Here is a 56,151-nt window from a genome sequence, read left to right as displayed (position 1 = left end):
GCGCCAGCCGCCGAAGCGCTCCAGCACGGCCAGCGTCAGGTTCTCGCGCAGGGGTTTCTCCAGCAGCAGGCCCGCCTCCTTGCGGTCCTCGGTCAGATGGGCGATGCCTGCGGCAAAGGCGTCGCGCAGGCTGGCGATGCGGACCGGCCGCCCGTCCACCCGCACCTCGCCCGAGGCCGCGCGCAGCCCCACCAGCCCCTCGGCCAGTTCCGTCCGCCCCGAACCGACCAGCCCCGCGATGCCCAGCACCTCGCCCCGGCGCAGCGCCAGGTCCACCCCGTGCACGCGGCCAGGCACCGTCAGCCCTCGCGCCTCCAGCGCGATCTCGGTTCCCGGCGCGCCTTTCGGCGGATAGAAGTCCTGCAATTCGCGCCCGACCATCGCCGTCGCCATGCCGTCCTCGGTCAATTCGCCCCGCAGCGCGCGACGCACCACGCGGCCGTCGCGCAGGACGGTGATGCGGTCGGCCAGATGCGCCACCTCGTCCAGCCGGTGCGAGCAGTAAAGGATCGCCACCCCCTCGGCCCGCAGCCGGTCGATCTGTTCGTAAAGCGCGCCGACCTCGCGATGGGTCAGGACGGCGCTCGGTTCGTCCATGATCAGCACGCGGGCGCGGCGCGACAGCGCCTTGGCGATCTCGACCATCTGCCGGTCGGGAACCGACAGGTGGCGGATCAGCGCCTCGGGGCGGATCGGGCTGTGCAGCCGGTCCAGAAGCGCCTGCGCGCCCGCCCGCATGGCGGCATGGTCCAGCCGGAAGCCTCCGGGCTCGCGCCCCAGAAAGATGTTGGCCGCGACCGACAGGTCCGGGGCCAGGTTGAACTCCTGGTGGATCACCACGATGCCGGCCGCCTCGGCCTCGGGGCCGGCGGCGAACTGGACGGGCCGGCCGTCCAGCATCACCTGCCCTTCGGTGGGCGACAGGAACCCGCCCAGGATCTTCATGATGGTGGACTTGCCGGCGCCGTTCTCGCCGATCAGGGCATGGACCTCGCCCGGCTCCAGGGCCAGGTCGACCCCGTGCAGCACCGCGATGGGGCCGAAGCTTTTCGACACGCCCTGAAGCGCCAGCACCGTCATGGCGCCACCTCGACCCAGGCCCCGTCGCGCGCCGAGGACGCCTGCGCCGCCGCGATGAAGCCCATGCCCGACAGCCCGTCGCGCAGGCCCGGCACGCGGTCCAGCGGCCCCGCGTCGCCGCGGATGATCGCGGCGATGTCGCTGTAAAGGTTCGCGAACCCCTCCAGATAGCCCTCGGGGTGGCCGGGCGGGGTGCGGAACGACCCGGATCGGTCCTGCGCCCGCGTCAGCACCCGCGCCGGCCCGTCCTTGGGCCAGATCACCAGCCGCTCGCTGGCGTCGAGCCGCCATTCCAGCCCACCCTCGGTGCCAAAGACCCGCAGCGACAGCGCGTTTTCCTGGCCCACAGCGACCTGGCTGGCCCAGATCCCGCCCCGCGCGCCCGAGGCATAGCGCAAGGCCACCCGCGCGTCGTCGTCGATCGGCCGCCCCGGCACCATGCTGGACAGCTGCGCCGAGACCTGCGCGGGTGTCTCGCCCGTCACGAAAGCCGCCAGCTGCCAGGCGTGCGTCCCGATATCGCCAAGCGCGCCGGCCCCGGCCCGCGCCGGATCGGTGCGCCATTCGGCCTGCTTGCTCTTCAGATCGTCCGCCAGCCAGCCCTGCAGATACTCGGCCTGCACCAGCCGCACCTGCCCCAGCGCGCCCCCCGCCACCTGCGCGCGCGCCTCGCGCACCATGGGCAGGGCGCTGTAGTTATGCGTCAGAAAGAACCGCGCGCCGCTGGCCTGCGCCGCCTCGGCGATGGCCGCCGCCTGCTCGGCCGTCGCGGCCAGCGGCTTGTCGCAGATCACATGGATGCCCGCGCGCAGGAAGGCCACGGCGGGGCCCGCGTGCATGTGGTTCGGCGTCACGATGCTGACCGCCTGCACCCCGTCGTCGCGCGCCGCCTCGACCCGCGCCATTTCGGCGAAATCGTCATACCCACGGATGCCCAGCTCCGCCGCGCTGGCCTGCGCGCGGCCCGGATCGCTGCTCAGCGCGCCCGCGACCAGCGTGAAATGCCCGTCCATGCGTGCGGCGATGCGGTGGACCCCGCCGATAAAGGCCCCGCTGCCGCCGCCGACCATCCCCAGGCGGATCGGCGTCATAGCCCCAGCGCCCGGTCGATGGCGGCGCGGTCCACGCCACTGGCCGCAAAATCGTCGAAGGCATGCGGCGTCACCCGGATGATGTGGTCGCGCACGAATGCCGCGCCCTCGCGCGCGCCGTCCTCGGGGTGCTTCAGCGCACATTCCCATTCGACCACGGCCCAGCCGTCAAAGCCGTATTGCGTCAGCTTGGAAAACACCGCGCCGAAATCCACCTGCCCGTCGCCGGGGCTGCGGAACCGGCCCGCCCGGTCCACCCAGTTCTGGAACCCGCCGTAAACGCCCTGACGCCCGGTCGGCCGGAACTCGGCATCCTTGACGTGGAACATGCGGATGCGGTCGCGATAGATGTCGATGTTCGCCAGATAATCCAGCTGCTGCAGGACATAGTGCGATGGGTCGTACAGCATGTTCGCGCGGCCGTGCCCGCCCACCCGCTCCAGGAACATCTCGAAGGTCACGCCGTCGTGCAGGTCCTCGCCCGGATGGATCTCATAGCAGACATCGACGCCGTTTTCCTCGGCCAGGTCCAGCAGCGGACGCCAGCGCGCCGCCAGCGTGTCGAAAGCCGCCTCGACCAGCCCCGGCGCGCGCTGCGGCCAGGGATACAGATAGGGCCAGGCGAGCGCGCCCGAAAACGTGGCCATCCGGTCCAGCCCCAGCATCCGGCTGACCCGGATCGCGCGGGCCACCTGCCCCACCGCCCATTCCTGCCGTGCGCCCGGCCGGCCGCGCAGGGCCTCTGCCGCAAAGGCGTCGAAGCCCGCGTCATAGGCCGGATGCACGGCGACAAGCTGGCCTTGCAGATGGGTCGAAAGCTCGGTCACGGCAACGCCGTTCGCCTGCGCCACGCCCAGGAATTCGTCGCGGTAATCCTGCGACGCCTCGGCCCGGTCCAGGTCCAGGATGCGCGCGTCATGGGTCGGCACCTGCACGCCCAGATAGCCCTGCTCGGCCGCCCAGCGGGTGATCCCGTCCCAACTGTCGAACGGTGCGCTGTCGCCGATGAATTGCGCCAGGAACAGCGCAGGCCCCTTGATGGTCCGCATCGGAATCTCCCCTCTCCCGGAACGCAGCCTGCCCTGCCCTGCAATCGTTTGCAAGCGCTCTCTGCGACGGCTTGCCGGGGCCCGCGCGGGGCCCTACTGTGGCGCGATGGAAAAGGCTGTGGACAAGGCGGGCGTCCGGGCAAGACTGGCGGATGTGGCGCGGCTTGCGGGGGTCTCGGCCTCGACCGTCAGCCGCGTGCTCTCGCGCCCCGAGGTGGTGGCCCATGCCACCCGCGATGCGGTGATGGCGGCGGTCGCCGCGACCGGCTACCGGGTGAACCACGCCGCGCGCAACCTGCGCAAGGGCCGCACCGGCAGTGTGGTGGCGCTGGTCCCGAACCTCGGCAACCCCTTCTTCGCCAAAATCCTCGAAGGCATGAGCCGCGAACTGGCCGGCGCCGGCTACGACCTGCTGGTCGCCGACACGCTGGACGGCCAGGGCCGCGACCGGGCGCTGGCCCGGCATCTGGACGCCTCGCGCGCCGACGGGATCATCCTGCTGGACGGGCATGTCTCGCTCGACGCGCTGGCCGATCCGGATGCGCCTCCGGTCGTCACCGCCTGCGAATGGATCAAGGGGGCCAGCCTGCCCCGCATCATGCTGGACAACCGCCAGGGCGCGGCGATGGCGGTCGCGCACCTGCGCGGCCTCGGCCACCGCCACCTCGGGCTGGTCGGCGGGCCACCGGACAACGTCCTGCACCGCGCCCGCCGCATCGGCGCGCTGCAAGCGGCGCGCGGCCTGCGCGTGACCGAATTCCCGGGCGATTTCTCGATGCAGTCGGGCCGCGCCGCCGCCCGCACCTGGCTGGCGCTGGCCCCCGCCGACCGCCCCGCCGCCGTCTTCGCCTTTTCCGACGAAATGGCCTGCGCCTTCCTCGCGGAATTGCAGCGCCACGGCCTGTCCGTGCCCGCCCAGGTCTCGATCGTGGGCTTCGACGATATCGAGCTGGTCTCGCATCTCGCGCCCGCGCTGACCACCGTGCGCCAGCCCAAGCGCGAGCTTGGCCGCCAGGCCGCCCGCACCATCCTCGACCGCATCGAGGGACGCGCCGTCGCCCCCCTGACGCTGCTCGCCCCCGAACTCATGCTGCGCGAAACGACCGCCCCCCCGCCATAGCGCTGGACGGCCCGCGCGCCCCGCGCCAATATCGCGCGCGAACGCATCAGGAGAGTGCCCGCATGGAACGCGACGCCGCCCATATCGCCCTTTTCGCCGCCATGATCGCGGCGCTGGGGCTTGTCCCGCAGATCACGCTGGCCTTCGGCGTGCCGATCACCGCGCAGACGCTGGGCGTCATGCTGGCGGGTGCGGTCCTGGGCGCGCGGCGCGGCGCGATGGCGGCGGGGGTCTTCATCCTGCTGGTCGCGCTCGGCCTGCCGCTGCTCGCCGGCGGGCGCGGCGGGCTCGGGGTCTTTGCCTCGCCCACCGCGGGCTTCGCGCTCGGCTTCCCGGTCGCGGCCTTCGCCACGGGGCTCTTCGTCGAGCGTGTGCGCCTGCGCCCGGCGGGGCTGGCGGCGGGGCTTGGCGCGGTCTTCGGCGGCATCGCGGTCCTATACCTGATGGGGGCGGCGGGCCTCGCGCTCGTCTCGGGCAAGCCGCTGGCGCAGGCCTTCGCGCTGGTCTCGGTCTTCATCCCCGGCGACCTCCTGAAAGCCGCGATCTGCGGGATGCTGGTGCAGGCCATCGCCCGGGTCCGGCCGCAAAGCCTGGCCTGGCACCGCCCGGCGTGACCGGCGACGACCGCTTTGCCACGCCCCGGCCCGACCAGATCATCGGCACCGGGGCGCGGTCCCAGAACGCCCCGGCCGCCGCCGCGCTGATCGACGGCCTGACGCGGGGCCAATCCATCCTTGCGACGCAAGACCCCCAGCCGATCCGCCCCGCGCCGGGCCCGCCGGGGATGCTGTTCTGCCAAAGCTCGGGCAGCACCGGGCGCGTCAAGACGATCCGGCGCAGCCAGGCGTCCTGGATCGCCAGCTTCCGCGTCAACCGAGACGTCTTCGCCATCACCCCCCGCGACCGCTACGCGACCCTGGGTCACCTCGGCCACTCGCTGTCGCTTTACGCCGCGATCGAGGCGCTGCACCTTGGCGCCGGCCTCATGGTGCTGGCGGGCGACAGCCCCCGCGCCCAAAGGCGCGCGCTGGCCCGGGCGACGGTGCTTTACGCCACGCCCGCCCAGCTGCACCGGCTGGCGCTGGCCGGCGGCACCCTGCCCGCGCTGCGCCACATCCTGTGCGGCGGCGGCCGGCTGGATGAGGCCACGCGCGACGCCGCCCGCGCCCTTTGCCCACAGGCACAGCTGCGCGTCTTCTACGGCGCCTCCGAAACCAGCTTCATCGCGCTCGCCGACGCGGACACGCCGCCGGGCTCGGTCGGCCGCGCCTATCCGGGCGTCCAGATCCGCATCGACTCCGACGGCGCGATCTGGGTCGCCAGCCCCTATCTGGCCCAGGGCTACGCCGAGCCCGACCTGCCGCCCCCGACCCGCGACGGCACCTTCATGGCGACCGGAGACCTCGGCACCCTCGACCCCCACGGCAACCTGATCCTGCACGGCCGTCAAAGCCGGCGCATCACCACGCTCGACCGCACCCTGTCGCTGGAAGATGTCGAGGCGGTGCTGGCCGCCCACGGCGCGCCCCTGTCGGTGGCCCTTGCCCTGCCCGATCCCCGGCGCGGCATGGCGGTCCTGGCGGTGGTCCAGGGGCCGTCCGACGACGCGCTGGCCGCCCGCCTGCGCCGCGCCTGCCGCGAGACGCTGGGCGATCACGCCGCACCGCGCCGCATCGTCTTTGTCGCCAGCCTGCCGATGCTCGCCTCGGACAAGCCCGATCTCGCGGCGCTGGCCCGGCTGTGCGTTGCGCCATGACCGGCGCGCGGATCGTCGCCGCCCGCCGCAGCCCCGTCGTCCCGCGCGGCGGCGCGCTCGCGCGGCTGGAACCCCACGACCTCGCCGCCCCGGTCGTCGCCGCGCTGCTGGCCGACGCCGGCCTGCCCCCTGCCCAGGTGGACGAGTTGATCCTGTCGAACGCGCTTGGCGGCGGCGGCAATCCCGCGCGCCTGGCCGCCCTCGCCGCCGGGCTGCCGGTCACGGTCGGCGGGCTCAGCATCGACCGGCAATGCTGCGGCGGGCTCGACGCGATCCTGCTGGCCGAGGCGCTGATCCGCGCGGGCCGCCATCAGGCCGTCATCGCGGGCGGGGCCGAAAGCTACTCGCGCCGCCCGCTGCGGCTGCGCAGCGACCCGGACGGCGGCCCGGCCGTGCCCTATGACCAGCCGCCCTTCACGCCCTGGCCCGACCGCGACCCCGGCATGGCCGAGGCGGCCCATGCCATCGCCCGCGACCTCGGGATCGCGCGCGCGGCGCAGGACGCCTGGGCCGTGGCCAGCCACGCCCGCGCCCTGGCCGCACCCCCCTGCCCCGGCCTCGTGCCCATCGGGGGCATCGCCCGCGACCCCTATGCCCGCGCGCTGACCCCGCGCCTCGCCGCCCGCGCGCCGGCGCTTGCCGGCAGCGTCAGCGCCGCCAACACCGCCGTCGCCGCCGATGGCGCGGCCTTCTGCCTGCTGGTCTCGGACGCCCTCGCCCGCCGCCTGGGCCTGCAAGGGGCGCGCATCCTCGGCGCGGCCAGCCTCGGGGCCGATCCCGAATGGCCGGGCCTGGCCCCCGTCCCCGCGATCCGCGCGGCCCTGGCCCAGGCCGGACTGACGCCCGCAGACCTTGACGCCGTCGAGCTGATGGAGGCCTTTGCCATCCAGGCCATGGCCTGCGCCGATCTGGCTGGCCTGCCCGCCGACCGCATCAACCGGGGCGGCGGGGCGCTCGCGCGCGGCCATCCCATCGGCGCCTCGGGCGCGGTGAACGCGGTGCGGCTGTTTCATGACCTGCGCCCAGGCCAGCGCGGCCTTGCCGCCATCGCCGCCGCGGGCGGCCTTGGCAGCGCGCTGGTGATGCAGCGCTAAAGCCCCCGGAAGGTGGCGTATTCCTCCAGCGCCGCGCGTTCGGTGCGCAGCGCGTTTTCCGGCGCGTCGCGGTCGGGCCAGCCAAGCGCCACGCCGCAGACCACCATCTCATTCTCGGGCAGGTCCAGCAGGGCGTGGACCTGCGGCCCGTAATTCGCCAGCGCGCCGATGCCGGTCGCGCCCAGACCCCGCGCCTCGGCCGCCAGCAGCAGCGCCATCAGGCTCATCCCCAGGTCCATGAATCCGCCTGGGCCCATGCGTCGGTCGATCGTCACGACCACCCCGACCGGCGCCCCGAAAAAGGCATAGTTGCGCCGGAACTGGCGCCGCCGTCCCTCCAGGTCGCGCCGCTCGATCCCCAGCGCACGATAAAGCGCATGGCCCGCCGCGCGCTGCCGCGCCTTCAGCACGGGCGGCATCGGTTCGGGGAACCAGCCGTATTCCTTGCTTTCAGGGGTTCCGGCCGCGATGGCCGCCTCAAGGCCCGCCACTAGCCCGGCCAGCGCCGCGCCCGCCAGCACATGGAAGCGGCCCGGTTGCAGGTTCGCACCGCTGGGCGCGGTCCGGGCCAGGCGCAGGATCTCCTCGATGGTCGCGCGCGGCACCGCACCCGGCCGGAACGCCCGGCACGAACGCCGCCGCCGCAAGATCTCGTCGAACCCGTCCATGCCGTCCCCTGCCGTCGCCGTCGCCGTCGCGGCCGGGGTTAGCAGAAAGCCAAGGCGTGTTCCACCGCCCTGCCCCGGCGCTATGCCCCCATGCGGTATCCGGGCGTCGATTCCGAAAGCGCCCGTTCCGCGTCGTCCATGTCCTCGCCGATGTCCTGGAACAGGGGCGTCGAGAGATAGCGTTCCCCGGTGTCGGGCAGCATGGCCAGAATAGTCGCGCCCGGCTCGGCCCCTTCGGCGATGCGCATGGCGACGGCAAAGGTCGCCCCGCCCGAGATGCCGGTCAGGATGCCCTCGCGCGCGGCAAGCTGCCTGGCCCAGGCGATACCCTCGGCCCCCGGCACCGTGACCAGCGTGTCATAGGTACCCGAATCCAGGGTCTCCTGCAGGACATAGGGAATGAAGTCGGGGGTCCAGCCCTGGATCGGATGCGGCTCGAAGGCCGGGTGGCTTCCGGCCGGCGCATGAACGGGCCCGCGCTGCTGCGGCGTGCCGCTGGACACCAGGGCGGCGTTCGCGGGCTCGGTCAGCACGATCCGGGTTTCGGGGCGCTCGCGGCGCAGGACCCGGCCCAGCCCCGTGACCGTGCCGCCCGTGCCATAGCCCGTGACCACGTAATCGAGCCTTTCATCCTTGAAATCATTGATGATTTCCCGCGCGGTCGTGGTCTCGTGGATATCGGCATTGGCCCGCGTCTCGAACTGGTGGGCCAGGAACCAGCCATGCGCCTCGGCCAGTTCCACCGCCTTGGCATACATGCCGGTGCCCTTTTCGGCCTTGGGCGTCAGCACCACCTTGGCCCCCAGCATCCGCATCAGCCGCCGACGCTCGACCGAAAAGCTTTCGGTCATGGTCACGACCAGCGGATAGCCCTTTTGCGCGCAGACCATGGCCAGCCCGATGCCGGTGTTGCCGCTGGTCGCCTCGACCACGGTCTGGCCCGGCTTCAGCGCGCCCGAACGTTCGGCCTCTTCGATGATGTTCAGCGCCAGCCGGTCCTTGACCGAGGCGGCCGGGTTGAAGAATTCGCATTTGACATAAATCCTGACCCCCTCGGGCGCCAGGTTGTTGATCCGCACCACGGGCGTGTTGCCCACCGTGTCCAGGATGCTGTCGTAAAGCCGACCTCGGCCCTCGGTCGTCCTGGTGCCTTGCGCTGCCATCGTCCAAGCCCTCCGTCCTTGTGCCCGGGAATCGCCCGGGCCCCGCCCAGATGACCGCGCCCGTCCCGGATTCGCAAGGGAAAACAGGGCCGGCGCGGGGTTTCGCGGCGAAACCTCAGCGCTCTAGGACCGAGCGGATGTGAACCATCAGCATGTCCATCAGTTCGTCGTGCAGGGGCTCGCCCTCAAGCCGCAGGACATGGGCCCTGCCCTCTTTCCCACGGCGGATGGTGATGCCGCTGGTGGTGCGGATGGTCACATCGTCCAGCCAGCCGACCTGCGGCGGGACGCGCGCCTTGGGCCGGCCGCCCCGGGACGGATCGCGCGGCCGGACCTCGGCCGCCTCCAGCACCGCCTCGATCAGCTGCCATTCCTCCTCGGCATCCTCGGGGTCGGCCACGGACAGGGCCTGGCGGATGCGGGTCTCGGCCCCGCCGCGCAGGGCCGTCGACAGGCGCAGCCCCCGCCGTTCGGTCAGCGCCTCGGGGAATCGCAGCATGTCGCCCAGCTCCTCGAAGATCAGCGCGAAGGAGCGGACCTTCGATCGCTTGGCCTTCGAGCCGCTGGCGAAAAGCTTGTTAACCGCGTCCTCGGTGTTGGCGAAGGCGCCCTGGTTCGCGGCGATGACGGCGATGCGGCCGCGTTCGAAATGGCTCAGCTCCTCGCGGACCTCGTTCTCCTCGACCATCAGGACGAAGGCGGCGTCCGCCTCGGCCCGGGGGCGGATCAGGGCGCGGATGCGGGCATAGCGGTCGTCGCCGGTCAGCGCATGGAGCGCCCGGACGGCGTGCAGCCGGCGATAGCCCGAGAGCAGCCCATAGCGCGGGGGCGTACCGTCGCCTGTCTCGAACACCTCGATCGGCAGGCGCAGGCCATGGGCGGCGATGGACAGGCGCAGTTCCTGCATATCCTCCTCGGTCATGACCATGCGGTCGCGGATCATCGCGGCCTCGTCGATCTGGTCGATCGGCAGTTCGGCGATCAGCAGGCCGCGCGTCTCGGCCTCCTGCAGGCGGGCCGCATCGGCCTCGGCCTTGGCCCGTGCGGCCCGCGCGGCGGCGCTTTCCGGGCTGGCGACGGCAGCGCTTTCCGCCGCCACCTGGGCAATCGGGGCAATCCCCCGCCCAAGGCTCGGCAGCGAGGTTTCGCTGCGAAACTGCTCTTCGATCCGGCTCAGATCGGCGCTGCTCGGGGTTTCCAGACGCCTGCGCTTAGCCATTGGCCTGCTCCTTCTCGTTCATCTGCAGGTCGCGCCACCAGGTGCCCAGGATCAGCTCCTTGACCTCGGCCCAGGTGCGGTCGAAGGTCTCGCGGCCCCGGACATAGGTGTCGCGGTTGAACTCGCGGTAATCGGCCTCGTAGATGCCGTTCACCTGCTCCCCGGCCTGGCCGACCATGGCGGTCAGCTCCTGGCGATAGGTGGTCATGAAATCGCCGAAATACGCCTGGATCACATTGGCCAAGTCGGTCTGCTGGGCGGCGTCGAAGCGGGTGATGATGGCGCGCACCGCGTCCCATTCGAAGCGCATCTCGGGCAGGCCCTCGCGCCGGCGGGCGGCGTTCTCGCCCTCTTCGACGCTGGCGAAGGTCGAATAGAGCATGTCGAAGAACCGGCCCGTCGAGTCGAACTCAAGGAAGGACGCGCCCAGCGGCACCAGCAGGATATCGGCGGCGGCCAGGGCGTTGATCGTCAGGTAGCCAAGCGCCGGCGGCGTGTCGAGGATGATGATGTCGTAGCGGTCGACGATGCCGTCGTTGACCAGCGCATTGCCAAGCGCGTCCCACAACGGCCAGCTGCGCAGGCCCATGCGCCAGACCGGAACCTGGAATTCGGCCCAGTAGAGGTTCAGCTGCGCCCCGAGCAGGTCGATGTTCGGCCAATGCGTGGGCTGGATCAGGTCCTGGGCAGAGATGGTCAGGGCCTCGGTCAGGGTCTCGTCGAAGGGCAGGGCGGCTTGGCCCGCCGCCGCGCGGACCTGGTTTTCGTCCCGAAGCGCCATGGCATAATCCTTGGCCATCAGCGGAAAGGCGGTCGACCATTCGTCAGCCACCTTGCCCCCCATGATCGAGGTCATGCTGCCCTGGCTGTCCAGGTCCACGACCAGCACCCGGTAGCCGTCGAGCGCGGCCGACATGGCGATATGGGCGGCGGTCGAGGTCTTGCCGACGCCGCCCTTGAAGTTCGCGACCGCCAGGATCTTGGCCGGCAGCCCCTCGGGGCGCCAGGGGCGGTATTCGCGGCCCGCCGCGCCCTCGGCCGCGAAATGGTCGCGCAGGCGCAACACGTCCTCGAGGCTGAACCATTTCGAATTGCCCTCGCCCTGGCCCTGGGGCAGGTCGGGGTTCCTGAGCAGCACCCGGCGGAAATGGGCGGGCGCGACCGGGATCAGGTAGCGGCAGACCTCCCAGGTGGAAAAGCGGCGCAGGCGCTTGCGGCCGTCGGGGGCGTAGCCGCGCTCGGCCAGGTCCTGCCGGCCGCGGGCGGCGAAGGCCGCGGCCCGGGCGAATCGGGCGGTGTCGATCGGCTCGGACAGGCGCTGCGCGGCCCGGGCGGGGTCGATGTTGAAATAGGGGGGAAGGGGGTCCTTGCCTGATGACATCCTGCTACCTTTGCGACGTGCTGCTGCTTTTGGTGTTTTGGGCAAACTATTGCACATGGACCGCGGCGAGGGAATCGCCCCGCGCCGGTTTCGCAGCAAAACCCCCCATCCATACCCGAAAAGCAACAGCGGAAAGTTTGTCTTCTCTTTCAGAGGTTTAAAGGCTTTGAAGCGGGAAAGTCCAGAAAGATCAGGATGATGACAGGCCAAAGGCACCCGGATACAGGACCACGGGGACCCGATTCCGGGATCGAAGGTGCCCGGATACGGGGCTCAGGGCACCGATTCGCGGGATAACGGGGTTCCGTCTGCGGGAAGGGGGCCAAAGGCGGGTTCAGGCTGGCACCAGGGGCGCCAAACCCGGCCGGATCACGCCGGGCCATCCCGGAAACGGGTGCCTTTCGGGCCCGCCGAAGGCGTGAGGGACCCGTTTCCGGGACGGTCCCGAACAGCGCGGACGGCGTCCCGAGGCACCTGCGCGCGCGTTGTGGCCGGGCACCTTTTGGCGTAGACTGGCGCCAAGCCGCAAAGGCAGGAACGGGCAGAGAGGACGGGTCCGCATGGACGACATTCCACGGGAGCGGCTGAGCGGCGCGCTGCGGCGGGGCGCGGTCAAGAAACATGTCGCGGCGATCCATGTCTCGGGCAAGCTGACGCTTTTGCAGCGCAAGCTGTCGAACGTGCTGCTGCTGAATGCCTATGACACGCTGACCAGCCAGAGTCGGCACCAGATCGACGCCCGCACCCTGTGCCTGATGATCGGCTATAATTCGAACGACATGGACACGCTGAAGCAATCCCTGCGCGGCCTGGCCGAGACGGTCGCCGAATGGGACATGCTGGACGAGAAGGGGCAGCAGGAATGGGGCGTCAGCAGCCTGCTGAGCTATGCCAAGCTGAAGGGCGGGATCTGCGAATACGCCTATTCGCCGGCCCTGGCCGAGAAGCTGCACGACCCCAAGGTCTTTGCGCTGATCAACCTGAACATCCAGCGCCGCTTTACCAGCGGGCACGCGCTGGCGCTGTACGAGAACTGCTATCGCTTCGTGCGGACCGGCTCGACCGGGTGGTGGCCGCTGGACCTGTTCCGGCGGCTGATGGGGGTGGACGGGTCGGCCTATTACGAGACCTTCAAGCACCTGAACGCCAAGGTCATCAAGCCCGCCGTGGACGAGGTGAACCGCACCAGCAACATCATCCTGACCCCCGAGACCCGCAAGCAGGGCCGGGTCGTCACCGACCTGCGGTTCCGCATCAAGGAAAACCCGCAGCTGGCGATCCTGGACATGGACGATGGCGAGGGGGTGCGGCACGGCGCGGTCTATGCCCGGCTGCAGGGCCTGGGGGTCAGCGACCGGCTGGCGCGGCAATGGCTGGCGAGCCATGGCGAGGAACAGGTGACGGCGCGGCTGGACTATGTCGAATCGCGCAAGAACGTGAAAAGCAAGCTGGGCTATCTGACGGCGGCGCTGGAGGGCGGCTATGGCGTGCCCGGGCCGGTCGAGGCCAGCGCCGTGCCGGCCGGCCGGGCCGAGCGGCTGCGCCGCATCCTGGCCGCGGTCAAGGCGCGCACGCCCACGCAGCGCGACGCCGACCGGCGGCTGTTCGCCGCGCAACTGCCCGCCGGACCGCTGCGCGACGATTTCGAGCGCCACGGCTGGATGTCGCCCCTGAACAGCGCCCGCGTCGCCGCCTTCTGGGAGGAGATGTCGCCCGGGCTGCTGGCGGGCCTGGGGGACTAGGGCAGGGGCGGTTCAGTGGGCGAGGGGCGGGGCGGCGCCGGCCCGGTCTGCGATGGCCGCGCGGTATTGCGCCTCGTAGCCCTGAAGCATCCCCGAAAGGGTGAACAGGCGCTCGACCCGGTTGCGCGGCCGGTCGCGGGGGATCGCCAGCGCCTGGCGGATGGCGGGGGCCAGCGCCTGCGGCAGGGGGTCGCCCGCGAAGGCGCCGGCATCGCCGATCACCTCGCGCGCCGCGCCCTGATCGAAGCTTGCCACCGGCAGGCCCGTGGCCATGGCCTCGACCGCGGCGCGGCCGAAGGGTTCGTCGCCCACCGGGGTGAACAGCAGCACCGAGGCCGCGCCGAGCGCGCGGGCCAGGTCGTCCTGCCCCAGATGCCCGCCATAGCGGATTCGCCCGCCCAGGAAGGGACGCACGGCGCCGTCGAACCAGGCCCGGTCCTCGACCATGCCGTAAAGCGTCAGCGGCATGCCCAGCCGGGCGGCGGTCTGGGCGGCGAGCTGCGGCCCCTTTTCGGGCCGCATGCGGCCGGACCAGACCAGGGTGCCGTTGCCCAGGGGCGAGAACGGCCAGCGCCCGGGGTCGATTCCGGGGTGAACGACCGCCACCCGCGCGGGCGCCGCGCCGGGCCACCAGACCCTGCGCTGGTGTTCCGAGGGCAGGGTGAAGCGCGCGCCGGGCTGGTCCAGGGTCGCGCGCTGCAGCGCCGGGGCCGGGGGCCCGTGCAGCGCGGTGACGCAGGGCTGGCCGCGCGCCGCCAGCGCCAGCGGGCGGGGGTGCTGGCTGGCGTCATGGACCACGTCGAAGCCGCCCTGCGCGATGCCCTGCGCGATCCGGTCGCAGGCGCGCTGCATCGCGGCGTCGAGGATCGCGGCCAGATGGGCGCCGCCCTGGCGCGCGGGGTCGGGAAAATCCGCCCGGGCGTGGCGGCGCAGCACGGGAAAGACCGGCACGCCCACGTCGCTGTCGCCCGAGGCGAACAGCGTGACCTGGTGGCCGCGCGCCTTGAGCCCGCGCGCGAGATGCCAGCAATGCGCCTCGAGCCCGCCCATGAAGGGGGGCTTGATCGGATGGCGCAGGGGCGCGAGCAGGGCGATGCGCATGTCAGGCGGCCTTGGCCGGCGGATGAAGCGAAAGGGCGCGGGGCGCGATCATTCCGCGGGGATGCCCCGGGGCTGGGCGGCGGCGCCCAGGTCGAAATGCGCCAGCCCCTCGACCACGCCGACGCCGTGGGCGGCGCGGGCGCGGTAAAGCCCGGGGCGGTCGGGCAGGGCGGGTGCGCTGGCGCCGACCAGGATGGCTCGGCCCGCCGCCGCCAGCAGGGCGGTGTCGCGCGCGCCGTCGCCCGCCGCCACGCAATCGGCCAGCGACAGGCCCAGGCGGCGCGCCTCGAAGGCCAGGGCCTCGGGCTTGCCGGCGCGGCGGGGCAGCACGTCGATGGTCCCCGCGCCCGAGGCGATGACGCGGGCCTGAAGGCCCTGCGCGCCCAGGGCGGCGGTCACGCGGGCGGCGTCGGCGGGGGTGCCTGACAGCGCCAGCCGCCAGGCGCGCTGTTCGTGGGCCGCGCGCCAGTCGAGCCCCAGCGCCTCGATCGCCTCGCGGACGGCGGCGCGGTGCCAGCCCTCGGTGACCCAGGCGGCATAGTCGATGCACAGGCGCAGGGCGCCGCGATGGTGCGGGCGCCAGATCTCGGACCCGAGCGAGGTGATGAGGACCTGCGGCTCGGGCAGGGACCAGTCGGCAAGCTGGCCGCGCGCCTCGGACACGGGGGCCTCGGTGGTCAGCACGATGCGCTGGCCGCGCCCGTCCGCGCCCTGCGCCCAGTCCGAGAAGCGGAGCGCGCCGACCGGGCAGCCGCTGAGCGTCGCATCGAGGTCGAAGGCCAGGATCGTGCGGGGCAGGGGGCCGGGCCGGAACGGCGCGCGGGGCGAGAGGAGCCGTGCGGCGATGGTCGCGACGCGCTCGGCCCAGCGGTCCCAGCTGAACTGTCCCTGGCCGTTGCGGGCGTTCTGCGACAGCCGCCGCCACAGGCCCGCGTCGCGCACCAGCCGCAGGCAGGCGGCGGCGATGGCGCGGGGCCGGGCGGGATCGACCGCCAGCCCGTGGCCGATGCGGTCGAGGATGGCTTGCGGGCCGCCGTTGCGGGTGGCGACGACCGGCAGGCCGAAACGGGCCGCCTCGATCAGTGTCAGTCCAAGGGATTCGTGCAGCGCGGGGTTCACCAGGACGCCGCGCTGGATCGCGCAGCGCGCGTAAAGCAGCGGCACGATGCCCGGGTCGTGGCTGTGCGGCATCAGCACCTTGCCCCCGAGCCCCGCCGAGGCGGCCCGCAGCGTCAGTTCACGGCGGATCGCGCGCTGCTCGGCCTCGCCCCCCGGCTGGCCGGCCAGGATCACCAGGTTGGCGCGCGCCTGCAGCGCGGGCGAGGCGATATAGGCGTCCAGCAGCCCCATCAGGTTTTTCTGCCGCACCGGCCGGGCGATGGCCAGAAGAAACGGCGCCTCGGGCCGGTCGAGCGTGGCCAGCAGCGCGCGGGCGTCGCCGCGCGGCCGGGGCAGCGCGACGCCGGGGTTGATGCGCCAGACCCGCCCGGCAGCCAGCGGGTCGTAGGCGGCGATCTGGCGCTCGGCCTCGTCCCGGGTCGAGGCGATGATGGCGTCGGCCTCGCGCAGGGCGGTGCGTTCGCGGGCCAGCTGGTCGCGCAGCGCCTGCGGCGGGGGTGCGTCGAGCCGCGCCCTGAGGCTGTGCGCATGGGGAGTATAAAGCAGCGGCATGCGGTGGCGCGCCCGCGCCGCCCGGCCCAGCACCATGGCCTCGGCGCCGTGGCAGTGGATCAGGTCCGGCCGGCGCGGCAGCATCGACAAGAGCCCCAGAAAGGCCAGCGCGAGATCCGGCAGCTCGGGGCCAAGATCGGGCTGGGCCAGATAGCCGCGCGAAGCCGAGGCGATGCGGATGATGCGCAGCCGCGGGCCCAGCTGCTGCATCGGCAGGTCGTGGTCCGCCCCCAGCGCGGGGTCGTCGAAGCGCCGGGTGACGATGTCAACGGCCTCGGTGTCGGAACGCAGGGCCTGCGCCTCGGCCGCGCCCAGGACATAGGCCAGCGCGCCGCCGGTGTCCTGCGTCAGCCCATGGCGGATCGGCGGCGGTCCGAGACAGCCTGCAAGGGCCACATGCATCACATACATCACGAACCCCGCTGAGGCCGACGGCGCTGGAAACAGGCGGCGGGGAAGGCCGCGCCATGGCTGGAAAAGCCCCGCGCCGGGGGCGCAGTTCCGCCCCCGCCGCCAAGTTGACATTTTTTAGGTCGAGGCCCCCGCGCAGCCCCCCGGCGCGTCCCTGCGCGCGCGCCGTTTGCGGGGTGACGCTGGACCCCGGGGATAGTATGAGGGGCGCGGTCCGACCCGGCTGCATCCCTGAGGGCACAGGAGAGTTCGATGAAGTTCCGCTTCCCCATCGTCATCATCGACGAGGATTTCCGTTCGGAAAACTCGTCGGGCCTGGGCATCCGCGCGCTGGCCGACGCCATCGAAAGCGAGGGGTTCCAGGTGCTGGGCGTCACAAGCTATGGCGACCTGTCGCAATTCGCCCAGCAGCAAAGCCGCGCCAGCGCCTTTGTCCTGTCGATCGACGACGAGGAGTTCAGCCCCGGTCCCGACCTGGACCCGGTGGTGACGAACCTGCGCAACTTCATCGAGGAGGTGCGCTGGAAGAACGCCGACGTGCCGATCTATATCTATGGCGAGACCAAGACCAGCCGGCACCTCCCGAACGACATCCTGCGCGAGCTGCACGGCTTCATCCACGCCTTCGAGGACACGCCCGAGTTCGTCGCCCGCCACATCATCCGCGAGGCCAAGTCCTACCTTGAGGGCATCCAGCCGCCGTTCTTCCGCGCGCTTCTGGATTACGCCGAGGACGGGTCCTATTCCTGGCACTGTCCCGGCCATTCGGGGGGCGTCGCGTTCCTGAAAAGCCCCATCGGCCAGATGTATCACCAGTTCTATGGCGAGAACATGCTGCGCGCCGATGTCTGCAATGCCGTCGAGGAGCTGGGCCAGCTTCTGGACCATAACGGCGCCATCGGCGCGTCCGAACAGAACGCGGCGCGGATCTTCAACGCGGACCATTGCTTCTTTGTCACCAACGGGACCAGCACCAGCAACAAGATGGTGTGGCACCATACGGTCGCGCCGGGCGACGTGGTGGTGGTGGACCGCAACTGCCACAAGTCGATCCTGCATTCGATCATCATGACCGGCGCCGTGCCGGTGTTCCTGAAGCCCACCCGCAACCATTGGGGCATCATCGGCCCGATCCCGCACAGCGAGTTCGAGATCGAGACGATCAAGGCCAAGATCCGCGCCAACCCGCTGCTGAAGGGGGTCGATGCCGACACCGTCAAGCCGCGCATCATGACGCTGACGCAATCGACCTATGACGGCGTGCTGTACAACACCGAGGTCATCAAGGGGATGCTGGACGGCTGGGTCGAGAACCTGCATTTCGACGAGGCCTGGCTGCCGCACGCGGCCTTCCATCCGTTCTATGGCACGTTCCACGCCATGGGCCGCAAGCGCGGGCGCACCGAGCAGTCGATGGTCTATGCCACGCAGTCGATCCACAAGCTGCTGGCCGGGATCAGCCAGGCCAGCCACGTCCTGGTCCAGGACAGCGAGACGACGCGGCTGGACCGGCACCTGTTCAACGAGGCGTATCTGATGCACACCTCGACCAGCCCGCAATATTCGATCATCGCCAGCTGCGACGTGGCCGCCGCGATGATGGAGCCGCCGGGCGGGACTGCGCTGGTCGAGGAGAGCATCGCCGAGGCGCTGGATTTCCGCCGCGCCATGCGCAAGGTCGATGACGAGTTCGGCGAGGACGACTGGTGGTTCCAGGTCTGGGGCCCGGACGAGCTGGAGGAGGAGGGGATCGGCCGCACCCGCGACTGGGTCTTGCGCCGCACCGACAGCGAGGGCGTGCAGCGCGACGGCGAGGACGCCTGGCACGGCTTTGGCGACATGGCGCCGGGCTTCAACATGCTGGACCCGATCAAGGCCACGATCATCACCCCCGGCCTGAACATCGACGGCCGGTTCGAGGATTGGGGCATCCCCGCCAGCATCGTCACCAAGTACCTGGCCGAGCATGGCGTGGTGGTGGAAAAGACCGGGCTTTACAGCTTTTTCGTGATGTTCACCATCGGCATCACCAAGGGCCGCTGGAACACGCTGCTGACCGCGCTGCAGCAGTTCAAGGACGATCACGCCAAGAACCAGCCCCTGTGGCGGGTGATGCCCGAGTTCTGCCAGAAGCAGCCGCGCTACAAGCAGATGGGCCTGCGCGACCTGTGCCAGCACGTCCATGCACTTTACGCCAAATACGACGTGGCGGTGCTGTCGACCGAAATGTACCTGTCCGACCTGACGCCCGCGATGAAGCCCAGCGAGGCCTTTGCCCATATCGCGCAGCGCACCACCCAGCGCGTGCCGATCGACGACCTGGAAGGCCGCATCACCACCAGCCTGGTGACGCCCTATCCTCCGGGCATCCCGCTGCTGATCCCGGGCGAGGTCTTCAACGGGCGGATCGTCGAATACCTGCGCTTCAACCGCGAATTCGCCCGCGAATGTCCGGGGTTCGAGACCGACATCCACGGCCTCGTGCAGGAGGTCGGACCGGACGGCGCGGTGCATTACTTTGCCGACTGCGTGGCCGAGCCGTGATTTTCGCAACCGAGGCGTGTGTCGGGCTTGCCCGGACGCGCCCAAGCTGCGACAACGACGCGATGACAGCCAGGACACACTGACGCCGTGCAGCCCCATCCCACCGCGCCCCCCGCAGGCCCCGGTTCCGCCCCTGCCGGCGCGGCCCAGGCCTGCCGCTTTGGCCGGATCGAGGATGCGCGCCTGTTCGGCCGCGCCGTGCCGCGCCGGATCGAGGTCGAGCTGCTGCCCGCCGTCACCGAGGTCGGCAACGGCTTCCTGCTGTCCTGCCGGGTGCTGAGCGAACCGCGCCGGCCCGACCTGCGGATCTCGATTTCCTTCCAGCGGGCGCAGATCTGGCACGACACCACCGGCCCCGAGGTGCTGGCGCTGCTGGCCGCGCTGCGGGCCGAGGGACCCCTGGGCAGCGACACGCCGGTGCTGCGCATGACGTTCGAGGGGGCCGAATTGGAGCGCACGCTGATGTCCGAGCGCGGCCGCAAGTACAGCTTCACCGTGTTCGAGGCGGCGCGCTGGTTCTATCGCCGCGACGGCCGCCCCGTGACCGGCGGTCTGCCGGTGCAGGTTTCGGGCTGAGCGCAGAAAATCCTTAAAATCCCGAGCATTCGTTGCGCCCGGCCGGTGGCTGGCCGATGATGGCGGCAACGAATGGAACGCGGGACGGATTGCCGATGCGGATGCTGGATCATGTGCCTGTCAGGCCGAATTTCATCGGCGGCCTGCCGGCAGCGCTGCATCAGGTGCTGCTGCCCTGGGACATCGCGGGGCCCGAATCGATGGTGGCGTTCCGGCTGCGCTGCGAAGCCGGGCGCTATCCGATCCAGGATTTCCGCTGGCGCCAGGACGTGTTCCTGACCCGCGGGGGCGACGCGCCGGTCGTGCGCACGCTGCGCCAGCTTGCGGAATCGAAGCTGGCGGCCTTTTGCCTGGCCACGGCGACGGTGGCCAACGACCAGGCGATGGGCAATGTCGCGGGCGGGATGCTGCGCGGCCTGACCGGACCGGCCGAGGTCTATTGCCATGTCACGGCGGGGTTCGTGGCCTTCGTGAACGCCCGGCCGGCGCTGGCCGGGCTGACGCCCGAATCGGCGCGGCAGGTCGCGGTGCTGCTGGTGCCACGACCGGCCCAGCCCGCGAACCGGATCGCGGCGCTGCGGCGGGCGCAGCGCCAGATCGAGCTGATGCACCGCTTCTGGTTCGCCCAGCCCTCGGCCGTGCCGCCGCTGCGCATCGCCGCGCTGGAGGGGGCCGAGCCCGCGCCGCGCGCCTGGGGCTAGGCGGGGCCGGGCCGCGCGGGGTCGGTCGACAGGGCGCGCGCGACCTCGGCCAGGCGCGCCAGCGCCGCCTCGCGCAGCCCGGCGGGGGGATCGCCAGGATGCTCGATGAAGGCGCAGGTCAGCACCGCCATGGCGTCGCCGCGCGGGCCCAGCAGCGGCACGCTGAGGTCGGTGACGCCCACCGCCTGGCCCGAGGGGCCGACGCGGTGGCCGCTGCGGCGGATGCGCCCCAGCTGGTCCGCGATGGCGCCGACGGCGGCCTCGGCCTCGGCGATGCCCCATTGGCCCAGCGTCTCGGCCCGCCGGGCGGGGTCCTGGAAGGCCAGCAGCGTCAGACCCGAACTGGTCTGGAACAGGTCGAGCCGCGCGCCGACCCGGGCGCGGAATTCCCAGTGATCGACGGGGCTGGCCTGGGCCACGACGATGCCGCAGCCGTTTTCCGGCACGACCAGGTGGCAGGACTGGCGCAATTCGCGGGAAAACGCGTCCATCATCGGCTGGGCCTGCGCCACCAGCCGGCGCAGCGGCGGATAGCCGTTGGCCAGCAGGAACAGCTTCATCGTCAGCGCATAGCGGTCGCCGCCGTCCAGCCGGGTGACATAGGCGCGCGCGACCAGCCGTTCCAGCATCCGGTAGATCTGCGACGGGCTGACGCCCAGAGCCTTGACGATCTCGGCCCGGGTCAGGCCGCCGGGCTGGTCGGCCAGCACCTCGAGGATATCGAGCCCCTTGTCGAGCGCGGGCGCGCGGTAGCGATCCGCCGGTCTGTCCTGCATGTCCGCCATCCCTGGTCCTTTCGCCTGCCCGGCGGCAGCGCAGAAAACTGTTGCGTCCTGGGTTCATATATGGATAGCCTGTTCATATAGAAACTGCAACGGAATGAGAGGGGGCTTCTGATGCGGCTTCGCGGCAAGCGTATCCTGATCACCGCGGCCGGGCAGGGCATCGGCCGCGCCTCGGCCCTGGCCTGCGCCGCCGAGGGGGCCGAGGTCATCGCGACCGACCGCGACCCCGAGCTGCTGGCGGGGCTTTCGGGCATGGTCCTGCACGGGCTGGACGTGACCGATCCGCTTGCCATCGCCGACCTGGCCGAGACGCTGGGTCCGCTGGACGGGCTGTTCAACTGCGCCGGCGTCGTGCACGGCGGCACGGTGCTGGACATCCGGGACGAGGACTGGGCCTTTGCCTTCGACCTGAACGTGACGGCGATGATGCGCATGATCCGCGCCTTCCTGCCCGGCATGATCGCGCGGGCGGGGGACACGGGCGCCGCCTCGGTCCTGAACATGGCGTCGATGGCCAGTTCGGTGAAGGGCTTCGTGAACCGCACCGCCTATGGCGCCAGCAAGGCCGCCGTGATCGGGCTGACCAAGGCGGTCGCCGCCGATTTCGTGAAACAGGGCATCCGCTGCAACGCGCTGTGTCCGGGCACGGTGGACACGCCCAGCCTGCGCGGGCGCATCGCCTCGGCCGCCGATCCGGTGCAGGCGGAACGCGACTTCATCGCGCGCCAGCCGATGGGGCGGCTGGCCACGGTCGAGGATATCGCGCCGATGGTCGTCTATCTGCTGTCGGACGAAAGCCGGTTCGTCACCGGCCAGGCCATGCTGGTCGACGGAGGCGTGACGATCTGAACGCAAGGTTTCGCGGCCCGGGGGAGGGGGCGGTGAATGCTGGACGCGCATTGCCATTTCTGGAGCCTCGGGCGCGGGGATTACGGCTGGCTTGAAACCGGCGGGCCGGGGCTCGACCCGATCCGGCGCGATTTCGGCCTGGCCGATTACCCGGGCGGGCGGCCGGTGATCGCCGTGCAGGCCGCGCCGAGCGTGGCCGAGACGCGCTTTCTGCTGGACCTGGCGCGCGGGTCGGACAGCATCCGCGGGGTGGTGGGCTGGGTCGATCTGGCGGCTGCCGGGGCCGCCGATGCGGTCAGGGACCTGGCGGCCGATCCGCTGCTGCGCGGGCTGCGGCCGATGCTGCAGGACATTGCCGACACCGACTGGCTGGTGAATGTGGCCCGGCCCGAGGCGCTGGCTGCGATGGCGGGGGCCGGGCTGGTGTTCGACGCGCTGGTCACCGAACGCCACCTGCCGATGCTGGCGCGGTTCGCGGACGCGAACCCCGATCTTGCCATCGTCATCGACCATGCCGCGAAGCCCCAGCCCGGGCCGCGTGAGGGCTGGCGGGCGGGGATGCGCGCCTTGGCGCGCGACCCCCGCATCCATTGCAAGCTGTCGGGCCTGCTGACCGAGCTTTCGCCCGAGGAGCGGCGCGATCCCCTGCTGGCGCTGCAAGCCACCCTTGCGGACCTGCTGGACTGGTTCGGCCCGGACCGGCTGATCTGGGGCAGCGACTGGCCGGTGGTGACGCTGGTTGCGCCGCTGATCGACTGGCTGGCGCTGTCCGAGGACCTGACCGCGGGCCTTTCCGCACCCGAGCGGGCGGCGATCTTCGGCGGCAATGCCGCGCGGGTCTATGGGGTGGCGCCATGACCGACCTGGTGCGGATGGAGGCGATCGAGAAGCGCTTCCCCGGCGTCCATGCGCTGAAATCCGTGGGCTTCGACCTGCGCGCCGGCGAGGTCCATGCCCTGATGGGCGAGAACGGCGCGGGCAAGTCCACGCTGATGAAGATCCTGTCGGGGGTCTATCAGCCCGACGGCGGGCGCATCCTGATCGACGGGGCCGAGGTCGGCGTGCCCTCGCCCAGGGCAGCGCAGGATCTGGGCATCGGCATCATCCATCAGGAACTGGCGCTGATGCGCGACCTGACCGTGGCGCAGAACATCTGGATCGGGCGCGAGCCGCGCCTGTCCTGGGGCCGCATCGACGAGGCGCGCCAGAACGCCGACACCGCCGCGCTGTTCCGGCGCATGAACCTGGGCATCGACCCGCGCGGCGCCGTGGGCGGGCTGACCATCGCCCGCCAGCAGATGGTCGAGATTGCCAAGGCGCTGTCGCACCGGTCCCGCGTCCTCATCATGGACGAGCCGACCGCCGCCCTGACCGAGGCTGAGATCGCCGAGCTATTCACCATCATCCGCCAGCTTCGGGCCGAGGGCGTGGGCATCGTCTACATCAGCCACAAGATGGACGAGATCAAGCGCATCGCCGACCGCATCACCGTCATGCGCGACGGCGCCCATGTCGGCACAGTCGAGGCGGCGGACACGCCCATGGCGCGCATCATCGCCATGATGGTCGGCCGCGAGATCGGCGAGGAAAGCGTCAGCATCCCCGATCTGAGCGCGGCCCCCGTCGCGCTGGAGTTGCGGAACCTGACGCGCGGGCGCGAGGTGCGGGGCGTCAGCTTTTCGCTGAAAAAGGGCGAGATCCTGGGCTTTGCCGGGCTGATGGGGGCGGGCCGCACCGAGACCGCCCGCGCCATCTTTGGGGCCGAACCCGCCGAGGCGGGCGAGGTTCTGGTGCATGGCAAGCCCGCCCTGATCCGCAGCCCCTCTGATGCCGTGCGCGCCGGCATCGGCTATCTGTCCGAGGATCGCAAGCACTATGGCCTGGCGCTGGGGATGGACGTGCGCGACAATATCGCGCTGGCAAGCCTGGACCGCCACGCCGACGCCCTCGGGCGGATCGACGAACGCGCGCTGGCCGGTATCGCGCGGGACTATATCGCGCGGCTGCGCATCCGCACGCCGCACGACCGCCATCCGGTGCGGCTGCTGTCGGGGGGCAACCAGCAGAAGGTGGTGATCGCGAAATGGCTGCTGCGCGATTGCGACATCCTGATCTTTGACGAGCCCACGCGCGGCATCGACGTGGGCGCGAAATCGGAAATCTACCGGCTGCTGAACGATCTGGCGGCGGCGGGCAAGGCGATCATCGTGATTTCAAGCGAGCTGCCGGAAATCCTGCGGCTGTCGCACCGCATCGCCGTCATGTGCGAGGGGCGGCTGACCGGCATCCTGCCGGGCGGCGCCAGCCAGGAACGGATCATGGCGCTGGCCACACAACGCGAAGGGATGGTCGTCGAATGAGCGCAGGCGAGGGAACCATGGACGCGCGGCAGGCCCGGCGCGGCGCGGCGCAGCAGAAGATCCTGGCCTTCGCCAGCCTGATCGTGCTGGTCGCGGGCTTTTCGCTGGCCAGCCCGAACTTCTTTCAGATGACAAACATCATGGCGATCTTGCAGGCCGCCTCGGTCAACGGGGTGCTGGCGGTGGCCGTGACGCTGATCATCATCACCGGCGGCATTGATCTGTCCATCGGCACGCTGATGACCTTCTGCGCGGTCATGGCCGGGGTGGTGCTGACCTGGGGCGGCATGCCGCTGCCCCTGGGGATCGTCGCCGCCATCGCCACGGGGGCGTGTTGCGGGCTGATCTCGGGGACGTTCGTGGCCAAGATGAAGATCCCGCCGTTCATCGCCACGCTGGGGATGATGCTGATGCTGAAGGGGCTGTCGCTGATCGTGACGGGCACCAAGCCCATCTATTTCAACGACACGCCGGGGTTCACGCAGATCGCCCAAGGGTCCGTCATCGGCGCGCTGGTCCCGGCATTCCCGGTGCCGAACGGCGTCCTGATCCTGTTCCTGGTCGCGGGGGCGGTCGCCTGGATCCTGGGGCGCACGGTGCTGGGGCGCTATACCTTTGCCCTGGGATCGAACGAGGAAGCCGTGCGCCTGTCGGGCGTCGACACCGACCGCTGGAAGATGGCGATCTATGCGCTGTCGGGCGGCATCGTCGGCATCGGCGGGCTGCTGATCGCCAGCCGGCTGAACTCGGCCCAGCCCGCGCTGGGGCTGGGATACGAGCTTGAGGCGATCGCCGCGGTGGTGATCGGCGGCACCAGCCTTGCGGGCGGGCGCGGCACCATCCTCGGGACGCTGATCGGCGCGCTGATCATGGCGGTCCTGACCAACGGGCTGCGCGTTCTGTCGGTCGCGCCGGAATGGCAGACCGTCGTGACCGGCGCGATCATCATCGCCGCCGTCTATGCCGATCAGCTGCGCCGGGGGAGGGCGGGCTGACCAAAGGATCGAACACCAAGGGAGGAAACCGGATGTTCACAAGACGCATGCTGATGGGCGCGGCCGCCACGCTGGCGCTGAGCGCCACCGCCGGGATGGCGCAGGACAAGATGCTGATCCCGCTGATCTCGAAAGGGTTCCAGCACCAGTTCTGGCAGGCGGTCAAGGTCGGCGCCGACAAGGCCGGGGCGGAACTGGGCGTGACCGTCACCTTCGAGGGGCCGGACAACGAAACCCAGGTCGACAAGCAGATGGACATGCTGGCCGCCGCCCTGGCCAACAAGCCCGCCGCCATCGGCTTTGCCGCGCTGGACAGCCAGGCCGCGATCCCGCTGCTGCGCCAGGCGCAGGACGCCAAGATCCCGGTCATCGCCTTCGACTCGGGCGTGGACAGCGACATTCCGGTGGCGACGGCGGCGACGGACAACCTGGCGGCCTCGGCCCTTGCCGCCGACAAGATGGCGGAACTGATCGGCGGATCGGGCAAGATCGCGCTGGTGGTCCATTCCCAGACCTCGCGCACCGGGATCGACCGGCGCGACGGCTTCGTGAACCGCATCGCCGAGACATACCCCGACATCCAGATCGTCGCGACCGAATACGGCGACGGCGACCAGCTGAAATCGACCGAGATCACCAAGGCGATCCTGGCCGCGAACCCCGACATCAAGGGCATTTTCGGCGCGAACGAGGGCTCGGCCATCGGCGTGCTGAACGGGGTGCGCGAGATGGGGTCCAAGGTCGTGGTCATCGGCTACGACTCGGGCGCCGCGCAAAAGGCCGCGATCCGCGACGGGACCATGGCGGGCGCGATCACCCAGAACCCGGTCGGCATCGGCTATGAGACGGTCAAGGCCGCCGTCGCCGCCGCCAAGGGCGAGACGGTCCCGAAGTCCATCGACACCGGCTTTTTCTGGTACGACAAGACCAACATCGACAGCCCCGAGATCGCCGCGGTGCTTTACGACTGACGCCTGCGCGCCGGGGGCCGCAGCGGTCTCCGGCGTCCCATTCCCACAAGGTTTCCCATGAAGATCACCGGCCTTTCGACCCTCGACGTGCGCTTTCCGACCAGCCGGGCGCTGGATGGATCGGACGCGATGAACCCCGACCCGGATTATTCCGCCGCCTATGTCATCCTGGAGACGGACGGGCCGCATCGGGGCCACGGGCTGACCTTCACCATCGGGCGCGGCAACGAGATCTGCGTCGCCGCCATCGAGGCGCTGCGCCCTCTGGTCGTGGGGCTGGACCTGGGCTGGATCGCGCAGGACATGGGCCGGTTCTGGCGGCATATCACCGGCGACAGCCAGTTGCGCTGGATCGGCCCGGACAAGGGTGCGATCCATCTGGCGACCGGGGCGGTGGTCAACGCGGTCTGGGACCTGTGGGCGAAATCCGTGGGCAAGCCGGTCTGGCAACTGGTCGCCGAGATGACGCCCGAGGACCTGGTCCGCTGCATCGATTTTCGCTATCTGACCGACTGCATCACGCCGGAATGGGCGCTGGATTTCCTGACCGAGCAGGCGCGGGACAAGGCCGCGCGCGTCGAGACGCTGAAGGCCGAGGGCTATCCCTGCTATACCACCAGCGCCGGCTGGCTGGGCTATGGCGACGACAAGCTGCGCCGGCTGTGCCGCGAGGCGGTCGATGCCGGGTTCCGCCACGTCAAGATGAAGGTCGGCCGCGATCTGGACGACGACATCCGCCGCCTGACCATCGCGCGTGAAACCGTGGGCCCTGACGTCGCGCTGATGATCGACGCCAACCAGGTCTGGGAGGTGGATCAGGCCATCGACTGGGTCAAGCGGCTCGCCTTCGTGAACCCCTGGTTCATCGAGGAACCGACCAGCCCCGACGATGTGGCCGGCCACCGCAAGATCCGCGCGGGCGTGGCCCCGGTGCAGGTCGCGACCGGCGAGATGTGCCAGAACCGCATCCTGTTCAAGCAGTTCATCATGGAGGGCGCGATCGACGTGGTCCAGATCGACGCCTGCCGGCTGGGCGGCCTGAACGAGGTGCTGGCGGTCATGCTGATGGCCGCGAAATACGGGCTGAAGGTCTGCCCCCATGCCGGGGGCGTGGGCCTGTGCGAATATGTCCAGCACATGTCGATGATCGACTATCTGTGCATCGCCGGCACGCGCGAGGGGCGGGTGATCGAATATGTCGATCATCTGCACGAGCATTTCCTGGACCCCTGCGTGATCGTCGATGCGGCCTACATGCCGCCCACGGCGCCCGGCTTTTCCATCGAGATGCGGCCCGAAAGCCTGGAGACCTATCGCTTTCGGGGGGCTGCGTGATGGACCTGCATCTGCAAGACCGGCTGGTGGTGGTGACGGGCGGCGGCTCGGGCATCGGGGTGGCGATCTCCGAGGTGCTGGCCGAGGAGGGCGCGCGGGTCGTGATCCTGTCGCGCAGCGCGCCCGATGCGGACTGGCTGGCGCGGGTCGGCGCCGATTTCATTGCGGTGGAGCTTTCGGACGATGCCGTCTGCCGCGCGGCGGTCGAGACGCTGCGCCAGCGCCACGGGGCGGTCTATGGGCTGGTCAACAACGCGGGCGCGAATGACGGCGTGGGGCTGGGCCGGGGCCCGGATGCGTTCCGCGAAAGCCTGGACCAGAACCTGGTGCATTATTACACGATGGTGGATCTGCTGGCGGACGACCTGCGGGCCAGCCGGGGGGCCATCGTCAACATCACCTCGAAAACCGCACTGACGGGGCAGGGGGGAACCTCGGCCTATGTCGCAGCCAAGGCGGCGCAGCTGGGGCTGACGCGGGAATGGGCGGTCGAGTTCCTGCCCGACGGCGTGCGCGTCAACGCCATCGTCGTGGCCGAGGCGATGACGCCCTTGTATCGCCGCTGGCTGGACCGGATGCCCGACCCCGAGGGCGCGCTGGCCGAGATCACCCGGCGCATCCCCCTGGGCAACCGCATGACCACCCCGCGCGAGATCGCCGACACCTGCGCCTTTCTGCTGTCGGACCGGGCCAGCCACACGACCGGGCAATGGCTGTTCGTCGATGGCGGCTATACGCATCTGGACCGTGCCATCGGCCGCTAGTCCGGCCGGGCGCGGTGGCGGCCGATGGGCAGCATCATCGGCCGGCCCCAGATCGGGTCCGGGACCACGCGGCTTTCCAGACCGAAGACGGCGCGCACGGTGCCTTCGGTCAGCACCTCGGCCGGGGTGCCGTGGGCGTAAAGCCCGCCGTCCTTCATCGCGACCAGCAGGTCGGCATAGCGCGCCGCCAGGTTCAGGTCGTGCAGCACCATGACGATGGTGGTCCCGCGCGCTCGGTTCAGGTCGATCAGCAGGTCCAGCACTTCGACCTGGTGGCTGATGTCCAGGAAGGTCGTGGGTTCGTCCAGCAGCAAAAGGTCGGTCTGCTGCGCCAGCGCCATGGCGATCCAGACGCGCTGGCGCTGGCCGCCCGACAGTTCGTCCACCGGGCGCTCGGCCAGGTCGGCGGTCTGGGTGGCATCCAGCGCCTCGGCCACGGCCTGGTCGTCGCCCGGGCTCCAGCGGCTGAGCAGGCCGTGGTGCGGGTGGCGGCCGCGCGACACAAGCTCGGCCACGGTGATGCCTTCGGGCGCGATGGGCGATTGCGGCAGAAGGCCCAGGGTGCGGGCCAGTTCGCGCGGCGGGATGCGGTGCAGGTCGCGCCCGTCCAGCACCACATGGCCCGCGCGCGGCGCCAACAGCCGCGACAGGCTGCGCAGCAGCGTGGATTTGCCGCAGGCATTGGCGCCGACGATGGCGGTGATCCGCCCCGGCGCGACGCTGAGGTCCAGGCCGCGCAGCACGGTGCTGTCGCCATAGCCCGCGCCAAGGCCCCGGGCCTGCAAAAGATGGGCGGCAGTCACAACGAGCCTCCGCTCCGGTTCACCCGGATGATGAGATAGATCAGATAGGGCGCCCCCAGCGCCCCGGTGACGACGCCGACCGGATAGCGGCCCGGCATCAGGAACTGGCCGCAATAGTCGCCCGCCAGCACCAGCAGCGCGCCGACCAGCCCCGCCGGCAGCAGGATCGAGCCGGTCCGGCCCATGACCCGCGCCGCGATGGGGCCCGACAGGAAGGCGACGAAGGCGATGGGCCCGGTGAAGGCGGTGGCGACGGCGATCAGCCCGACCGCCGCCAGGGTGACGGCGACGCGCGTCGGGCCGACCCGCACGCCCAGGGCGGCGGCGGTGTCGTCGCCCATGCGCAGCGTTTCCAGGTCGCGGGCGCGCGCCAGAAGCACCCCCCCGGCCAGCGCAAGCGTCAGCGCCAGCGGCACGGCCTGGGACAGTTGCGCGCCGTTGACGCTGCCGGTCAGCCAGCGCATGGCCTGTTGCAGGTCCCAGGCGGGCGCGCGGGCCAGGGCATAGGCGACGACGCTTTGCAGCATGGCGGCGGTGCCGATGCCGATCAGGATCAGCCGGGTGCCGGCGACGCCGCCCCGCCAGGCCAGCCCATAGATCGCCAGCGCGACGCCCAGGCCCGCTGCGACCGCCAACACAGCGACGCCCGGGCCGGTCATGCCCAGAAAGACGATGGCCAGCACCGCCGCGGCGCTGGCGCCCCAGGTGATGCCGATGATGTCGGGACTGGCCAGCGGGTTGCGCAGCATGACCTGGAACGCGGCGCCCCCCATGCCGAAGCAGAGCCCGGCCAGGATCGACAGCACCGCGCGCGGCAGCCGCAGCTGGCCCACGGTGAAGCTGGCGCCGGGCACGTCCTGGCCCATCAGCACGCGCAAGACGTCGCCGGGGGGCGTCAGGCTTTGGCCAAGGCTCAGCGTCAGGGCAAAGCCCGCGAGGATCAGCCCCGCCATGACCGCCAGCCCGCGCGCGCGGCGGCGGTGGCGCAGGCCGCGCGCCGCGCGGACGGTGTCGAGAGTCGCGGTCATAGCTCGCGCAGCCTTTGCCGGCGGACGATCCAGATGAAGAAGGGCGCGCCGACAAAGGCGGTGACGATGCCCACGTCCAGCTCTCCGGGCCGGGCGACGAGGCGGCCGGCGACGTCCGAGACCAGCAGCAGCGCCGCCCCGGCCAGCGCCGAGAAGGGCAGAAGCCAGCGGTGGTCGGTCCCGACCAGCAGCCGGCAGAGGTGCGGCACGACCAGACCGACAAAGCCGATGGGCCCGCAGACGGCCGTGGCGGCCCCCGCCAGCAGCACCGCCGCAAGGCCCGCCACCAGCCGCGTGCGCAGGACGTCTTCGCCCAGGCCCGCCGCCAGCTCGTCCCCCAGAGCCAGCGCGTTCAGCCGCCGCGCCCAGATCAGGCCGATGGCCAGGCCCGCCGCCAGCATGGGCAGCACCGGCAGGATGCGGGCGAATGTCGCCCCGCCGACGCCGCCGATCTGCCAGGACTGGATGCCGCCGGCGATGTCGTTGCGCGGCAGCACGACCGCGATCACCAGGGACGAGAAGGCGACCGAGGTCGCGGCCCCCGCAAGCGCGAGCTTGAGCGGCGTCGCCCCGCCGCGTCCGAGCGAGCCGATGACCTGGACAAAGACCGCCGTCAGCCCGGCGCCCAGCACCGCCGCCCCGATATAGGCCAGGGCCGAGGTCATGGAAAACCACGCCACGCCCACCACCACGGCCAGCGCGGCGCCCATGTTGATCCCAAGGATGCCGGGGTCCGCCAGCGGGTTGCGGGTGATGCCCTGCAACAGCGCCCCCGCCATCCCCAGCGCCGCCCCGGCCAGCAGCGCCAGCGCGGTGCGGGGCAGGCGGGCGGCGACGGCGGCCTCTCCGATCGTATCCGTGCGGCCGGACAGGGCGCCCAGGATCTCGGACCAGGGGACGCTGCGGGTGCCGACGGCGACCGACAGCGCGCAAAGCGCCACGACCGCCAGCGCCAGCGCCAGCAGCGCCAGCCCCCGGCGGGGCAGGGCGGCGGGCCCGGTCATTCGGTTCGGGCGGCCGCTTCGGCCAGCCGGGCGACGTAATCGTCCAGCACCCAGGGGATCGACAGCGGCGTCGGGCTGGCCGCCGTGCCGACCGGGTCGTTGCCCAGAAGCACCAGCGCGTCGCGCGCCACGGCCGGCATGTGCGACAGCAGGGGATCGGCCTTGACGGCGTCGAACAGGGCGCGCCCGCCATAGGTCACGACGATGTCCACGTCCTCGAAGGCGTCGATGCGCTCGGCGCTGATCTGGCCGGCGTAAAGCCCGTCGGCCGATGCCTCGACCACGCTGCTGGGCGAGGTCAGGCCCAGGTCGTGAAAGAACTGCACCCGCGTGTCATGCGTGGTGTAGAAGCTGACGAGGCTGAGGTTCGTGGTGTCCAGATGGGTCACGAACATCGCCGACTTGCCGGCAAGGCCGGGATGGCGGGCGACGGTGTCGGCGATCTGCCCCTCGAGCCGTCGGATCAGCGCCTCGCCCTCGGCCGCCATGCCCATGCCGGCGCTGTCCAGCCGGATCATGTCGCGCCATCCGGTCGTCCAGGGCTGGTCGGGATAGGCCACCACCGGCGCGATCTGGCTGAGCGTTTCGTAATCGGCCCGGGTCAGCCCGGAATGGGCGGCCAGGATCACGTCCGGGCGGGTGGCGGCCACCGCCTCGAAGTCGATGCCGTCGCCTTCGTCGAACAGCACCGGGGTCTCGGCCCCCAGCTCCTTGAGCCGGGCCGCGACCCAGGGCAGCACCCCGTCGCCGTCGTCATCACCGAAATTCGCGCGCGCCATGCCGACCGGCACGATGCCCAGGGCCAGCGGCACCTCCTGGTTGGCCCAAGCGACGGTGGCGATGCGCTGCGGCCTGGCCGGGATGGTGGTCGTGCCCAGGGCGTGGCGGACGGTGACGGGAAAGGACGTCTCGGGCGCGGTCTGGGCATGGCCCGCGAGCGGGGCCAGAATGGCGCCGAGGGCCAGGACCAGCGGCAGGCGGATACGGTCTCGGGGTGTCATGCGCGCTCCTTCGGGGATGGCGGGCTTCATGCCGTCCCGCGCAGGCCAAGGCAAGGCGGGACGGTCTGGAACGGATTGGGCCGCCCGGACAGCACACAGGCCACCGTCGGAACGGCAGCCCGCAGGCAGCCGTTACCAGCGGCGGATCAGGGTGGCCTGCACGCTGCGGCCGGGGTTGTAGTAATCGGCCGTGCCGGTGCCGACGACATGCTGTTCGTCCAGGAGGTTGGCGACATGCAGCGTCAGGTCGGTGTTTTCCTGCACCTGATAGCTGAAGGCCAGGTCCAGCAGCGTCGCCGCCTCGCTTTTGCCGCCGGTGTTGGCGCCGTTGAAGTAATACGAGCCGACATAGCGCGCGCCCAAGCCCAGGGTCATGTCGCCCCGCGCGCCGCTGCCCGGCACGGTGTAATTGACCCAGACCGAGGCCAGGTGGTTCGGGACCGAGGCGAACTGGCGGCCCTTGTAGTTCGGGTCGTTCACATATTCCGAATCCATGTAGGAATAAGAGGCCAGCAGGCTGAGGTTGTCATCAAGCTGCGCCTTGCCCTCGATGTCGAAACCGCGCACGCGGGTCTTGCCGACCGTGCGGCGGATGATGTTGCCATCGTCCTGGACCTCGGCCACGGTGATGTTTTCCTGCTTGAGGTCATAGACCGAGGCCGAGATCAGCGCATCGGTTCCGGCCGGTTCGTATTTCACGCCGATCTCGTATTGCTCGCCGCGCTCGGGCTCGACACCGATCGCGGGCGGCGCCACCGATTCAACATAGCTGACATAGGTCGAGATCTCGGGCGTGACCTTGTAGGTCAGCGCGCCGCGCCACGAGGTTTCCGAGAAGTCGTCGCTGTCGTCGAAGGCAGCCCCGGAGGACTGGCCTCTGCTGGACAGATCCAGCCAGTCGTGCCGCAGGCCGACGGTGGCGATGAAGCGGTCGTCGAAGGACAGGTTCTGGGTGAGGAAGGCCGATTTGGCGCGATAGTCGTTCTTGGCTTCGCTGTAGACGGTCAGCGCCGAGGGCGCGCCGGAGAACACCGGATCAGCGATGTCGATGGAGGAGGCCGGGCCGTAATAGCTGGTCTGGTCCGTCGCGGCATCGCGGAACTCGACCCCGGCCAGCGTGCTGCTGTCGAAGCGCGCGAAGCTGGCGTCGTATTTCAGGATCGCGTTGCCGATCAGTTCGTGGCCGCTGGAATCCTGGCCGTAGTAATAGCGCGAGAGCGTCGTGCCGGGCCGGCCGGCATAGTCGAAAAGGTAGACATAGCCGAAATCGTCGCTGAGGTCGCTGTAGCGCAGATTGCCCTGCAGGCTCAGCCCGTTGCCGAAGTCATGCGACAGCATGGCGGTGATGCTTTTGCGTTCGACATCGTGGTCGTTGAAATCGGGCTCGCCAAAGAAATCGCCGCGGTCGTATTCGCGGTCCAGCGGATAGCCGCCGCTGTTCGGCGTGCCGTCGCGCTTGAGATAGTCCAGCACGACATTCAGCTTGGTGTCGGGCGTGATCTCCCAGCCCAGGCCGGCCATCAGGAAGGTCTCGTCGTCGCGGGAATAGTCGTATTCCAGATCGCTTTTCTGCACCTTGGCGGTGAAGCGATAGGCCAGCGTCCCTTCGGCGTTCAGCAGGTCGCCGAAATCGACCGCGGCCGCCTTGTGGTCGAAGGAGCCGTAGGTCAGCTGCACCTCGCCGAACCGCTCGGGGCGCGGGGTCTTGGTCACGAAGTTGACCGAACCGCCGGGATCGGCCATGCCGAACAGCGTCGAGTTCGCGCCGCGCAGCAGTTCGACCCGCTCGTAGGCGAAGGGTTCTTCGCGCACGCCGCGCATCGAGCCGAGCGTCAGCCCGTCGCGGTAGGTCGTCGCCTGATAGCCGCGGACCAGGTAGTAATCGTTGCGGTCGTCGCTGCCGTAATAGTCCGTCACCGTGCCGGCGGAATATTGCAGCACCTCCTCGACGGTCTGGGCATTGCGGACCTCGATTTCCCTGGCGGTGATGACCGAGACCGAGGCGGGCGTGTCGAGGATGCTGGTCGCGACCTTGCCGCCGACCCAAAGCTCGCGCGCGACGATCGCATTGGCGTCGTCGTCGACCGATGCGCCGGCCTGCAGGATGACGGGGGACAGCCGGATCGGCTGGTCGGTTTCGCTGTCGGTGCTGTCCTGCGCCAGCGCGCTGCTGGCCAGAAGGATCGCGGTTCCCGACCAGAGCAGGGACCGGGCGGCGCGATGGGACAGGGATGGGGTCCGGCCGAAACCGGGTCGATGCTCAGCCATAAGGCGCTCCTGTGGTATGGACTATCGCGGAGATCTGGCTGGCGTCGGCGGTCGGGAGGCCCTGGCTGGATCGGTGTCGTAGCCGCGCGGTTACGGGGTGGCGGGGGCCGCTGTCTTGAAGGATTCCACGGTTCTTGTCGAAAGCTGTCCGGCCCTGCCATGACCGGCAGAGCCTGTGACTTTTCGGCCACGGTCGCCTAGCAGGGCCGGGGCTGGCGGTTCTGGCGCAGCCAGGCGGCGGGCGGTGCGCCGCAGGTCTGCCGGAACACCCGGGTCAGATGCGCCTGATCGGCAAAGCCCAGCTGCCCCGCGATATCGGCCAGCCGCAGGTCGGAGTGCAGCAGCAGGTGCTGCGCGCGCTCGACCCGGCGGGACAGCTGCCATTGCAGCGGCGTGGTGCCTGTCGCCGCCTTGAAGCGATGCGCGAACCAGCTTTCCGACAGGCCCAGGCAGTCCGCCATCTCGGCCACGCTCATCCGGTGGTCGGGCCGCTCTGCCAGTCGGGCGTCGAGCGCGTCCAGCTGGGCGGCGGTCAGCCCCGGCGCGGAGTCCGGCGCGGGCCCGCTCGCCTGCAGCAGATAACCGAAGACGCTGCCGACCAGGTTCTCGGCATAGACGCCGTGGCGCGTGGGCGAGGCGATTTCGTCGATCAGCAGGCGCGCCAGGGTGTCGAGCGCGGGGGCGTCCTGCATCTCGACGGGGCGGCGCAGGGCGGTGAGCGCCTGCGACCGGCCGAGCGACGGCGCCAGAAAGCGCAGCAGCCGGTCGCGGTGCACATGCAGGTCCAGATGCGCGAACGCATGGTCGCCGGAAAACCGCGTCCACATCGGCACGCCGGCCGGGACATAAAGCGCCCGCACCAACGGACGCCCGCCCGCCGCCGGATCGTCGTGGTTCGAGACGCGGATATGGCCCGACACGTCGTTCAGGAAAAAGACGATCCGCGGGTCCGGCGACAGGTAATAGCCGCTGGCGCCGGCCCGCCCCTCGGCCTGCCAGTAGACGCCGACCAGCCCGTCGAGACCCCGCCATTGCACGGGCACCGTGGGTCTGATCCCCTGCGTGTCGCAGGCCATGGAGTGAAGATAGCTCATCGCGCGCGGATTCCGGGTCGAAGGTCGGGGCTGGCATGCGATGCTGGCCGGGAAACGTTAACGCAAGATCGGCCCGAGGCCAAGGATCCCGCCGGGCCATGGCCGAAATCCCCGCTCGGGGGCGGAATTCGGGCCCTAGCGCGCCATCTCGGCGATCTTGGCGGCCGCCAGCCTGCGGCGCAGCCAGGCGGCGGCCGGGCCGCAGGGGCGCTGCTTGTGCCAGACCATTTCCAGCGCCACCGGCAGGTCGCCCCGGTCGAAGGCCAGCGTCGGGGTGGCGAGTTCTGGCGCCAGCGGCGAATCCTCGATGATGTGGCGCGGGATCAGCGCCCAGCCCAGGCCCCGGCGCAGGATCTGCAGGATCACCCAATGGCTTTCGACCCACCAGACCTCGGCCGCGACGCGCAGGCGCTGCTTTTCCGGCCCTTCGGTGCGGCCGGCGACCATGATCTGGCGGTGGCGCTTCAGGTCCTCCCAGCCGACGGGCCCGGTCGCCAGCGGGTGGTCGCGGCCGCAGACCAGCTGCAGCGGCACCCAGCCCAGCGTCAGGAAATCCAGCTCGGCCGGCAGCACCTCTTGCCGCCACATGACGCCGAGGTCCGCCTTGCCGTCCAGGACCAGGCGGCTGACGTCCTGCATCATGGGAAACAGCAGCTCCAGCTCGACATGGGGAAAGCGGGCGGCGAAATCGGCAAAAAGCGCGCCCACGGCCGGTTCCGGGAACAGTTCGTCGATGGCGACGACCAGCCGATTCTCGACATGCGCCTCGAGGCTGGCGGCGACGCCGATCAGGTGGATGCGGCGGTCCAGGATCACCCGCGCCTCGGGCAGCAGGCGGGCGCCGGCCTCGGTCAGCACGGGGCTGCGGCCCGAGCGGTCGAAAAGCTCGACCCCGAGGTCGATTTCCAGGTTCGCGACCTGGGTGCTGATGGCGGATTGCGCCTTGCCCAAGGCCCGCCCCGCCGCCGAGAACGAGCCCTGCTCGGCGGCGGCGGCAAAGGCTTCGAGCTGTTCAATGGAAACCTGCATCCATCTGCTTTCCAGATACGAGCTAACTTTCATTTCGCATGATTGCAGATAGAAGCCCCGTTGCAAACAGGAATGAGACGTATCATGCAGACCCGCAGCCTTCCCGACCGTATCCGCCACGCCCTGATGTTCGAAGGGCTGGGGCTGGCCATCTTCATCCCGCTGGCGGCGGTGGTCTTCGACCAGCCGGCCGGGCACATGGGCGTGGTGGGCGTGGCGTCGGCCACGGTGGCGACGCTGTGGAACTTCGTCTTCAACATCGGCTTCGACCGCGCCATGGTGCGGCTGACCGGCAGCCCGCGAAAATCGCTGGCCGTGCGCATCCTGCACACCCTGCTGTTCGAAGGGGGCCTGCTGGTCCTGCTGATCCCGATGATCGCCTGGTATCTGGGCATCGGCCTGCTTCAGGCGCTGCTGATGGACCTGGCGATCGTGGCCTTTTACCTGGTCTATACCTTCTTCTTCAACCTGGCCTATGACCGGGTCTTTCCGCTGCCCCGGTCGGTTGTCGCCTGACGCGGGGTGGCAGCGGAATGAGGGGTTCCTTGTCGAGGTGATGGGTTCTATCATGGCTGATGGATCCTCTCACCTTCCTGCGCAAGGAGCATGCCATGAAACGGCCGACCATCACCGACCTTGCCGAGGCCGCAGGGGTCAGCGTCGCGACCGTCGACCGGGTGCTGAACGGGCGCCTGAAGGTGCGCGAGGAAACCGCCCGCAAGGTGTCCGAGGCGGCCGAGCGCATCGGCTATCACGCGGCCAATGTGATCCGGCAAAGGCTGCTGGCGGATGTGCCGGAATATCACCTGGCCATCGTTCTGCAAAAGGAACGCCACGCCTTTTACCAAAGCTTTGCCGCCAAGCTGATGCAGGCGGCGGCGGACGTGCGCGACCGCCGCATCCGCGTGTCGATCCGCTATGCGCGGTCCTCGGAACCGGCCGAGGTCGCCGACCTGCTGCTGCAGGCCTCGGGCAAGGTGCAGGCGGTGGCGGCGACGGGGCTGGACCATCACGACGTGACCAACGCCGTCTCGGTCCTGCGGGGGCGGGGCATTCCCACCTTTTCGCTGCTGTCCGACTTTGCGCAGGGCGAACGCGAGGGTTATTTCGGCACCAATAACATGAAGGTAGGCCGTACCGCCGCCTGGCTGATCTCCAAGCTGGCCGAGCGGCAGGGCAAGATCGCGCTGTTCGTCGGCGGCCACCGCTATCACGGCCATGCGCTGCGCGAGGCGGGGTTTCGCGCCTATATCCGCGAATGCGCCCCCCGGTTCGAGGTGCTGGACGCGGTGGTCAATCTGGAAACACGGCAGTTGACGCACGAGGCGCTGCTGGGGGTCATGGCCCGCCACCCGGACCTGGCGGGCGTCTATTGCGCCGGCGGCGGCATGGAGGGCGCCATCGCCGCCCTGCGCGAGGCCGGCGCGGGCGAGCGCATTGCCTGCCTGGTCCATGAACTGACCCCGGAATCGCGCCAGGCGCTGCTGGAGCGCTGCATCAGCGGCGTGTTCCAGACGCCGCTGAAGGAGTTGTGCGCCGACCTGATGGCGACGGTGGTGCACACCATCGAACAGGGGATGGCGGAAAACCCCGGGCAGCGCTTTGTCGCGCCCTATCTGCTGACCCCGGAAAGCATCTGATGGTTTTCCATCAGATACCTGATGATTTTCTATCATGAATGATGGAAACCTGCGATTTCCTTGATTGACCGGAATCGCGTCCTGACCCAAGACTTGCGGCGGGTGGAACGCAGAGGAGAGGCGCCCCCCAGCCAAAGCCGGCCGGAACGGATCGGCGACCGGAACCCGCTTCCGGTTGCCCGGTGCCTTCTGCGCAAAAAATGGCGTGCCGGACGCCGCAAGCGGAGGAAAGACATGAAGACATTCGTGATGGCGGGCGCCCTGACGGCGGCGCTGATGGGGTCGGTCGCCCATGCCGAAAACATCGGCGTCTCGATGGCGCTGTTCGACGACAACTTCCTGACCGTGCTGCGCAATGGCATGAGCGATTACGCCGCCGCCCAGGACGGCGTGACCCTGCAGATCGAGGATGCGCAGAACGACGTCGGCAAGCAGCTGAACCAGATCCAGAACTTCGTCGCCTCGGGCGTGGACGCGATCATCGTGAACCCGGTCGACACCGACGCCACCGTCGCCATGTCCCAGGCCGCCGCGGATGCCGGCATCCCGCTGGTCTATGTCAACCGCCAGCCGGTGAACCTGGACAGCCTGCCCGAGAAGCAGGCCTTCGTCGCTTCGGACGAACGCGAATCGGGGACGCTGGAGACGCAGGAGGTCTGCCGCCTGCTGAAAGAGGCCGGCAAGACCGAGGCCAAGGTCGTGGTGATGATGGGCGAGTTGTCGAACCAGGCGGCCCGCCAGCGCACCCAGGACATCAAGGACGTGATCGCGACCCCCGATTGCAGCTTCATGCAGATCGTCGAGGAGCAGACCGCGAACTGGTCGCGCACGCAAGGCGCGGACCTGATGACCAACTGGATCACCGCCGGGCTGGAGTTCGACGCCGTGATCTCGAACAACGACGAAATGGCCATCGGCGCGATCCAGGCGCTGAAGGGCGCGGGCCGCGACATGAAGGACGTGATCGTCGCCGGGATCGACGCGACCCAGGACGCGCTGGCTGCGATGGAGGCGGGCGATCTGGACGTGACCGTGTTCCAGAACGCCGCCGGCCAGGGCCAGGGCGCCGTCGACGCCGCGCTGAAGCTGGCGCGGGGCGAGGCGGTCGAGAAGAACAACTTCGTGCCCTTCGAACTGGTGACGCCGGCGAACCTGGCCGACTACCAGGCCAAGAACTGAGGCCCGCGCGGGGGGCCTTCGCGCCCCCTGCGACCGCAGCAAGCCGAAGAGGAAGGGGGCCGAGATGGTCGAAGAGGAAGGGGGCCGAGATGGTCAGCGCCACGACACAGGCGGCGATAAGTCGCGTCAAGCAGGGCATCGCGCATGAGGGCGTCCTGTCGATCCGCGGCATCCGCAAGGAGTTTCCGGGCGTTCTGGCGCTGGACGACGTGCAGCTGCGCGTCCGGCCCGGCACCGTGCATGCCCTGATGGGCGAGAACGGCGCCGGCAAGTCGACGCTGATGAAGATCATCGCCGGCATCTACCAGCCCGACGCCGGCGAAATCCGCCTGCACGGCCAGCCGGTGACGCTGAAATCGCCGCTGGATGCGCTGGAACAGGGCATCTCGATGATCCACCAGGAACTTCTGCTGATGAACTCCATGACGGTGGCCGAAAACATCTGGATCCGGCGCGAGCCCAGGGGCGCCTTCGGCCTGGTCGACCACGGCCGGATGAACCGCCAGACCCAGGAACTATTCGACCGGCTGAACATCCGGCTGGACCCGGCGGCGATGGTGGGCGACCTGACCGTGGCGCAAAAGCAGATGGTCGAGATCGCCAAGGCGGTCAGCCACAATTCCGACGTGCTGATCATGGACGAGCCGACCAGCGCCATCACCGAATCCGAGGTCGAGCACCTGTTCACCATCATCCGCGACCTGCGCGCGCGGGGCGTGGGCATCGTCTACATCACCCACAAGATGAACGAGCTGTTCGAGATCGCGGACGAATTCACCGTGTTCCGCGACGGCAAGTATGTCGGCACCCACAATGCCAGCGACGTGACCCGCGACGACATCATCCGCATGATGGTCGGGCGCGAGATCACCGACATGTTCCCGAAAGTCGACTGCGAGATCGGCGAGACGGTGCTGGAGGTCAGGAACCTGACCCTGCCCGGCGTCTTTCATGACATCAGCTTCACCCTGCGCAAGGGCGAGATCCTGGGGCTGGCGGGGCTGGTCGGGTCCAAGCGCTCGAACGTGGCCGAGGCGATCTTCGGCGTCCGTCCCGCCGCCTCGGGCGAGATCCTGATCGACGGCAAGCCCGTCCAGATCACCAGCCCCAAGGTCGCGATGGACCACGGCCTGGCCTTCCTGACCGAGGACCGGAAGGAGACCGGCTGTTTCCTGATCCTCGACTGCCTGGAAAACATCCAGTCGGCGCTGATCACCCGCGACCATGTCAAGGCGGGCTTCATCGACCAGAAGACGGTGACCGCGCTGGCCGAGGACATGGCCCAGAAGCTGCGCGTCAAGACCCCGAACCTGCACGAGACGGTCGAGAACCTCAGCGGCGGCAACCAGCAGAAGCTCTTGATCGCGCGCTGGCTGCTGACCCGGCCGCGCATCCTGATCCTTGATGAACCCACCCGCGGCATCGACGTGGGCGCGAAATCCGAAATCCACCGCCTGATCACGCAGCTTGCGGGCCAGGGGGTCGCCGTCCTGATGATCTCCTCGGAACTGCCCGAGGTGCTGGGCATGTCCGACCGCATCATGGTGATGCACGAAGGCCATGTCTCGGGCTTCCTGGACCGGGCCGAGGCCGACCAGGTGCGCGTCATGGAACTGGCGGCCAAGTAAACCCAAGGGGGGAAATTCATGAGCACCCAAGACGTTACCGTGCCCGCCCGCGCGCGGTCCCATCGCCGCCTGCCCGCCGAGGTCAACATCCTGATCGTCCTGGTGGGCATCGCGCTGGTCTTTGAAATCCTGGGCTGGGTCTTTCAGGGGCAGTCGTTCCTGTTCTCGCTGAACCGGGTCAAGATCATGATCCTGCAGGTCTCGGTCATCGGCATCATCGCGGTCGGCGTGACGCAGGTCATCATCTCGGGAGGGATCGACCTGTCGTCGGGCTCCGTGGTGGGGGCGGTGGCGATGGTCGCCATGTCGTTCGCCCAGGCATCGAGCTATGCCCGCGCGATCTATCCCGGGCTGACCGACCTGCCGGCCATCGTGCCGATCCTGATCGGGCTGGGCTGCGGGGCGGTCGTCGGCCTCATCAACGGCTGGCTGATCGCCTATACTCGGATCCCGCCCTTCATCGCGACGCTGGGCACCATGGTCACGGTGCGCGGCTTTGCCAAGTGGTACACCAAGGGCCAGCCGATCAGCTTTCCGACCGAGGGCTTTGCCGCCATCGGCAAGGGCATGATGCCGGTGGTGATCTTCATCGCCGTGGCGGTGATCTTTCACGTCGCCATGAAATACACCCGCTACGGCAAGTTCACCTATGCCATCGGCGCCAATGCGCAGGCCGCGCGCGTCTCGGGCATCAATGTCGAACGCCACCTGGTCAAGGTCTATGTCATCGCGGCGATGCTGGCGGCGCTGGCGGGCATGGTGGTCGCCGCCCGCGGCCAGACCGCGCAGGCCGGCATGGGCCTTGCCTATGAACTGGACGCCATCGCTATGGCGGTGATCGGGGGCGTGTCGCTGAACGGCGGGCGCGGCTCGATCCTGGGGGCGGCCATCGGCATGGTGATCTTCGGGGTCATCATCTCGGGGTTCACCTTCCTCAGGCTCGACGCCTATTACCAGGAGATGATCAAGGGCGTCATCATCGTCGCCGCCGTCGTCGCCGACACCTACAGGCAGAAAAAACGCAGGAAAAGCTAGGGCCCATGGCCCGGCAGATCGACAGGGCCGGGCCACCGGGCCGGCCCCCCTTGCCCGCCGCTTTTGTCCAAGGACCAAGGAAAGCACCCATGAAGCGCCTGATCGCCACGACCGCCCTGTGCCTGATCGCCCTGCCCGCCGTGGCAGACACCCGGATCGGGGTCAGCATGACCTCGTTCGACAACCCGTTCCTGACCATCCTGCTGAACGGCATCCGTGCCGAGGCCGGCAAGACCCAAGGGCTTGCCCTGTCGGTCGAGGATGCCCAGCTGGATGTCGCGAAGCAGCTGAACCAGGTGCAGAACTTTGTCGCGAACGGCGTCGATGCGATCATCGTCAATGCGGTGGACGGCGATTCGACCGCCGCCATCACCCAGACCGCGCGGGAGGCCGGCATTCCGCTGGTCTATGTGAACCACCCGCCGGCGGAACTGGACAGCGGGATGCCCGAGGGCACCGCCTATGTCGGCTCGCAGGAAACCGACGCCGGCAGGTTGCAGGCCGAGGCGGTCTGCACGCTTCTGAAGGGCCGCGAGGCGCCCAAGGCGGTGATCCTGATGGGCCCGCTGGAAAACCACGCCGCCCTGGTCAGGACCAGGATGGTCGAGGAGGCGTTTGCCCGGCCCGACTGCCAGGTCGAGATCCTGGAAAAGCAGACCGCGAACTGGAATCGCGTGCAGGCCCAGGACCTGATGAGCCAGTGGCTGACTGCGGGGCTTACCTTCGATGCGGTCGTGTCGAACAACGACGAGATGGCCATCGGTGCGGCCCAGGCGCTGCAGGCGGCGGGCGGCAAGGGCGAGATCGTGGTGGCCGGGATCGACGCCACCGCCGACGGGCTGGCCGCGATGCAGGCCGGGCTGATGGACGTGACCGTCTATCAGAACGCGACGGGGCAGGGCGAACAGGCGGTCCGCGCCGCCATTGCCGCCGCCCAGGGCCAGGCGGTGCCGCCCGAGACCTGGATCCCGTTCGAGCCGGTGACCAGGGACACCATGGCCGAATACCTGAAATAGGCGTCGCGGCCGGCCTCCTCCCCCGGCCGGCGACGCCCGGGCGGAACCGCGCGTTCCGCCCGCCCCCGAACCCTTCTCTGCGAGACGCCAGATGAAACACACGCTTGACCCGCACATGATCCGCCACCTGTCGCTTGAGGATACCGTCCGCAAGGTGGCCGAGCTTGGCTATGACCATATCGAGATGTCGCCGCGCCCCGACTTCCTGTCGTGGTGGACGCGCCCCAAGCTTTACCCCGAGCGCATCAAGAGCTTCAAACGCGCGCTGCGCGACAACAACGTGGGCCTGGCCTCGCTGCAGCCGATGTATCGCTGGGCCAGCCCATACCCTGATGAATGGGAGGTGGCGATCGACAACTGGAAGCGCGCCATCGAGTTCGCGGTCGAGCTGGAATGCCCGCTGTTCGTCAGCGAATTCGGCCGCGGCGGCAGCCCCGACCGCAGCCTGAACGACCGCTCGGGCCTGCACCGGCCCGAGACCTGCGAGGGCGCCTTCTTCCGCGCCATGGATGTGCTGGTCCCGATCCTGGAGCGCGAGGGCATCAAGCTGTCGCTGGAAGCCCACCCCGAGGACTGGCTGGAGGAAATCGCCCCGGCGATGGATATCATCCGGACGATCAACTCGCCCATGGTGCGGGCGTCCTTCATCGCGCCGCACACGTTCTTCTATGGTCCGGACATGGTGGCGAACCTGCGCGCGACGGAAGGCTATCTGGAACACGTTCGGCTGGCCGACACCTACGACCACACCAAATCGTCGCAGCTGCGCTATATCGTCAACCCGCCGGGCGCGAAGGTGCGCGTGCACCAGCACCTGGACCTGGGCCAGGGCGAGATCGACTGGGACACGTTCTTCGCGACCCTCGCCGACATGAACTTCGACGGCGTGCTGTCGAACTGCGTCTTCGCCTGGGAAGACCGCGCCGAGGACAGCGCAAGGTCCGTCCTGAAGCAAACCAAAGACTACGTCGCAAAATACTGGAAATGAGGTCCAAGACCATGACCGTCAGAATTGGTGTCATCGGCACCGGAGCCATCGGCCGCGATCACGCCCGCCGCATCAACCAGGTGCTGTCGGGCGGCACCATCACCGCGCTGTCGGACGTGAACGCCGCCTCGGCCGAGGCGGTGCGCGCCGAGATCGCCCCCGATGCGACCGTCTTCGACACCGGCGAGGCGCTGATCGCCAGCGATCGGGTGGATGCGGTGCTTGTCACCTCCTGGGGGGCGACGCACGAACAATACGTTCTGGCCGCCATCGCCGCCGGCAAGCCCTGCTTTTGCGAAAAGCCGCTGGCGACGACCGCCGAGGGCGCCAAGCGCATCGTCGATGCCGAGGTCGCCCATGGCACGCGCCTGGTCCAGGTCGGCTTCATGCGCCGCTATGACCAGGGCTACGCTGCGCTGAAGCAGGTGGTGGACGGCCGCATCGGCGCGCCGATCATGGTCCATGCCGCGCACAGGAACCCCACGGTGCCCGAGGCCTATACCACGCCGATGGCGATTCACGACACCCTGATCCACGAGATCGACGTGTTCCGCTGGCTTCTGGACGACGACTATGTCTCGGCCCGCGTCACCTTCCCGCGCACCTGCGCCCGCAGCCACGCCAAGCTGCGCGATCCGCAGATCGTGACGCTGACCACCGCCAAGGGCGTGGTCATCGACACCGAGATCTTCGTGAACTGCCATTACGGCTATGACATCCAGTGCGAGGTCGTGGGCGAGGACGGCGTGGCCCGCCTGCCCGAGCCGATGGCGATCCAGACCCGGCTGGACGCGAGGCTGCAAAACGACATCCTGACCGACTGGAAGGATCGTTTCGTCGCCTCCTATGACGTCGAGCTGCAGGACTTCCTGAAGGCTGCCGCGCAGGGCACCGCCGCCGGTCCGACCTCGTGGGACGGCTACATGGCGGCCGTCGCCTCGGACGCCTGCGTCAAGGCGCAGGAATCCGAAGGCGAGGCGGTGGCCATCACCTATCCCGACCGTCCCGCCCTTTACGCCTGAGGTCCATCATGCGCTTTGCCATGAACCATATCGCCGCGCCGAAGCTGTCGCTCGAGGATTTCTTTGCCATGGCCCGCGCGCTTGGCGCGACCGAGGTCGAGATCAGGAACGACCTGCCCGACGTCCTGGGCAGCCGGTCGCCCGCCGAGGTGAAGGCCGCCGCCGAACGGGCGGGCGTCACGATCATCTCGATCAACGCGCTTTATCCCTTCAACGTCTGGTCGGGCGACCTTCCGGCGCGGGCCGAGGCGATGGCCGATTACGCCAGCGCCTGCGGGGCCAGGGCGCTGGTCATGTGCCCGCTGAACGACGGCAGCCCCGTCGCCTTCGACGATCTGGTCGCGGCGCTGAAGGCCATGCGCCCGATCCTGGAGCAGCGCGGACTGACCGGGCTGGTCGAGCCGCTGGGCTTTCCGGTCTCGTCCCTGCGCAGCAAGGCCGAGGCGATCCGCGCCATCCGGGCGGCGGGGGGCGAAGGGACCTACAGGCTGGTCCACGACACCTTCCATCACCATCTGGCCGGGGAAACCGAGGTCTTTGCGGACTGGACGGGCCTGGTCCACATCTCGGGCGTGACCGACCCCGACGTGGCGGTCGAGGCCATGCTGGACCCCCATCGTGTGCTGGTCGACGGCGCCGACCGGCTGGAGAACCTGCCCCAGATCCGCGCGCTGCGGGACGCGGGCTATGCCGGGCCCTACAGCTTCGAGCCCTTCGCCCCCGAAGTGCACGATCATCCCGATCCGCAGGCCGCGCTGGCCGACAGCATCGGCCATATCCGCGCCACCCTTTGACAGCCGGGCGCGGCCGGAACCGCGCCCCGTCCCGGAGCCCGACATGACCCATCCCATGCCCCAGACCCCGCTTGGCGTTGCCCTGATCGGCACCGGCTTCATGGGGAAATGCCACGCGCTGGCCTGGCGGACCGTGGCCGCGACCTTCGGCGGCGCGCATCCCCGGCTGGAGGTGCTGTGCGACACGCCCCTGGACCGCGCCCAAGCCTTTGCCGGGCAGTTCGGCTTTGCCCGCGCCACCGACGATTGGCGCGCGGCGGTGGCGGACCCGGCCGTGGACGTGGTGTCCATCACCACGCCGAACGGCATGCACCGCCCGATGGCCGAGGCGGCGCTGCGCGCGGGCAAGCATGTCTGGCTGGAAAAGCCGATGGCCCTGACGCTGGCCGATGCCGAGGCCATGGCGCGGCTGGCCGCCGCGCACCCGGGCCAGGTCACGATCCTGGGCTATAACTACCTGCGCTCTCCGGCCTTCCAGGCAGCGGTGCGGCTGATCGGGTCGGGGGCCATCGGCACGCCCAAGGCGTTTCGCGGCACCTATGACGAGGATTACTCGGCGGACCCGGCCCTGCCCTGGTCCTGGCGGCTGACCCATGCCGAGGGCGGGCTTGGCGCGCTTGGCGACATCGGCTGCCATCTGGTCAGCCAGATGGTCGCGCTGATGGGGCCAGTGGCCGAGGTGACCGCCCTGACCCAGATCGCGATCCCGACCCGGCCTTCGCCCGAGGGCCCGAAGCCGGTCGAGAACGAGGACAGCGCGCTGGCTCTGGTCCGCTTTGCCAGCGGCGCGCAGGGGTCCTTTGCCGCCTCGCGCGTGGCGCATGGGCGCAAGTGCCGGCTGCAATGGGAAGTTCACGGATCGGACGGCACGCTGGTCTTTGACCAGGAGAGCATGAACGAGCTTTGGCTGTATCGCGCGGGAGAGGCGGGCTTCACCCGCCATCTGACCGGGCCCGAGCAGCCCGATTTCGCCGCCTTCTGCCCGGCCGCGGGCCACAACTTCGGCTTCAACGAACAGAAGGTGATCGAGGCGCGCGACCTGGTGTCGGCCATCGCCGGGGGGCCGGCCTGCGGGCCCGATTTCGCGGCGGGTCTGGCCATCGAACGCGTCATCCATGCCATGGCCGCCTCGGGCGGTCGTCCGGTCCAATTGCAAGGGGAAAGCCATGACGAAGCTTGTGTTTGGTCCGATCCTGTTCCTCTCAGCCTGCGCTCTCGCCGCAACCGTCATCTATGGGTTGTGAGCCCTGACTCTAGGCCGCGATGTCGATGTCGCCTGCGTCGAAGGCGATCACCCCCGAGGCATAGCGGTGCTGGAAGGGCAGGGCAGCGCAGGTCCGGCTGACCAGCCAGGCCTCGCCCGACAGAGGGAGCGGAAGGGTAGCGCGGGGGCGTCGGGACCTTGGGGCCGCCGGCGGCCTTGGGCTTCAACACCACCTTGCCGAGCAGATAGGCGATGGCGCGGCGGGCATCGGGATCGGCCTCCTGGCCCTTGCGGGCGGCGCCGGTGTGCTTGAGGAACCTGATCAGCATCAGCGCGCCTCCGGCCGGGCTGGTGCGGCGAAGATCCGGCGCAGGTCAGCGCAGAACTCCGCCACCGCAGCGGCCAGGCGGGCGGCATCGGGATCGCCGCGCGTGCTGTTGGCATGGCGGGCGAGCTGGTTGAGGTTGTTGCCGATGCGGGCCAGCTGCGCGTTGGTCTGCTGGCGCGCGGCCCGGTCCGTGGCAGTGGCGACGGCGGCGTCCTCGATCAGCGCGCGGATCAGCGCGCCCTCGGACAGGCCTGCGGCCTTTGCCCTTTGGGTCAGAATGGCGCGGGTCGCAGGCGGCAGGCGCACGCCGAACTTCGGGCTGGTGCCCTGGCCCTTGGGGGCATTCCTGCGCTTGCTATCCTTGGCATCGGTTTGGGTCATGGAAGGTCTCCTTCCGCCCCGAGCATCGCCAATCGCCTGTAAATACCAAGACATAGTTGCTGTGCGAGATCGGCCAGATCGGCAGCGCAGCCAGCGCCGGGGCCCCCCGGATCAGCCTTTCCGTGCCGTGGCGCGGATCAGAGGGTTCGAAGGGAGAGCATCTCCTCGCAAGGGTTCGGAGGGCAGCAAACATCGTTTGTGGGCACACCGAGGAGCCTTGCTAAGGGGCGAGGACGAGTCGCGAATCAGAGCCAGGAAACTTGAAGCGCCAGATTCCGCGGGAATAACTTTCGATGGGCAGGGCGGGGCGCCGGTTGCGGCCAGCCGGACTTTTCCGTTGGTGACGCAACTGTCGTCGCTGGCCATCCTTTGCGCGGACGGCATCAAGAATCTCCGCGAGTCGAGCCAACCACACGTTGGCGCATTATATGGAATGGCTTGCCGTCCGACGGGATCGAGAGCGGCTTGCTGTAGTCGAGTCCGCGAAGGACGATGCGCCCGTCAGGCCTTACCCCCGCCATCCCCTTTTCGCCGGCCTCGCAGTCGTTTGTGGTGACCAGAAGTAGGTCCGCGCCTCCGGTCTGCAGCAACTCGTGGCCGTCGGCGGCGACGATGTCAGCGCCAAGGTCGGTGGCCAGCTTGTGCTGGCGCGCGGCTCTGCGCATGTTGGACCGCGGTGCCTGGCTGGAAAGCTGGCTTCTGATGCATTGAGCCGAGGCGGGCGCACCGATACTGAATTCCTTCAGCACGGAAAGCTTTCATACCGATGATCGGAATCGCGAGTGAGGCGGCCGGGCCGGGACGCGCAGGACGTTCGGCCAGCAACGCAATGAGGCCAGCCATGGCGGACTGGCTCATGGCGTGTGGTGGGACACGCGCATCAGAGTCATAAAGGTTCGGGGCTCGCCCGCGGCCGAGCTTGGAAAGCAAGCGATCCCTCGCATGCCTCCAAGGCGAATGATGATTTAGGTCGTCGCTCTGATCACCAACCGGCCCGGCAGGGTCAGCGTCTGAGGGGGGCGCCTTCCCAACACCATATCCACGACTGCCTCTACCATCTCTTGGATGGGCTGCTCATAGGTGGTCAGCCCGTAGGACGGCACTCCACACAGTTCGAAGTTGTCAAATCCCACCAAGGCTACGTCGTGAGGCACCCGCAAGCTGCGCTCATGCCGGATCACATCCGACGCGCCCATCGCCAGAATGTCGTTTTCGCACATCAGCACGTCAATGCGTTCGCTTGCAGGCGTGCTGTCCAGATAAGCCCGCATCGCCGCCGCGCCGCCTTGCGAACTGTATGTTCCCGCGTCGAGATGCGCGATTTCGGTCACGCCCTTTCGTGCCCAGAAAGCTTCGAAATGCTCGCGGCGGCCCAAGGCGGTCGACAGCGCCGGTGCTCCGACCATATAGCCGGGGCGGCGGTAGCCGCGCTCGTGCAGATGATCGACGATCTCGCGCAGCGCCTGCTCGGCGTCGCAGGTGATCGCGGGCACGTCTTCGATCTGGCTGTCGCGGGCCAGAACGAAGGTCGGCGGCATGCCGCGTCCCAACCGACGGTCGCGCAGGGTCTCGTCACGGAAAGCGGTCCCAAACAGGATCACCGCGTCCACCTGGCGTTGATCGGCATTCAGCAGCGCATGGACGTGATCGAACCGGGTGGTGATATTGACCAAAGCGGCGACCAGCCCCCTGGACTGCAATCTGTCGGTTAGAAGCTCCAAATAGGGCAGCTTTTGCGGATTGGCAAAGTCGTCGACAAAAACTGCCACCTGATGGGTGTGATTCGTCGCCAGGCTGCGCGCCAGCAGATTCGGCGTGTAGTTCAGTGCTTTAGCTGCCTCCAGGATACGGCGCTTCTTTTCCTCGGCGATGGATGCCCCGGGTGTGAATGCGCGCATCACCGTCCATTTCGAGACCCCCGCAACTTCGGCAACCTCTCGCGCTGTCGCTCTTTTTCGCATCCCAGGCTCCTCTCTTGCCGCTCGATGTCTCTGCCAATTCGGAACGTGAAACAGAACGCTTGCTTTCTGCGCTAACATGCGTAACTTAGCAACTGTTGCACCCGGTTGCAAACCAATAACCGGCGCGGCATCCGCCCAAGAGGAAGGGCGGGTAATCCTGAATTCAAAGGTGCCGTCTGAACGGCGTATCTGCTTATCCAGTTTTGCACCCGGTTGCAAAATGATCTGCCGCTCGGATCGGGCGGAGCAAAGGGAGGAAGACATGAAGCTTATCAACAAGCTTGCGGCGGGCTTCATCGCGGCGGGCATCGCATTCGGCGCGGCTGGCGGCGCGCTGGCGCAGGACCTCAACATCATCGCCGTGACCCATGGGCAGGCGTCGGATCCGTTCTGGTCGGTGGTCAAAAACGGCATGACGCAGGGCGCCAAGGACATGGGCGTGAACCTTGACTATCGTGCCCCCGAAACCTTTGACATGGTTGCCATGTCGCAACTGATCGACGCGGCCGTGAACCAGAACCCTGCCGGGATCGTGATCTCGAACCCCGACCCGGACGCGCTGGGCCCGTCGATCCAGCGCGCGGTCGCGGCCGGGATTCCCGTTATCTCGTTGAATTCGGGCATTGCTGCCGCCGAGGGTCTGGGGATCCGTCTGCATGTCGGTCAGGACGAATTGCCCGCCGGCGTCAAGGTCGGCGAGAAGCTGGCGGGCCTTGGGCTGAAGCACGTGCTTTGCGTAAACCAGGAGGTCGGCAATGCCGCGCTGGACCAGCGCTGCGCCGGCGTGACCGAGGGCTTCAAGGACGGCACGGTGACCGTGCTGCCGACCACTGCCGACCCCGCCGAGATCGAGGCCAAGATCCAGGCCGCGCTGACCTCGGATTCCAGCATCGACGTGGTGCTGGGCCTGTCCGCGCCGCTGGTCGGGGAACGCGCCGTTGATGTCGTGCAGAAAATGGGTGCTGCCGAGAAGGTCAAGGTAGCGTCCTATGATCTGTCGAGCAACTTCCTGCAAGCTGTTGTGGACGGCAAGGCACTGTTCGCGGTGGACCAGCAGCCTTTCCTGCAGGGCGCTTTGCCGGTCATCTTCCTGGCGCAATATGCACGTTATGGCACCATGCCAGCGGGGAATATCGCCTCGGGTCCCAGCTTCGTGACCCAGGAGAATGCCGCCCAGGTGATCGCCCTGTCCGGTCAAGGCATCCGCTGATCCCGTCGGACCCTGGTCAGCCGGCCGGGGTCCACCAACCATCCCTCTGCGACAGCCCGGTCTGGCCTGCACCTGCGACAGGCGGATCCGCGGCATTGCCCAAAGGAAACCATTATGTCCGCTGAAATTCAGAAAGGGTCTGCGTCGGACACGTCCGATGAGCGCCTGAAGCAGGTCTCGTCCATCACCTCGCTGCTGCGCCGTCCGGAACTCGGCGCGATCGCCGGCCTGGTCCTGGTCACCATCTTTTTTGCTCTGACGGCCAACGCTTCGATGTTCACCCTGGCCGGGGTCATGAACTTCATGGCCCCCGCCGCGCAGCTTGGCATCCTTGCCGTCGGCGCCTCGCTTCTGATGATCGGCGGTGAATTCGATCTGTCCATCGGCTCGATGGTTGCTTTCGCGGGTCTGGTCTTTGGCACGGCGCTGGTCGTGCTGGGCTGGCCGATGCCCTTGGCAATGGCTGCGGCATTCGCGGTCGCCGTGGTGGTCGGCACCATCAACGCACAGATCACCATTCGCAGTGGGTTGCCATCCTTCATTGTGACCTTGGCCTTCCTGTTCATCCTGCGCGGGCTGACGCTGGTCGGGCTGAAATGGGCCAGCGGTGGCTCGACCCAGTTGCGCGGCATGAAAGAGGCGGCGGCCGGCAGCTTCCTGACCCCGCTGTTCTCGGGCGATGCGTTTCCCGGACTGTTCAAATGGCTGGCGGCCAAGGGCATCATCGCCAGCTTCCCGAGCGGGCTGCCCCAGGTCCCCGGCGTGCCGATCGAGATCCTGTGGTTTCTGGCGGTTGCGCTGCTTGCCACCTGGGTTCTGCTGCGCACCCGCTTCGGCAACTGGATCTTTGCTTCGGGCGGCGATCCCAAGGGCGCGCGCAAGGCGGCGGTCCCGGTGGCCAAGGTCAAGACCACCTTGTTCGTCATCACCGCGCTCTGCGCCACGCTGGTCGCCATCATCACGGTGCTGGATGCCGGCTCGACCGATGCCCGTCGCGGCTTCCAGAAGGAATTCGAGGCGATCATCGCCGCAGTGATCGGCGGCTGCCTGCTGACCGGCGGCTATGGCAGCGCGATCGGGGCCTTCTTCGGCTCGATCGTTTTCGGGATGGTGCTGATCGGCCTGACCTACACCAACATCGACCAGGACTGGTATCTGGTGTTCCTCGGCGGAATGCTGCTGGTCGCGGTCCTGTTCAACAATGTCATCCGCAAGCGCGTGACGGGAGAACGCTGATGTCCGACACCAAAACCCCCATCGTCGAGGTCAAGGATCTGGTCAAGCACTACGGCTCGGTCATCGCGCTTGGCGGCGTGTCGATGAAGGTCCATGCCGGCGAGGTGCTTTGCCTGCTGGGTGACAACGGCGCCGGCAAGTCGACGCTGATCAATACCTTGGCCGGTGTTCACAAGCCCACCGCCGGTGACTTCCTTGTCGAAGGGCAGCCGCGCCTGTTCAACGGTCCGCGCGATGCGCTGGATGCCGGGATTGCCACCGTCTATCAGGATCTGGCGATGATCCCGCTGATGTCGGTGACACGCAATTTCTTCATGGGCCGCGAGCCGGTCGTGGGCGTCGGACCGTTCCGCAGGCTGGATCTGGATCATGCCAACCGTGTCACCCGCGACGAGATGAAGAAGATCGGCATCGACGTGCGAGACCCCGAACAAGCGGTCGGCACCCTTTCAGGCGGCGAGCGGCAATGCGTGGCCATTGCTCGCGCCGTGTATTTCGGCGCCAAGGTGCTGATCCTGGACGAGCCGACCTCGGCGCTTGGCGTGGCCCAGACCTCGATGGTTCTGAAATACATCAGCCAGGTGCGGGCGAATGGGCTGGGCGTGATCTTCATCACCCACAACGTCCGCCATGCCTACGCGGTGGCCGACCGCTTCACGGTGCTGAACCGCGGCAAGACCCTTGGCACCTACACCAAGGACGAGATCGGGATCGATGAACTGCAAAACCTGATGGCCGGCGGCAAAGAGCTTCAGGCTCTGTCCGAGGAACTCGGCGGCACCATCTGACAACCCTCGTCGCAGCAGACCCTGCGTCGCGGCCCTGGCCGCGAACGGCACCCCTTTATCTTATTGATCGATGACAGGAAGACGATCATGACCAAAGCAAGAACCGTCAATGTCGGGCTTATCGGCGCGGGCCGGATCGGCTCATTCCATGGCGAAACCGTGGCGCGGCGCCTCGTCGATGCCGAACTGGTGTCCATCGCTGATCCGGCGCCCGGCGCCGCCTCGAAGCTGGCCGAAACGCTTGGCGTAGATGCCGCCTATACCGACCCGGCCGAACTGCTTGCCCATCCGGGCCTGGATGCCGTCATCATCGCCACCCCGGCGCGCTTTCATACCAACCTGCTGGTGCAGGCGGCCGAAGCCGGCAAGGCCGTCTTCTGCGAAAAGCCCATGGCGCTGACGCTGGAGGATGCCGAGCGCGGCATCGCGGCTGCCCGCGATGCCGGGGTGCAGCTGCAAGTCGGCTTCAATCGCCGCTGGGACCAGTCCTTCGACGAAGGTCATGCCGCCATCCGGGCGGGCAAGATCGGCACGCCACAGCTTCTGCGATCGGTGATCCGCGATCCCGGCCCCTTTGGCGCAGACCCCGCGAAGATCCCGCTGTGGACGATCTTCTATGAGACCCTGATCCACGATTTCGATACGCTGCTGTGGCTGAACTCGGATGCACGGCCGGTCGAGGTCTTCGCTATGGGCGATGCCCTGGTGCGCCCGGATGCCAGGAATGCAGGGTTCCTCGATACCGCGGTGGTGACGATTCGCTTCGATAACGGCTCGATCGCGGTGGCCGAGGCGAATTTCTGCGCCATGTATGGCTATGATATCCGTGGCGAGGTCTTCGGATCCGGTGGCATGGTCACCATGGGCGACGTGCGCCGCTCGTCCATGACGCTGTTCGACAAGGACGGCGTGTCGCAAGACACCTGGCGCCGCGACACGGATCATTTCGTCCACGGCTATACCGCGCAGTTGGCTTCGTTCGTGCGGGCAGTGGCGGCAGGCAAGCCGGTCGAAGGGCCGCAAGGCCAGGATGCCCGTGGTGCCCTTGCCATCGCGCTGGCGGCCATCGAGTCGATCAAATCCAAGGCGCCGGTCACGGTGCAATGAGCCAGGCGGGGAAGATCGACATGACCCAACAACAGGCCGCAACCACGCTCCGGCTCGGCATCAGCCCGCTGTCCTGGGTCAATGAGGTGCTCGAGGATCTGGGCGCCGGAACCACCGCCGATCACTGCCTGTCCGAAGCGGCGGTGGCCGGGTTCACCGGGGTCGAACTCAGCCGCATCTTCCCCCGCGAACCGGCGGCGCTCTCCGGCCTGCTGGGCAGGCACAGCCTGGCGCTGGCCTCGGGCTGGCACAGCGGTTTTCTGACCGAGCGCTCGGTCGAGGAAGAACTGGCCGCCGTCCGCGATCATGCCGAACTGCTGCGTGCCTGCGGCGCCTCGGTCATGGTCTATGGCGAATGCGGGCGGATGGCGCCGGATGCGCTGGACATTCCCATGTCCCAGCGCCTGCGGCTGCAGGACGGTGACTGGCCGACCTATGGCGAGCGCCTGACCGCATTTTCCGCTGCCCTGCAATCCGAATACGGGCTGCGGCTGGCGTATCACTACCATCTGATGATGGTGGCCGAGACGCTGGACGAGGTGCATGCGCTGATGCGGGTGACCGGCCCCGAGGTCGGGCTACTGCTCGACACCGGCCACGCTTTCGCCGCCGGGTTTGACTACGCCCTGCTGCTGGACGCCTACGGCCCGCGCATCGCTCATATCCACCTGAAAGACGTGCGCGCCGATGTGCTGGCGCAGGTGCGGGCCAAGGGCCTCAGCTTCAACGACGCGGTCCGGCAAGGCATGTTCACCGTGCCGGGCGACGGCGTGGTCGATTTCGCGCCGCTTGCTCGCTTTCTGGCCAAGGGCAGCTTTTCCAGCTGGCTGCTGGTCGAAGCAGAACAGGACCCGGCCAAGGCGCCCCCCGCCCAAGCCGCCGCAAATGCGCATCGTTATCTGTCGGACCTGCTGGCCAAGGCCGGCCTGCGTCTCGGCTGATCCTTTCCGGGCTTCACCTTCGCGGCCCGGCCGCGGTGGTCCGAGCTCCTCAACGGACCACCGCACCAACTTTTACGGAGACGATCATGACATTCCCCCTTGCCGCCTGTGCGGAAATGCTCTGGCTCGACAAGCCCATCGACTGGCGCGCGAGCCGATTGAAGGAACAGGGTTTCGGCGTCGGCCTGTGGAACTGGCCGCAGCACGACCTGGGCGCGCTTGAACGCACCGGCGCCAGTTTCACCATCATGAACGGCTACCTTCAGGGTCGCCTGATCGATGATGACGGTGCCGCCGAGCTGCTGAAAACCGCCCGCGAGACCGCGCAGGTCGGCAAGCGGTTGGGCGTGCAGCGCCTCAACCTGCATGGCACCGGCCTTGGCGACCGCGGCCTGCCGGTGCAGCCGATCGAGGTGGTGACCGGCGCCATGTGGCTGAAGGCTCGAGACACGCTGTGCCGGATCTGCGATCTGGCCGATGAGGAAGGCGTGACCTTCACGCTGGAAAACCTCAATCTGCCGGTTGATCATCCGGGCACTCCCTTTGGCCGCGCCGAGGACACATTGGCACTGGTTTCCTCCATCAACCACCCGCGCCTGCAGCTGAACCTTGACCTTTATCATGCGCAGATCGGCGAAGGGAACCTGATCGAGCTTTGCCGCAAGAGCCTGCCCTGGATCGGAGAGATCCAGGTCGCCGATGTTCCCGGCCGCTGCGAGCCGGGCACCGGCGAGGTGAACTGGCCCGGCATCGCCCGCGCACTTGCTGCCATGGGCTATTCCGGCCCGATCGGCATGGAGGCTTGGGCGTCGGGCGATTCCGACAAGGCCCTCGACGCTTTCCGCGCTGCTTTCACGCTCTGAAATCACGGCGATCTTCTGGCCGGTCATGATGGCGACCGGCCAATTCTCACTCTGCAGGGGAGTTAGCAATGGCTGACAAGACGCTTGACGTTATCACGATTGGCCGTGCGGGGGTTGATTTGTATGGCCAGCAGGTCGGGGGCCGGCTTGAGGACATGGGGTCGTTTGCGAAGTATA

At 68.9% G+C, this 56,151-nt stretch carries 51 protein-coding genes (1 of these 51 only partly in view); 31 read left to right on the top strand and 20 right to left on the bottom strand.

Going from position 1 to position 56,151, the window contains the following annotated elements; genetic code table 11:
* The 3 genes in view from BU28_RS0109710 to BU28_RS0109700 are tightly spaced (each overlapping or abutting the next) and all read right to left on the bottom strand, a layout consistent with a single transcriptional unit that may run on beyond the window.
* On the bottom strand, nt 1–1,080 hold the 5' portion of the coding sequence (locus BU28_RS0109710; protein WP_028719311.1) for a sugar ABC transporter ATP-binding protein. 402 nt of this gene lie to the left of the window's left edge; the window shows 1,080 of its 1,482 coding nt (coding positions 1–1,080); it begins with the start codon at nt 1,078–1,080; its stop codon lies off the left edge, out of view.
* Entirely contained in the window at nt 1,077–2,171 is a 1,095-nt protein-coding gene (locus tag BU28_RS0109705; RefSeq protein WP_028719310.1) for a Gfo/Idh/MocA family protein, read from the bottom strand. The genes BU28_RS0109710 and BU28_RS0109705 overlap by 4 nt, the downstream gene beginning before the upstream one ends.
* Nucleotides 2,168–3,220, bottom strand: coding sequence for a sugar phosphate isomerase/epimerase family protein (locus BU28_RS0109700; protein WP_028719309.1), 1,053 nt, complete (start codon nt 3,218–3,220; stop codon nt 2,168–2,170). Before BU28_RS0109700 ends, BU28_RS0109705 begins: the two co-directional genes overlap by 4 nt.
* Nucleotides 3,221–3,326: 106 nt before the next feature.
* Here BU28_RS0109700 and BU28_RS0109695 point away from each other — a divergent pair, with 106 nt between their 5' ends.
* From BU28_RS0109695 to BU28_RS0109680, 4 genes are all read left to right on the top strand, one after another.
* On the top strand, nt 3,327–4,340 hold the full coding sequence (locus BU28_RS0109695; RefSeq protein WP_028719308.1) for a LacI family DNA-binding transcriptional regulator: 1,014 nt from the start codon (nt 3,327–3,329) through the stop codon (nt 4,338–4,340).
* A gap of 62 nt (nt 4,341–4,402) precedes the next feature.
* Nucleotides 4,403–4,954, top strand: coding sequence for a biotin transporter BioY (locus BU28_RS0109690; protein ID WP_028719307.1), 552 nt, complete (start codon nt 4,403–4,405; stop codon nt 4,952–4,954).
* Complete coding sequence (locus tag BU28_RS0109685; protein ID WP_036762546.1) at nt 4,951–6,096, top strand: AMP-binding protein; 1,146 nt, start codon at nt 4,951–4,953, stop codon at nt 6,094–6,096. The genes BU28_RS0109690 and BU28_RS0109685 overlap by 4 nt, the downstream gene beginning before the upstream one ends.
* Entirely contained in the window at nt 6,093–7,190 is a 1,098-nt protein-coding gene (locus BU28_RS0109680) for a thiolase family protein (protein ID WP_028719305.1), read from the top strand. Before BU28_RS0109685 ends, BU28_RS0109680 begins: the two co-directional genes overlap by 4 nt.
* On the opposite strand, the gene BU28_RS0109675 is transcribed toward BU28_RS0109680, so the two are convergent.
* The 4 genes from BU28_RS0109675 to BU28_RS0109660 all read right to left on the bottom strand — a co-directional run bounded on the left by BU28_RS0109675 (nt 7,187) and on the right by BU28_RS0109660 (nt 11,621).
* The gene (locus tag BU28_RS0109675; protein WP_028719304.1) at nt 7,187–7,858 is read right to left on the bottom strand and encodes a nitroreductase family protein; all 672 of its coding nucleotides are present in this window, start codon (nt 7,856–7,858) and stop codon (nt 7,187–7,189) included. The two genes, BU28_RS0109680 and BU28_RS0109675, sit on opposite strands and share 4 nt — an antisense overlap.
* Nucleotides 7,859–7,938: 80 nt before the next feature.
* Entirely contained in the window at nt 7,939–9,021 is a 1,083-nt protein-coding gene (gene cysK / locus BU28_RS0109670) for a cysteine synthase A (RefSeq protein ID WP_028719303.1), read from the bottom strand.
* 115 nt (nt 9,022–9,136) lie between these two features.
* Entirely contained in the window at nt 9,137–10,240 is a 1,104-nt protein-coding gene (locus BU28_RS0109665; RefSeq protein ID WP_028719302.1) for a ParB/RepB/Spo0J family partition protein, read from the bottom strand.
* Entirely contained in the window at nt 10,233–11,621 is a 1,389-nt protein-coding gene (locus tag BU28_RS0109660; protein ID WP_028719301.1) for an AAA family ATPase, read from the bottom strand. The genes BU28_RS0109665 and BU28_RS0109660 overlap by 8 nt, the downstream gene beginning before the upstream one ends.
* Nucleotides 11,622–12,181: 560 nt before the next feature.
* Here BU28_RS0109660 and BU28_RS0109655 point away from each other — a divergent pair.
* The gene (locus BU28_RS0109655; protein ID WP_028719300.1) at nt 12,182–13,363 is read left to right on the top strand and encodes a replication initiation protein; all 1,182 of its coding nucleotides are present in this window, start codon (nt 12,182–12,184) and stop codon (nt 13,361–13,363) included.
* 12 nt (nt 13,364–13,375) lie between these two features.
* Here BU28_RS0109655 and BU28_RS0109650 read toward each other — a convergent pair whose 3' ends face one another.
* Together BU28_RS0109650 and BU28_RS0109645 are read right to left on the bottom strand one after the other, a co-directional pair.
* Entirely contained in the window at nt 13,376–14,464 is a 1,089-nt protein-coding gene (locus tag BU28_RS0109650; protein ID WP_028719299.1) for a glycosyltransferase, read from the bottom strand.
* Between the two features lie 48 nt (nt 14,465–14,512).
* Nucleotides 14,513–16,546, bottom strand: coding sequence for an HAD family hydrolase (locus BU28_RS0109645; protein ID WP_028719298.1), 2,034 nt, complete (start codon nt 16,544–16,546; stop codon nt 14,513–14,515).
* A gap of 252 nt (nt 16,547–16,798) precedes the next feature.
* Between BU28_RS0109645 and BU28_RS0109640 the strand changes: the two genes are divergently transcribed.
* The 3 genes from BU28_RS0109640 (at nt 16,799) to BU28_RS0109630 (ending at nt 20,367) form a co-directional block, all read left to right on the top strand.
* The gene (locus BU28_RS0109640; RefSeq protein ID WP_028719297.1) at nt 16,799–19,090 is read left to right on the top strand and encodes an arginine/lysine/ornithine decarboxylase; all 2,292 of its coding nucleotides are present in this window, start codon (nt 16,799–16,801) and stop codon (nt 19,088–19,090) included.
* Nucleotides 19,091–19,177: 87 nt separating this feature from the next.
* Complete coding sequence (locus BU28_RS0109635; protein WP_028719296.1) at nt 19,178–19,666, top strand: hypothetical protein; 489 nt, start codon at nt 19,178–19,180, stop codon at nt 19,664–19,666.
* Nucleotides 19,667–19,761: 95 nt separating this feature from the next.
* Nucleotides 19,762–20,367, top strand: a complete 606-nt coding sequence (locus BU28_RS0109630) for a hypothetical protein (RefSeq protein ID WP_028719295.1) — start codon at nt 19,762–19,764, stop codon at nt 20,365–20,367.
* On the opposite strand, the gene BU28_RS0109625 is transcribed toward BU28_RS0109630, so the two are convergent.
* Nucleotides 20,364–21,143, bottom strand: a complete 780-nt coding sequence (locus tag BU28_RS0109625) for an IclR family transcriptional regulator (protein ID WP_051578111.1) — start codon at nt 21,141–21,143, stop codon at nt 20,364–20,366. The genes BU28_RS0109630 and BU28_RS0109625 overlap by 4 nt on opposite strands.
* Nucleotides 21,144–21,263: 120 nt before the next feature.
* Between BU28_RS0109625 and BU28_RS0109620 the strand changes: the two genes are divergently transcribed.
* The 7 genes from BU28_RS0109620 to BU28_RS0109590 are packed head-to-tail and all read left to right on the top strand — an operon-like array spanning nt 21,264 to nt 28,426.
* Complete coding sequence (locus tag BU28_RS0109620; protein ID WP_028719293.1) at nt 21,264–22,001, top strand: SDR family oxidoreductase; 738 nt, start codon at nt 21,264–21,266, stop codon at nt 21,999–22,001.
* A 36-nt stretch (nt 22,002–22,037) separates the two neighbouring features.
* The gene (locus tag BU28_RS0109615; RefSeq protein WP_028719292.1) at nt 22,038–22,859 is read left to right on the top strand and encodes an amidohydrolase family protein; all 822 of its coding nucleotides are present in this window, start codon (nt 22,038–22,040) and stop codon (nt 22,857–22,859) included.
* The gene (locus BU28_RS0109610; protein WP_028719291.1) at nt 22,856–24,361 is read left to right on the top strand and encodes a sugar ABC transporter ATP-binding protein; all 1,506 of its coding nucleotides are present in this window, start codon (nt 22,856–22,858) and stop codon (nt 24,359–24,361) included. The genes BU28_RS0109615 and BU28_RS0109610 overlap by 4 nt, the downstream gene beginning before the upstream one ends.
* Nucleotides 24,358–25,356, top strand: coding sequence for an ABC transporter permease (locus BU28_RS0109605; protein WP_051578095.1), 999 nt, complete (start codon nt 24,358–24,360; stop codon nt 25,354–25,356). The genes BU28_RS0109610 and BU28_RS0109605 overlap by 4 nt, the downstream gene beginning before the upstream one ends.
* Nucleotides 25,357–25,388: 32 nt before the next feature.
* On the top strand, nt 25,389–26,327 hold the full coding sequence (locus BU28_RS0109600) for an ABC transporter substrate-binding protein (protein ID WP_028719289.1): 939 nt from the start codon (nt 25,389–25,391) through the stop codon (nt 26,325–26,327).
* A 57-nt stretch (nt 26,328–26,384) separates the two neighbouring features.
* Nucleotides 26,385–27,662, top strand: coding sequence for an L-fuconate dehydratase (locus BU28_RS0109595; RefSeq protein WP_028719288.1), 1,278 nt, complete (start codon nt 26,385–26,387; stop codon nt 27,660–27,662).
* Nucleotides 27,662–28,426, top strand: a complete 765-nt coding sequence (locus BU28_RS0109590) for an L-fucose dehydrogenase (RefSeq protein WP_028719287.1) — start codon at nt 27,662–27,664, stop codon at nt 28,424–28,426. The genes BU28_RS0109595 and BU28_RS0109590 overlap by 1 nt, the downstream gene beginning before the upstream one ends.
* Here the strand turns inward: BU28_RS0109590 and BU28_RS0109585 are convergent.
* From BU28_RS0109585 to BU28_RS0109555, 7 genes are all read right to left on the bottom strand, one after another.
* Entirely contained in the window at nt 28,423–29,229 is an 807-nt protein-coding gene (locus BU28_RS0109585) for an ABC transporter ATP-binding protein (protein WP_028719286.1), read from the bottom strand. The genes BU28_RS0109590 and BU28_RS0109585 overlap by 4 nt on opposite strands.
* A complete protein-coding gene (locus BU28_RS0109580) occupies nt 29,226–30,257 on the bottom strand; it encodes a FecCD family ABC transporter permease (protein ID WP_028719285.1) in 1,032 nt (343 codons plus the stop codon). The genes BU28_RS0109585 and BU28_RS0109580 overlap by 4 nt, the downstream gene beginning before the upstream one ends.
* Nucleotides 30,254–31,261, bottom strand: a complete 1,008-nt coding sequence (locus tag BU28_RS0109575; protein ID WP_028719284.1) for a FecCD family ABC transporter permease — start codon at nt 31,259–31,261, stop codon at nt 30,254–30,256. The genes BU28_RS0109580 and BU28_RS0109575 overlap by 4 nt, the downstream gene beginning before the upstream one ends.
* Nucleotides 31,258–32,262 (bottom strand): iron-siderophore ABC transporter substrate-binding protein, encoded by a 1,005-nt coding sequence (locus BU28_RS0109570; protein WP_051578093.1) that lies wholly within the window; start codon nt 32,260–32,262, stop codon nt 31,258–31,260. Before BU28_RS0109570 ends, BU28_RS0109575 begins: the two co-directional genes overlap by 4 nt.
* Nucleotides 32,263–32,394: 132 nt before the next feature.
* Nucleotides 32,395–34,530, bottom strand: coding sequence for a TonB-dependent siderophore receptor (locus BU28_RS0109565; protein WP_051578091.1), 2,136 nt, complete (start codon nt 34,528–34,530; stop codon nt 32,395–32,397).
* A gap of 197 nt (nt 34,531–34,727) precedes the next feature.
* Nucleotides 34,728–35,624: a helix-turn-helix domain-containing protein gene (locus tag BU28_RS0109560; RefSeq protein ID WP_028719281.1), complete on the bottom strand. Its 897-nt coding sequence runs from the start codon at nt 35,622–35,624 to the stop codon at nt 34,728–34,730.
* 135 nt (nt 35,625–35,759) lie between these two features.
* Complete coding sequence (locus tag BU28_RS0109555) at nt 35,760–36,653, bottom strand: LysR family transcriptional regulator (protein ID WP_028719280.1); 894 nt, start codon at nt 36,651–36,653, stop codon at nt 35,760–35,762.
* A gap of 84 nt (nt 36,654–36,737) precedes the next feature.
* On the opposite strand from BU28_RS0109555, the gene BU28_RS0109550 reads away from it, so the two are divergent.
* The 10 genes from BU28_RS0109550 to BU28_RS22545 all read left to right on the top strand — a co-directional run bounded on the left by BU28_RS0109550 (nt 36,738) and on the right by BU28_RS22545 (nt 47,300).
* On the top strand, nt 36,738–37,169 hold the full coding sequence (locus BU28_RS0109550; protein WP_028719279.1) for a PACE efflux transporter: 432 nt from the start codon (nt 36,738–36,740) through the stop codon (nt 37,167–37,169).
* 95 nt (nt 37,170–37,264) lie between these two features.
* Nucleotides 37,265–38,293 (top strand): LacI family DNA-binding transcriptional regulator, encoded by a 1,029-nt coding sequence (locus BU28_RS0109545; protein WP_028719278.1) that lies wholly within the window; start codon nt 37,265–37,267, stop codon nt 38,291–38,293.
* 234 nt (nt 38,294–38,527) lie between these two features.
* Nucleotides 38,528–39,472, top strand: coding sequence for a sugar ABC transporter substrate-binding protein (locus BU28_RS0109540; RefSeq protein ID WP_028719277.1), 945 nt, complete (start codon nt 38,528–38,530; stop codon nt 39,470–39,472).
* A gap of 89 nt (nt 39,473–39,561) precedes the next feature.
* Nucleotides 39,562–41,100: a sugar ABC transporter ATP-binding protein gene (locus BU28_RS0109535; protein ID WP_028719276.1), complete on the top strand. Its 1,539-nt coding sequence runs from the start codon at nt 39,562–39,564 to the stop codon at nt 41,098–41,100.
* 18 nt (nt 41,101–41,118) lie between these two features.
* The gene (locus tag BU28_RS0109530) at nt 41,119–42,135 is read left to right on the top strand and encodes an ABC transporter permease (RefSeq protein WP_028719275.1); all 1,017 of its coding nucleotides are present in this window, start codon (nt 41,119–41,121) and stop codon (nt 42,133–42,135) included.
* Nucleotides 42,136–42,224: 89 nt separating this feature from the next.
* Nucleotides 42,225–43,151, top strand: a complete 927-nt coding sequence (locus tag BU28_RS0109525; protein ID WP_028719274.1) for a substrate-binding domain-containing protein — start codon at nt 42,225–42,227, stop codon at nt 43,149–43,151.
* Nucleotides 43,152–43,242: 91 nt separating this feature from the next.
* Nucleotides 43,243–44,139 carry a sugar phosphate isomerase/epimerase family protein gene (locus BU28_RS0109520; RefSeq protein WP_028719273.1) on the top strand — a complete coding sequence of 299 codons (897 nt, stop codon included), beginning with the start codon at nt 43,243–43,245 and terminating at the stop codon, nt 44,137–44,139.
* An 11-nt stretch (nt 44,140–44,150) separates the two neighbouring features.
* Nucleotides 44,151–45,161 carry a Gfo/Idh/MocA family protein gene (locus BU28_RS0109515; protein ID WP_028719272.1) on the top strand — a complete coding sequence of 337 codons (1,011 nt, stop codon included), beginning with the start codon at nt 44,151–44,153 and terminating at the stop codon, nt 45,159–45,161.
* A gap of 20 nt (nt 45,162–45,181) precedes the next feature.
* Nucleotides 45,182–45,955 carry a TIM barrel protein gene (locus tag BU28_RS0109510; protein WP_233145073.1) on the top strand — a complete coding sequence of 258 codons (774 nt, stop codon included), beginning with the start codon at nt 45,182–45,184 and terminating at the stop codon, nt 45,953–45,955.
* Between the two features lie 43 nt (nt 45,956–45,998).
* The gene (locus BU28_RS22545; protein WP_081791334.1) at nt 45,999–47,300 is read left to right on the top strand and encodes a Gfo/Idh/MocA family protein; all 1,302 of its coding nucleotides are present in this window, start codon (nt 45,999–46,001) and stop codon (nt 47,298–47,300) included.
* Nucleotides 47,301–47,487: 187 nt separating this feature from the next.
* On the opposite strand, the gene BU28_RS22540 is transcribed toward BU28_RS22545, so the two are convergent.
* The 3 genes from BU28_RS22540 to BU28_RS0109490 all read right to left on the bottom strand — a co-directional run bounded on the left by BU28_RS22540 (nt 47,488) and on the right by BU28_RS0109490 (nt 49,829).
* Nucleotides 47,488–47,868: a MobC family plasmid mobilization relaxosome protein gene (locus tag BU28_RS22540; protein ID WP_036762541.1), complete on the bottom strand. Its 381-nt coding sequence runs from the start codon at nt 47,866–47,868 to the stop codon at nt 47,488–47,490.
* A gap of 383 nt (nt 47,869–48,251) precedes the next feature.
* On the bottom strand, nt 48,252–48,617 hold the full coding sequence (locus BU28_RS0109495) for an MDR/zinc-dependent alcohol dehydrogenase-like family protein (RefSeq protein WP_198944956.1): 366 nt from the start codon (nt 48,615–48,617) through the stop codon (nt 48,252–48,254).
* 216 nt (nt 48,618–48,833) lie between these two features.
* On the bottom strand, nt 48,834–49,829 hold the full coding sequence (locus tag BU28_RS0109490; protein ID WP_028719269.1) for a LacI family DNA-binding transcriptional regulator: 996 nt from the start codon (nt 49,827–49,829) through the stop codon (nt 48,834–48,836).
* A gap of 262 nt (nt 49,830–50,091) precedes the next feature.
* Between BU28_RS0109490 and BU28_RS0109485 the strand changes: the two genes are divergently transcribed.
* From BU28_RS0109485 to BU28_RS0109460, 6 genes are all read left to right on the top strand, one after another.
* Nucleotides 50,092–51,039 (top strand): sugar ABC transporter substrate-binding protein, encoded by a 948-nt coding sequence (locus BU28_RS0109485; protein WP_028719268.1) that lies wholly within the window; start codon nt 50,092–50,094, stop codon nt 51,037–51,039.
* Between the two features lie 114 nt (nt 51,040–51,153).
* On the top strand, nt 51,154–52,275 hold the full coding sequence (locus tag BU28_RS0109480) for an ABC transporter permease (RefSeq protein ID WP_028719267.1): 1,122 nt from the start codon (nt 51,154–51,156) through the stop codon (nt 52,273–52,275).
* Nucleotides 52,275–53,063 carry an ATP-binding cassette domain-containing protein gene (locus tag BU28_RS0109475; protein WP_028719266.1) on the top strand — a complete coding sequence of 263 codons (789 nt, stop codon included), beginning with the start codon at nt 52,275–52,277 and terminating at the stop codon, nt 53,061–53,063. Before BU28_RS0109480 ends, BU28_RS0109475 begins: the two co-directional genes overlap by 1 nt.
* 87 nt (nt 53,064–53,150) lie before the next feature.
* The gene (locus BU28_RS0109470; RefSeq protein WP_028719265.1) at nt 53,151–54,170 is read left to right on the top strand and encodes a Gfo/Idh/MocA family oxidoreductase; all 1,020 of its coding nucleotides are present in this window, start codon (nt 53,151–53,153) and stop codon (nt 54,168–54,170) included.
* Between the two features lie 20 nt (nt 54,171–54,190).
* Nucleotides 54,191–55,111: a myo-inosose-2 dehydratase gene (gene iolE, locus BU28_RS0109465; protein ID WP_028719264.1), complete on the top strand. Its 921-nt coding sequence runs from the start codon at nt 54,191–54,193 to the stop codon at nt 55,109–55,111.
* 35 nt (nt 55,112–55,146) lie between these two features.
* The gene (locus tag BU28_RS0109460) at nt 55,147–55,974 is read left to right on the top strand and encodes a TIM barrel protein (RefSeq protein WP_233145005.1); all 828 of its coding nucleotides are present in this window, start codon (nt 55,147–55,149) and stop codon (nt 55,972–55,974) included.
* The last annotated feature ends 177 nt before the right edge of the window (nt 55,975–56,151 follow it).

This window comes from Paracoccus yeei ATCC BAA-599, assembly GCF_000622145.1.
Lineage (GTDB): Bacteria > Pseudomonadota > Alphaproteobacteria > Rhodobacterales > Rhodobacteraceae > Paracoccus > Paracoccus yeei.
The sequence above is the reverse complement of the archived record's forward strand: the minus strand, read 5'-3'. Positions and strand labels throughout refer to the sequence as shown.

Excerpts from the sequence above, each read along its gene's own strand:
- BU28_RS0109700 (WP_028719309.1), bottom strand. The coding sequence starts at position 3,220 with ATGCGGACCATCAAGGGGCCTGCGCTGTTCCTGGCGCAATTCATCGGC.
- BU28_RS0109535 (WP_028719276.1), top strand. The coding sequence starts at position 39,562 with ATGGTCAGCGCCACGACACAGGCGGCGATAAGTCGCGTCAAGCAGGGC.
- BU28_RS0109480 (WP_028719267.1), top strand. The coding sequence starts at position 51,154 with ATGTCCGCTGAAATTCAGAAAGGGTCTGCGTCGGACACGTCCGATGAG.
- BU28_RS0109705 (WP_028719310.1), bottom strand. The coding sequence starts at position 2,171 with ATGACGCCGATCCGCCTGGGGATGGTCGGCGGCGGCAGCGGGGCCTTT.
- BU28_RS0109555 (WP_028719280.1), bottom strand. The coding sequence starts at position 36,653 with ATGCAGGTTTCCATTGAACAGCTCGAAGCCTTTGCCGCCGCCGCCGAG.
- cysK (WP_028719303.1), bottom strand. The coding sequence starts at position 9,021 with ATGGCAGCGCAAGGCACCAGGACGACCGAGGGCCGAGGTCGGCTTTAC.
- BU28_RS0109560 (WP_028719281.1), bottom strand. The coding sequence starts at position 35,624 with ATGAGCTATCTTCACTCCATGGCCTGCGACACGCAGGGGATCAGACCC.
- BU28_RS0109470 (WP_028719265.1), top strand. The coding sequence starts at position 53,151 with ATGACCAAAGCAAGAACCGTCAATGTCGGGCTTATCGGCGCGGGCCGG.
- iolE (WP_028719264.1), top strand. The coding sequence starts at position 54,191 with ATGACCCAACAACAGGCCGCAACCACGCTCCGGCTCGGCATCAGCCCG.
- BU28_RS0109595 (WP_028719288.1), top strand. The coding sequence starts at position 26,385 with ATGAAGATCACCGGCCTTTCGACCCTCGACGTGCGCTTTCCGACCAGC.
- BU28_RS0109550 (WP_028719279.1), top strand. The coding sequence starts at position 36,738 with ATGCAGACCCGCAGCCTTCCCGACCGTATCCGCCACGCCCTGATGTTC.
- BU28_RS0109610 (WP_028719291.1), top strand. The coding sequence starts at position 22,856 with ATGACCGACCTGGTGCGGATGGAGGCGATCGAGAAGCGCTTCCCCGGC.
- BU28_RS0109520 (WP_028719273.1), top strand. The coding sequence starts at position 43,243 with ATGAAACACACGCTTGACCCGCACATGATCCGCCACCTGTCGCTTGAG.
- BU28_RS0109575 (WP_028719284.1), bottom strand. The coding sequence starts at position 31,261 with ATGACCGGGCCCGCCGCCCTGCCCCGCCGGGGGCTGGCGCTGCTGGCG.
- BU28_RS0109570 (WP_051578093.1), bottom strand. The coding sequence starts at position 32,262 with ATGACACCCCGAGACCGTATCCGCCTGCCGCTGGTCCTGGCCCTCGGC.
- BU28_RS0109485 (WP_028719268.1), top strand. The coding sequence starts at position 50,092 with ATGAAGCTTATCAACAAGCTTGCGGCGGGCTTCATCGCGGCGGGCATC.
- BU28_RS0109645 (WP_028719298.1), bottom strand. The coding sequence starts at position 16,546 with ATGTATGTGATGCATGTGGCCCTTGCAGGCTGTCTCGGACCGCCGCCG.
- BU28_RS0109660 (WP_028719301.1), bottom strand. The coding sequence starts at position 11,621 with ATGTCATCAGGCAAGGACCCCCTTCCCCCCTATTTCAACATCGACCCC.
- BU28_RS0109655 (WP_028719300.1), top strand. The coding sequence starts at position 12,182 with ATGGACGACATTCCACGGGAGCGGCTGAGCGGCGCGCTGCGGCGGGGC.
- BU28_RS0109675 (WP_028719304.1), bottom strand. The coding sequence starts at position 7,858 with ATGGACGGGTTCGACGAGATCTTGCGGCGGCGGCGTTCGTGCCGGGCG.
- BU28_RS0109615 (WP_028719292.1), top strand. The coding sequence starts at position 22,038 with ATGCTGGACGCGCATTGCCATTTCTGGAGCCTCGGGCGCGGGGATTAC.
- BU28_RS0109540 (WP_028719277.1), top strand. The coding sequence starts at position 38,528 with ATGAAGACATTCGTGATGGCGGGCGCCCTGACGGCGGCGCTGATGGGG.
- BU28_RS0109600 (WP_028719289.1), top strand. The coding sequence starts at position 25,389 with ATGTTCACAAGACGCATGCTGATGGGCGCGGCCGCCACGCTGGCGCTG.
- BU28_RS0109650 (WP_028719299.1), bottom strand. The coding sequence starts at position 14,464 with ATGCGCATCGCCCTGCTCGCGCCCCTGCGCCATCCGATCAAGCCCCCC.
- BU28_RS0109565 (WP_051578091.1), bottom strand. The coding sequence starts at position 34,530 with ATGGCTGAGCATCGACCCGGTTTCGGCCGGACCCCATCCCTGTCCCAT.
- BU28_RS0109680 (WP_028719305.1), top strand. The coding sequence starts at position 6,093 with ATGACCGGCGCGCGGATCGTCGCCGCCCGCCGCAGCCCCGTCGTCCCG.
- BU28_RS0109490 (WP_028719269.1), bottom strand. The coding sequence starts at position 49,829 with ATGCGAAAAAGAGCGACAGCGCGAGAGGTTGCCGAAGTTGCGGGGGTC.
- BU28_RS22540 (WP_036762541.1), bottom strand. The coding sequence starts at position 47,868 with ATGACCCAAACCGATGCCAAGGATAGCAAGCGCAGGAATGCCCCCAAG.
- BU28_RS0109625 (WP_051578111.1), bottom strand. The coding sequence starts at position 21,143 with ATGCAGGACAGACCGGCGGATCGCTACCGCGCGCCCGCGCTCGACAAG.
- BU28_RS0109545 (WP_028719278.1), top strand. The coding sequence starts at position 37,265 with ATGAAACGGCCGACCATCACCGACCTTGCCGAGGCCGCAGGGGTCAGC.
- BU28_RS0109690 (WP_028719307.1), top strand. The coding sequence starts at position 4,403 with ATGGAACGCGACGCCGCCCATATCGCCCTTTTCGCCGCCATGATCGCG.
- BU28_RS0109530 (WP_028719275.1), top strand. The coding sequence starts at position 41,119 with ATGAGCACCCAAGACGTTACCGTGCCCGCCCGCGCGCGGTCCCATCGC.
- BU28_RS22545 (WP_081791334.1), top strand. The coding sequence starts at position 45,999 with ATGACCCATCCCATGCCCCAGACCCCGCTTGGCGTTGCCCTGATCGGC.
- BU28_RS0109515 (WP_028719272.1), top strand. The coding sequence starts at position 44,151 with ATGACCGTCAGAATTGGTGTCATCGGCACCGGAGCCATCGGCCGCGAT.
- BU28_RS0109525 (WP_028719274.1), top strand. The coding sequence starts at position 42,225 with ATGAAGCGCCTGATCGCCACGACCGCCCTGTGCCTGATCGCCCTGCCC.
- BU28_RS0109475 (WP_028719266.1), top strand. The coding sequence starts at position 52,275 with ATGTCCGACACCAAAACCCCCATCGTCGAGGTCAAGGATCTGGTCAAG.
- BU28_RS0109640 (WP_028719297.1), top strand. The coding sequence starts at position 16,799 with ATGAAGTTCCGCTTCCCCATCGTCATCATCGACGAGGATTTCCGTTCG.
- BU28_RS0109695 (WP_028719308.1), top strand. The coding sequence starts at position 3,327 with ATGGAAAAGGCTGTGGACAAGGCGGGCGTCCGGGCAAGACTGGCGGAT.
- BU28_RS0109620 (WP_028719293.1), top strand. The coding sequence starts at position 21,264 with ATGCGGCTTCGCGGCAAGCGTATCCTGATCACCGCGGCCGGGCAGGGC.
- BU28_RS0109605 (WP_051578095.1), top strand. The coding sequence starts at position 24,358 with ATGAGCGCAGGCGAGGGAACCATGGACGCGCGGCAGGCCCGGCGCGGC.
- BU28_RS0109580 (WP_028719285.1), bottom strand. The coding sequence starts at position 30,257 with ATGACCGCGACTCTCGACACCGTCCGCGCGGCGCGCGGCCTGCGCCAC.
- BU28_RS0109590 (WP_028719287.1), top strand. The coding sequence starts at position 27,662 with ATGGACCTGCATCTGCAAGACCGGCTGGTGGTGGTGACGGGCGGCGGC.
- BU28_RS0109665 (WP_028719302.1), bottom strand. The coding sequence starts at position 10,240 with ATGGCTAAGCGCAGGCGTCTGGAAACCCCGAGCAGCGCCGATCTGAGC.
- BU28_RS0109510 (WP_233145073.1), top strand. The coding sequence starts at position 45,182 with ATGAACCATATCGCCGCGCCGAAGCTGTCGCTCGAGGATTTCTTTGCC.
- BU28_RS0109630 (WP_028719295.1), top strand. The coding sequence starts at position 19,762 with ATGCGGATGCTGGATCATGTGCCTGTCAGGCCGAATTTCATCGGCGGC.